The organism is Rhodomicrobium sp., assembly GCF_047605405.1.
In the GTDB taxonomy this organism is placed as follows: domain Bacteria; phylum Pseudomonadota; class Alphaproteobacteria; order Rhizobiales; family Rhodomicrobiaceae; genus Rhodomicrobium; species Rhodomicrobium lacus.
Map to the genome: position 1 here is coordinate 1 of NZ_JASGFR010000026.1, position 56,620 is coordinate 56,620.

Annotated in this window: 45 protein-coding genes, 1 other RNA gene and 1 pseudogene; 14 read left to right on the forward strand and 33 right to left on the reverse strand. The window is 63.5% G+C overall.

Annotated elements, in window-relative coordinates:
- The 25 genes and pseudogenes from QM659_RS11330 to rnpB form a co-directional block, all read right to left on the reverse strand.
- A pseudogene (locus QM659_RS11330) lies at window positions 1-353 on the reverse strand (hypothetical protein); the annotation flags it as partial.
- Between the two features lie 214 nt (window positions 354-567).
- On the reverse strand, window positions 568-1,332 hold the full coding sequence (locus tag QM659_RS11335; protein ID WP_415188507.1) for an HAD-IA family hydrolase: 765 nt from the start codon (window positions 1,330-1,332) through the stop codon (window positions 568-570).
- A 129-nt stretch (window positions 1,333-1,461) separates the two neighbouring features.
- Entirely contained in the window at window positions 1,462-3,783 is a 2,322-nt protein-coding gene (ligA, locus tag QM659_RS11340) for an NAD-dependent DNA ligase LigA (RefSeq protein ID WP_415188508.1), read from the reverse strand.
- Window positions 3,773-5,476, reverse strand: a complete 1,704-nt coding sequence (gene recN / locus QM659_RS11345) for a DNA repair protein RecN (protein ID WP_303482286.1) — start codon at window positions 5,474-5,476, stop codon at window positions 3,773-3,775. The genes ligA and recN overlap by 11 nt, the downstream gene beginning before the upstream one ends.
- Before the next feature lie 56 nt (window positions 5,477-5,532).
- Window positions 5,533-6,090, reverse strand: coding sequence for a manganese efflux pump MntP family protein (locus tag QM659_RS11350; protein WP_127078629.1), 558 nt, complete (start codon window positions 6,088-6,090; stop codon window positions 5,533-5,535).
- Window positions 6,091-6,294: 204 nt separating this feature from the next.
- Complete coding sequence (locus QM659_RS11355) at window positions 6,295-7,158, reverse strand: outer membrane protein assembly factor BamD (RefSeq protein WP_303482289.1); 864 nt, start codon at window positions 7,156-7,158, stop codon at window positions 6,295-6,297.
- 250 nt (window positions 7,159-7,408) lie between these two features.
- A complete protein-coding gene (gene lpxC, locus QM659_RS11360; RefSeq protein WP_127079791.1) occupies window positions 7,409-8,371 on the reverse strand; it encodes a UDP-3-O-acyl-N-acetylglucosamine deacetylase in 963 nt (320 codons plus the stop codon).
- 322 nt (window positions 8,372-8,693) lie between these two features.
- A complete protein-coding gene (ftsZ, locus tag QM659_RS11365; RefSeq protein WP_415188509.1) occupies window positions 8,694-10,280 on the reverse strand; it encodes a cell division protein FtsZ in 1,587 nt (528 codons plus the stop codon).
- A gap of 80 nt (window positions 10,281-10,360) precedes the next feature.
- Window positions 10,361-11,635 (reverse strand): cell division protein FtsA, encoded by a 1,275-nt coding sequence (locus tag QM659_RS11370; RefSeq protein ID WP_415188510.1) that lies wholly within the window; start codon window positions 11,633-11,635, stop codon window positions 10,361-10,363.
- Window positions 11,632-12,579 (reverse strand): cell division protein FtsQ/DivIB, encoded by a 948-nt coding sequence (locus QM659_RS11375; protein WP_415188511.1) that lies wholly within the window; start codon window positions 12,577-12,579, stop codon window positions 11,632-11,634. The genes QM659_RS11370 and QM659_RS11375 overlap by 4 nt, the downstream gene beginning before the upstream one ends.
- Window positions 12,567-13,499 (reverse strand): D-alanine--D-alanine ligase, encoded by a 933-nt coding sequence (locus tag QM659_RS11380; protein WP_127078619.1) that lies wholly within the window; start codon window positions 13,497-13,499, stop codon window positions 12,567-12,569. Before QM659_RS11380 ends, QM659_RS11375 begins: the two co-directional genes overlap by 13 nt.
- A complete protein-coding gene (gene murB, locus QM659_RS11385) occupies window positions 13,496-14,443 on the reverse strand; it encodes a UDP-N-acetylmuramate dehydrogenase (RefSeq protein ID WP_415188512.1) in 948 nt (315 codons plus the stop codon). Before murB ends, QM659_RS11380 begins: the two co-directional genes overlap by 4 nt.
- A gap of 4 nt (window positions 14,444-14,447) precedes the next feature.
- A complete protein-coding gene (gene murC, locus QM659_RS11390; protein ID WP_415188513.1) occupies window positions 14,448-15,881 on the reverse strand; it encodes a UDP-N-acetylmuramate--L-alanine ligase in 1,434 nt (477 codons plus the stop codon).
- A gap of 152 nt (window positions 15,882-16,033) precedes the next feature.
- A complete protein-coding gene (gene murG, locus QM659_RS11395) occupies window positions 16,034-17,164 on the reverse strand; it encodes an undecaprenyldiphospho-muramoylpentapeptide beta-N-acetylglucosaminyltransferase (RefSeq protein ID WP_303482311.1) in 1,131 nt (376 codons plus the stop codon).
- Window positions 17,161-18,330 (reverse strand): FtsW/RodA/SpoVE family cell cycle protein, encoded by a 1,170-nt coding sequence (locus QM659_RS11400; protein ID WP_415188514.1) that lies wholly within the window; start codon window positions 18,328-18,330, stop codon window positions 17,161-17,163. The genes murG and QM659_RS11400 overlap by 4 nt, the downstream gene beginning before the upstream one ends.
- Window positions 18,327-19,736: a UDP-N-acetylmuramoyl-L-alanine--D-glutamate ligase gene (gene murD, locus QM659_RS11405; RefSeq protein ID WP_415188515.1), complete on the reverse strand. Its 1,410-nt coding sequence runs from the start codon at window positions 19,734-19,736 to the stop codon at window positions 18,327-18,329. The genes QM659_RS11400 and murD overlap by 4 nt, the downstream gene beginning before the upstream one ends.
- Window positions 19,737-19,741: 5 nt before the next feature.
- On the reverse strand, window positions 19,742-20,827 hold the full coding sequence (gene mraY / locus QM659_RS11410) for a phospho-N-acetylmuramoyl-pentapeptide-transferase (protein WP_127078608.1): 1,086 nt from the start codon (window positions 20,825-20,827) through the stop codon (window positions 19,742-19,744).
- 203 nt (window positions 20,828-21,030) lie between these two features.
- On the reverse strand, window positions 21,031-22,464 hold the full coding sequence (locus QM659_RS11415; RefSeq protein WP_415188516.1) for a UDP-N-acetylmuramoylalanyl-D-glutamyl-2,6-diaminopimelate--D-alanyl-D-alanine ligase: 1,434 nt from the start codon (window positions 22,462-22,464) through the stop codon (window positions 21,031-21,033).
- Window positions 22,457-23,917 carry a UDP-N-acetylmuramoyl-L-alanyl-D-glutamate--2,6-diaminopimelate ligase gene (locus QM659_RS11420; RefSeq protein WP_415188517.1) on the reverse strand — a complete coding sequence of 487 codons (1,461 nt, stop codon included), beginning with the start codon at window positions 23,915-23,917 and terminating at the stop codon, window positions 22,457-22,459. The genes QM659_RS11415 and QM659_RS11420 overlap by 8 nt, the downstream gene beginning before the upstream one ends.
- Window positions 23,844-25,727 (reverse strand): peptidoglycan D,D-transpeptidase FtsI family protein, encoded by a 1,884-nt coding sequence (locus tag QM659_RS11425; RefSeq protein ID WP_415188518.1) that lies wholly within the window; start codon window positions 25,725-25,727, stop codon window positions 23,844-23,846. Before QM659_RS11425 ends, QM659_RS11420 begins: the two co-directional genes overlap by 74 nt.
- Before the next feature lie 4 nt (window positions 25,728-25,731).
- Entirely contained in the window at window positions 25,732-26,124 is a 393-nt protein-coding gene (locus QM659_RS11430; protein WP_415188519.1) for a hypothetical protein, read from the reverse strand.
- Between the two features lie 123 nt (window positions 26,125-26,247).
- Complete coding sequence (locus QM659_RS11435) at window positions 26,248-27,132, reverse strand: B12-binding domain-containing protein (protein WP_415188520.1); 885 nt, start codon at window positions 27,130-27,132, stop codon at window positions 26,248-26,250.
- Window positions 27,133-27,254: 122 nt separating this feature from the next.
- On the reverse strand, window positions 27,255-28,508 hold the full coding sequence (locus tag QM659_RS11440) for a Coenzyme F420 hydrogenase/dehydrogenase, beta subunit C-terminal domain (protein WP_415188521.1): 1,254 nt from the start codon (window positions 28,506-28,508) through the stop codon (window positions 27,255-27,257).
- Window positions 28,509-28,685: 177 nt separating this feature from the next.
- Entirely contained in the window at window positions 28,686-29,681 is a 996-nt protein-coding gene (locus tag QM659_RS11445) for a S1 family peptidase (RefSeq protein ID WP_415188522.1), read from the reverse strand.
- Window positions 29,682-29,974: 293 nt separating this feature from the next.
- Window positions 29,975-30,448, reverse strand: an RNA gene (gene rnpB, locus QM659_RS11450) — RNase P RNA component class A.
- 213 nt (window positions 30,449-30,661) lie between these two features.
- Between rnpB and QM659_RS11455 the strand changes: the two genes are divergently transcribed.
- Window positions 30,662-32,446, forward strand: a complete 1,785-nt coding sequence (locus tag QM659_RS11455; protein WP_415188523.1) for a B12-binding domain-containing radical SAM protein — start codon at window positions 30,662-30,664, stop codon at window positions 32,444-32,446.
- Between the two features lie 94 nt (window positions 32,447-32,540).
- On the opposite strand, the gene QM659_RS11460 is transcribed toward QM659_RS11455, so the two are convergent.
- The gene (locus QM659_RS11460; protein WP_415188524.1) at window positions 32,541-32,750 is read right to left on the reverse strand and encodes a hypothetical protein; all 210 of its coding nucleotides are present in this window, start codon (window positions 32,748-32,750) and stop codon (window positions 32,541-32,543) included.
- A gap of 245 nt (window positions 32,751-32,995) precedes the next feature.
- Between QM659_RS11460 and QM659_RS11465 the strand changes: the two genes are divergently transcribed.
- Complete coding sequence (locus QM659_RS11465; protein WP_415188525.1) at window positions 32,996-33,778, forward strand: metal-dependent hydrolase; 783 nt, start codon at window positions 32,996-32,998, stop codon at window positions 33,776-33,778.
- Between the two features lie 3 nt (window positions 33,779-33,781).
- On the opposite strand, the gene QM659_RS11470 is transcribed toward QM659_RS11465, so the two are convergent.
- Window positions 33,782-34,669 carry a methyltransferase domain-containing protein gene (locus QM659_RS11470; protein WP_415188526.1) on the reverse strand — a complete coding sequence of 296 codons (888 nt, stop codon included), beginning with the start codon at window positions 34,667-34,669 and terminating at the stop codon, window positions 33,782-33,784.
- 56 nt (window positions 34,670-34,725) lie between these two features.
- On the opposite strand from QM659_RS11470, the gene QM659_RS11475 reads away from it, so the two are divergent.
- The 4 genes from QM659_RS11475 to QM659_RS11490 all read left to right on the forward strand — a co-directional run bounded on the left by QM659_RS11475 (window position 34,726) and on the right by QM659_RS11490 (window position 37,281).
- Window positions 34,726-35,511 carry a ComF family protein gene (locus QM659_RS11475; RefSeq protein WP_415188527.1) on the forward strand — a complete coding sequence of 262 codons (786 nt, stop codon included), beginning with the start codon at window positions 34,726-34,728 and terminating at the stop codon, window positions 35,509-35,511.
- 75 nt (window positions 35,512-35,586) lie between these two features.
- Window positions 35,587-35,841: a glutaredoxin 3 gene (gene grxC / locus QM659_RS11480; RefSeq protein WP_415188528.1), complete on the forward strand. Its 255-nt coding sequence runs from the start codon at window positions 35,587-35,589 to the stop codon at window positions 35,839-35,841.
- 37 nt (window positions 35,842-35,878) lie between these two features.
- Window positions 35,879-36,751 (forward strand): carbon-nitrogen hydrolase family protein, encoded by an 873-nt coding sequence (locus QM659_RS11485; protein ID WP_127078585.1) that lies wholly within the window; start codon window positions 35,879-35,881, stop codon window positions 36,749-36,751.
- A gap of 11 nt (window positions 36,752-36,762) precedes the next feature.
- The gene (locus QM659_RS11490; RefSeq protein ID WP_415188529.1) at window positions 36,763-37,281 is read left to right on the forward strand and encodes a prolyl-tRNA synthetase associated domain-containing protein; all 519 of its coding nucleotides are present in this window, start codon (window positions 36,763-36,765) and stop codon (window positions 37,279-37,281) included.
- A gap of 468 nt (window positions 37,282-37,749) precedes the next feature.
- On the opposite strand, the gene QM659_RS11495 is transcribed toward QM659_RS11490, so the two are convergent.
- Together QM659_RS11495 and ubiG are read right to left on the reverse strand one after the other, a co-directional pair.
- Complete coding sequence (locus QM659_RS11495) at window positions 37,750-38,220, reverse strand: GNAT family N-acetyltransferase (RefSeq protein WP_415188530.1); 471 nt, start codon at window positions 38,218-38,220, stop codon at window positions 37,750-37,752.
- Complete coding sequence (gene ubiG / locus QM659_RS11500; RefSeq protein WP_415188531.1) at window positions 38,217-38,975, reverse strand: bifunctional 2-polyprenyl-6-hydroxyphenol methylase/3-demethylubiquinol 3-O-methyltransferase UbiG; 759 nt, start codon at window positions 38,973-38,975, stop codon at window positions 38,217-38,219. The genes QM659_RS11495 and ubiG overlap by 4 nt, the downstream gene beginning before the upstream one ends.
- Window positions 38,976-39,059: 84 nt before the next feature.
- Here ubiG and QM659_RS11505 point away from each other — a divergent pair, with 84 nt between their 5' ends.
- The 5 genes from QM659_RS11505 (at window position 39,060) to QM659_RS11525 (ending at window position 46,039) form a co-directional block, all read left to right on the forward strand.
- On the forward strand, window positions 39,060-40,316 hold the full coding sequence (locus QM659_RS11505) for an aspartate kinase (RefSeq protein WP_415188532.1): 1,257 nt from the start codon (window positions 39,060-39,062) through the stop codon (window positions 40,314-40,316).
- Window positions 40,317-40,399: 83 nt separating this feature from the next.
- A complete protein-coding gene (gene ptsP / locus QM659_RS11510; protein ID WP_415188533.1) occupies window positions 40,400-42,652 on the forward strand; it encodes a phosphoenolpyruvate--protein phosphotransferase in 2,253 nt (750 codons plus the stop codon).
- A 259-nt stretch (window positions 42,653-42,911) separates the two neighbouring features.
- A complete protein-coding gene (prfA, locus tag QM659_RS11515; RefSeq protein WP_415188534.1) occupies window positions 42,912-43,997 on the forward strand; it encodes a peptide chain release factor 1 in 1,086 nt (361 codons plus the stop codon).
- Window positions 43,998-44,021: 24 nt separating this feature from the next.
- Complete coding sequence (prmC, locus tag QM659_RS11520) at window positions 44,022-44,942, forward strand: peptide chain release factor N(5)-glutamine methyltransferase (RefSeq protein ID WP_415188535.1); 921 nt, start codon at window positions 44,022-44,024, stop codon at window positions 44,940-44,942.
- A 296-nt stretch (window positions 44,943-45,238) separates the two neighbouring features.
- On the forward strand, window positions 45,239-46,039 hold the full coding sequence (locus QM659_RS11525) for a DUF4167 domain-containing protein (RefSeq protein WP_415188536.1): 801 nt from the start codon (window positions 45,239-45,241) through the stop codon (window positions 46,037-46,039).
- A gap of 285 nt (window positions 46,040-46,324) precedes the next feature.
- Here QM659_RS11525 and ilvD read toward each other — a convergent pair whose 3' ends face one another.
- Complete coding sequence (gene ilvD / locus QM659_RS11530) at window positions 46,325-48,181, reverse strand: dihydroxy-acid dehydratase (RefSeq protein WP_415188537.1); 1,857 nt, start codon at window positions 48,179-48,181, stop codon at window positions 46,325-46,327.
- 136 nt (window positions 48,182-48,317) lie between these two features.
- Window positions 48,318-48,983 carry an MOSC domain-containing protein gene (locus QM659_RS11535; RefSeq protein ID WP_415188538.1) on the reverse strand — a complete coding sequence of 222 codons (666 nt, stop codon included), beginning with the start codon at window positions 48,981-48,983 and terminating at the stop codon, window positions 48,318-48,320.
- Window positions 48,984-49,189: 206 nt separating this feature from the next.
- Between QM659_RS11535 and clpB the strand changes: the two genes are divergently transcribed.
- Entirely contained in the window at window positions 49,190-51,790 is a 2,601-nt protein-coding gene (gene clpB, locus QM659_RS11540; RefSeq protein WP_415188539.1) for an ATP-dependent chaperone ClpB, read from the forward strand.
- Window positions 51,791-51,873: 83 nt separating this feature from the next.
- Here clpB and QM659_RS11545 read toward each other — a convergent pair whose 3' ends face one another.
- Entirely contained in the window at window positions 51,874-53,016 is a 1,143-nt protein-coding gene (locus QM659_RS11545) for a glycosyltransferase (protein WP_415188540.1), read from the reverse strand.
- Window positions 53,001-54,572, reverse strand: a complete 1,572-nt coding sequence (locus QM659_RS11550; RefSeq protein ID WP_415188541.1) for an ArnT family glycosyltransferase — start codon at window positions 54,570-54,572, stop codon at window positions 53,001-53,003. The genes QM659_RS11545 and QM659_RS11550 overlap by 16 nt, the downstream gene beginning before the upstream one ends.
- Window positions 54,573-54,859: 287 nt before the next feature.
- Between QM659_RS11550 and QM659_RS11555 the strand changes: the two genes are divergently transcribed.
- Both QM659_RS11555 and QM659_RS11560 read left to right on the forward strand, forming a co-directional pair.
- The gene (locus QM659_RS11555) at window positions 54,860-55,900 is read left to right on the forward strand and encodes a mitochondrial fission ELM1 family protein (RefSeq protein WP_415188542.1); all 1,041 of its coding nucleotides are present in this window, start codon (window positions 54,860-54,862) and stop codon (window positions 55,898-55,900) included.
- Window positions 55,901-56,090: 190 nt separating this feature from the next.
- On the forward strand, window positions 56,091-56,546 hold the full coding sequence (locus QM659_RS11560; protein ID WP_127078553.1) for a DUF992 domain-containing protein: 456 nt from the start codon (window positions 56,091-56,093) through the stop codon (window positions 56,544-56,546).
- The last annotated feature ends 74 nt before the right edge of the window (window positions 56,547-56,620 follow it).

A 56,620-nucleotide genomic window follows, 5' to 3' on the forward strand; every position in this document is an offset into this window, starting at 1 on the left:
CCGCCACCGTAATAGCCGCCCCTGAACCCGATGGGGCGGGCGTAGCCGCGATTGAAACCCCGGTTGAAACCGGGGCCGAAGCTGGCGCGCTGAAACCCGCCGCCGCCACGATAGCTAAACCGGGAACCGATAGGAGAGGCGCCTCTAAAGCCGCCGCCTCTGAAGCCTGCACCACCGAAACCGCCGCGTCCGCCATCGCGGACGAGCGTTACAGAACTCTGCGCGCCGCTCGCGGTCAGATTATCGCTGCTCGCTCCCAGCGGAGACGGCGCAGCACCTGCCGCAGTCGCGAGGCCGAATGCCGATAATCCCAGCGCTGCCACCGCCGGGACTAGAAGTCGTTTCGTTCGCATGTGAGACCCACTTCCTCTGTATTGGGGTTGTGTTTGCCGCTGCCGCGTCGTCGCTCACGACCCCGCTGCAACTGCGCACGCACCCGGTCACACGCCACTGACCGCGCTCGAACGCAGGTGTGATTGGATCACCCCGCGAGTTAATGAAAGGTAGAAAGATACTTGAGCTTTGGCGCTGCAAAGTAGGAAAGAAGAATTGAAGGTCAACTCTTGTCTAATCGGTCGCGGCCAATTTACGCAAAAGCTCAATATCGATAAAAGTACAACTATTAGCGTTGCCTGACAAAATCTTGGCTGGAGAATCCGGCTCCCCGAGATTATCGACCAGAAGCGTCGCGCCAGCGAAGTCGTTCGATGCGGTATAGTCGTTCAGGGCCACGATAACTTTCAGCCCGGCACCCAGCGCCGCACGCAATCCGGGTGCGGAATCTTCCACGGCGAGGCAGTCACCGGGAGACAACTGAAGCGCGCCCAGCACATGGAGGTAAATGTCGGGCGCCGGCTTCTTGCGCTGAACGGCATCGCCCGCGCCGATCACCTCAAACCAGCCGAGCGCTTCAGGCATCGTCGCGTCGAATAGCGCCGTCACGTTCTCCGGCGAGGTCGTCGTCGCGATGGCGAGCCGCACGCCCGCTTGTTTCGCGTCGTGCAAAAGGCGCGCTACGCCCGGCCGAAGCGGAATGCCGCCGCCGGCGAGAAGCGTCGCGTAGTGCCTGGTCTTCGCTCCATGCAGCGCGGCGATGAAATCGGCAAGCGGCTGCCCGGTCGGCGGCGTAAAGGATGGCCGGTATCGCTCGATATAGTGCGCGAGGCGTTCCTTGCCGCCGGTCACCGCAAGAAGATCTGTGTAGAGGGCCCGCGTCCAGTCCCAGTCGAGATGCGCATCAGCGAACGCTCGGTTGAAGGCAAGGCGATGCCCCTCTTCCGTCTCGGCCAGCGTTCCGTCGACATCGAAAATCAGTGCCCTGAGTTCGGTCATGCGCGTCAGCCCCTTGCTTCCTGGATCAGCTTGACATCCAAAGACGGGATGAGGGGCGAACGGCGATAAACACCGTTCGAGGGCTCCTCTCATCCCGCCTCCCTCCCATCAGGAGAGACTCTTTGGCGGTTATGCGGAGGAGATCAACTCCAGCCACTCGTCCTCGGTCATCACTTTCAGACCGAGGTCTTCCGCCTTTTTCAGCTTCGAGCCCGCGCCCGGACCCGCAACAAGATAGGTTGTGGCTTTCGATACCGAGCCCGCAACCTTCGCGCCGAGCCGCTCGGCCTGAGCCTTGGCCTCGTCGCGCGTGAATCGTTCCAGCTTGCCGGTGAAAACCACCGTTGCGCCCGCGAGCAGTGAAGAAACCTGATCGGGCTTGTAATCCTCGATGGTCAGTTCGTGCTGAAGCGCATCCACCACCTCGCGGTTATGCGGCTCGTCGAAGAAATCCACGATGGACTGCGCGACGACGTCGCCAATCCCGTCGATCTCATTCAGTTTGGCCAGAATGATGGCCTTATGCAGCGACCTCTTGTCATCGGTCGAGGCGCGTTCGAGCAAAAGTTCGTCGCCCGCCCGAAGGTCGCTGGCGTCCGGCTCGGCCATGGCGGCGCGCAGCGCGTCCAGCGAGCCGAACGTCTTCGCCAGAAGCTTCGCCGTCGTCTCGCCCACATGACGGATGCCGAGGGCGAAGATGAAGCGCTCAAGCGAGATCGTGCGCCGCGCCTCGATGGCCGCGAAGAGGTTCGCCGCCGACTGCGGTCCCCAGCCCTCCTTCTCGGCGAGCTTCGGCAGGGTCACGCCGTCACGCGCGGCCATCGTGAAGATGTCGGCGGGTGCCTTGATGCGACCCTCGTCGAAGAACGCCTGAATGTGCTTCTCGCCCAGTCCCTCTATGTCGAAGGCGTGGCGCGACACGAAATGCCGGAGCCGCTCCACGGCCTGCGCCGCGCAGATGAGGCCGCCCGTGCAGCGGCGCACCGCGTCGAGCTTGCCGGTCTTCGGGTGGGCCTCCCGCACGGCATGGCTGCCGCAGACGGGGCAGAGCGTGGGAAACGCGAACGGCTCCGCGTCGGCGGGGCGCTGGTCCAGCACCGGGCCGAGGATTTGCGGGATCACATCGCCCGCGCGCTGCACGATCACCGTATCGCCGATGCGCACATCCTTGCGGCGGATTTCGTCCTCGTTGTGAAGCGTCGCGTTCTGCACGACGACACCGCCGACGGTGACGGGCGCGAGCTTTGCCACGGGTGTCAATGCGCCCGTCCGGCCCACCTGAACGTCGATACCGTTCAGCACCGTGGTTGCCTTCTCGGCGGAGAATTTATGCGCGGTCGCCCAGCGCGGCGTGCGGCTGACGAAGCCGAGCCGCTCCTGAAGGTCGAGCCGGTTCACCTTGTAGACGACGCCGTCTATGTCGTAGCCGAGCGAGGCGCGCTTCATCTCGATGGCGCGATAGACCGCGAGCATCTCCTCGACCGAGCGGCAAAGCTCCACCGGCGGAAGCGGGAAGCCCCACCCACGAATCGCCTGAAGCACACCGAAATTCGTGTCCGCGGGGAGCGCGCTTGCCTCGCCCCAGCCCCAGGTGAAGAAGCGCAACGGCCTGACAGAAGTGATCGCCGGGTCGAGCTGGCGCAGCGAGCCCGCCGCCGCGTTCCTCGGGTTCGCGAACATGCGACCACCCTTGCCGATCTGCCGCTCGTTCAGCGCCTGAAAGTCGGCGTGGCTCATATAGACCTCGCCGCGCACCTCGAACACAGCGGGCACATCGTTCGCGCGGATCGTCTGCGGTATGTCGGCGATGGTGCGGACGTTCGCTGTCACGTCCTCGCCCTCCGAGCCGTCGCCGCGCGTGGCCGCCACGGCCAGCCGTCCATTCTCATAGCGAAGCGACACGGAAAGGCCGTCGATCTTCATTTCGGCGGTGACGTCGAGCGCCTCGCCGGGCTCGAATTTCAGGAAGCGTCGCACGCGGCCCGCGAAATCGGCGACATCCTCATCCGAGAACACATTGCCGAGCGAGAGCATGCGGACCGTATGGCGCACCTTCGCGAACTTGTCGGACGGCGTTGCGCCGATTGTCTGCGACGGGCTCTCCGGCGTGATGAGCGAAGGGAACGCCGCTTCCAGCGCATCGAGGCGCAGGCGCAGGCGGTCATATTCGGCGTCGGAAATTTCCGGCGCGGTCTTTTCATAATAAAGCCGGTCATGGCGCGCGATCTCGGCGGCGAGCGCGTCATGCTCGTCCTTCGCGTCTTCGGCGGAAAGATGCTCGGCGTGCTTCAGCGCCTCGTCGCGGAATGCTGCCTCGCTCTGCGCGGGCGGCGGCGCAATCTCCGTTTCAGGCGAGCGCACGAGCGCTTGCTGCGCGGCGTCCTCCGTCCCCGCCTTGCGGGACCGGCGCGGTGTCTTCGAGGGCTTGGCGCCCCCCGTGTCAGGCGACATGATGCGCTCCGACATGGCGCGCCCCGATCAGACTTTCGGCGGCGGCGCGGGCTTCGGCCGTGACCTCCTTGCCTGCAAGCATGCGCGCGATTTCCTCGCGCCGGCCTTCCATGCTCAGCGTTTCGGCGCTGGTGGTAACGACGATGGCGTCGCCTTCGCCGCGCGCGGCCTTGTGAAGCCGGATGTGCTGGTTCGCGTTCGCAGCAACCTGCGGCGAATGTGTTACGGCCAGCACCTGCGCGCGGGTGCCGAGCCGCGCCTGCCGTTCGCCGATGGCCGCCGCCGTCGCGCCGCCAACGCCCGTGTCGATTTCGTCGAACACCAGAACGGGCGCGGTCGCCTTTTCGGCGAGAACCACCTTCAACGCAAGCAGGAACCGGGCAAGCTCGCCGCCCGACGCCACCTTCATCAGCGGTCCCGGCTTTGCGCCCGGATTGGTTTGCACATGGAACATCGCCTGCTCGCGCCCGAATGGACCGCCGCGAAGGCCGCTGCGGTCTTCCGGCATGGGCTCGATTTCGGTGATGAAGCGTGCCTTGTCGAGCTTGAGCGGCGCAAGCTCCGCCTGCACGGCAGCGTCGAGCTGGGCGGCGGTCGCGCGGCGTTTTTCGGTCAGCGCGTCGGCAGCTCCGGCATAGATCGCGGCGGCTTCAGCCGCGACCTTTCGCGCGGCGATCAGATCTTCCTCGCCGGTTTCGATGCGCGCGAGGTCGGCGCGGAATCGGGCGTGGAGCGCGGGCAGGTCGTTCACCGTCACGCGATACTTGCGGGCGACCGCGCGCAGCCGGAACAGCCGCTCCTCGATGGCTTCGACATTGCCGCCGCTCTCACCGCGAAGCTGCGCTTCAACGAGTTCGCGCGCCTCCTCCGCCTCGATCAGCACGCGTTCCAGCGCCGCCTGTATGGGCTTCAGCGCGTCGGGGATATTCGGCGTACGCTCCAGACGGCGAAGCGCGGCGCTGAGCTTTGTGGCGGGGAATTGCGGTGCGTTCAGCGCGTCTGCGATGTCTTCGAGGTCGGCGCGGGCCTTTTGCGCGGCAACGATGGCGGTGCGACGGGTCGCGAGGTCGTCTTCCTCACCCGGCTGCGGCGCGAGCTGGTTCAGCTCCTCGCAGGCCGCCGTGAGATAGTCCTTTTCACGCTCGGCCACGGCCAGAGCCTTCTCAAGCTCGTCCACGGACTTGTTCTTTTCGCGCCACGTCTCCCATAGCCGCGACACCTCCTGAACCTCGCCGATGAGGCCGCCGAACTGATCGAGCAAATGGCGGTGGGTGGCGGGATCGAGCAGGGCGCGGTCGTCATGCTGGCCGTGAATTTCGACGAGCATCTTTCCGAGCTGCTTCAGAAGGCCGGTCGACACCGGGCGGTCATTGATGAAGGCCTTCGTGCGGCCATCCTCGCCCTGCACGCGGCGAAGAATGAGCGTGTCCTCACGGTCGAACCCCTGCTCGGCAAGGAGCGCCATCGCGGGGTGCGCGTCGTGGAGGTCGAAAGAGGCGGTGACGCTCGCGCTCGTCGCGCCGCGCCTCACGAGGCCGCCGTCGCCGCGCGCGCCGAGCGCAAGGCTCAGGCTGTCGAGGATGATGGATTTGCCCGCGCCGGTCTCACCCGTGAAAACGGTGAAGCCCTTCTCGAAACCGAGATCGAGCTTATCGATAAGAACGATGTCGCGGATTGACAGGGCCACAAGCATGCCGATTCCTTACGCGATTCTTGGCGCGCCGGCACCCGTCACCTGCTCCGCGCGCGTCAGCCGATATGCTCCACGAGGATCGTAACGCCGATGATGCAGAGCGCAAGACCCGCTGCCACTTCGGTCATGCGCCCGAATCGTTCGCCGATCAGCCGCCCCAGCATCATGCCCGCCGACGACATGAGGAAGGTCGCCAGGCCGATGGCGATGGCAATCGTGGTGATGTCCACGTCGAGGATCGCAAGCGACACGCCGACGGCCATGGCGTCGATACTGGTTCCGATTGCGGTTGCGACGAGCAGCAGGAAGGACTGCGCGACAGCGGGCCGCTCTTCTTCCTGCGCGAACAAGGCGAGCCAGAGCATGCGAAGCCCGACGCCGCCGAGCAGCGCGAACGCGATCCAGTGGTCCCACGCCTGCACGTACTTGCTGGCCGCCATGCCCGCCGCCCAGCCGATGACCGGCGTCAGCGCCTCCACCGTGCCGAAGATGAAGCCCGTGCGCAGCGCCTCGCGCAAACGCGGCTTCTTGCACGCGGCGCCCCGCGCAAGCGACACGGCAAAGGCGTCGACGGACATTGTGAAGGCGAGCACGGCGATTGCAGTCGGGGTCACGATGGCTTCCAAAAAAAGAAAGGCGCCGCAGAGCGCTGAGGCGCAGACGGCGCGAATAGGGTTTGTGCGTTTCCGCTGAGTGGCGCGGTCGCTGACTTTCTTCGGCCAGGCGGACACAAAAAGCATCGTGCCACCGAAGACGGCCTATCCTTAAGCCGCCCCGATGGCCGATGTCAAAACTTAGGCAGTGCTATGAAAATGAGCCTAGCCTGCAACGCTGCCGACAGTCCGCTTCCAGGCGTGGCTGATCCACGAGCCGGTGTCTTCACGCGGCGCGGTGCCGCCAGACTGAAGCAGGGCGTAGGCGTCCTTGTACCAGGGGCTGTCGGGGAAGTTATGTCCGAGAACGGCCGCCGCAGTCTGCGCCTCGTTCACGATGCCGAGCGCCATGTAGCATTCGGTCAGGCGCATCAGCGCCTCTTCCACATGTGTCGTCTGCTGGTAGTCGGTGACGACCGTCTTGAAGCGGTTCACCGCTCCGAGATAGTTGCCCTTCTTCTGCCAGTAACGGCCGACTTCCATTTCCGACGCGGCGAGGGTGTCGCGCGCGAGCTTGACGCGCCGCTTCGCGTCTTCCACATAGCGGCTGTCCGGGTAACGGCGAATCAGCGTTTCGAGTTCTGCGATGGCTTTCTTCGTTTCGCCCTGATCACGCGTCGGCCCGGAAATGCGCTCGAAATAAGAACTGGCGATGATTTCCTGCGCCAGAGCGGCTTCCTTGCTACCGGGATGCAGCGCGAGGTAACGGCGCGCGGCGGCGACGGCTTCAGGGCCCTTGCCGGCTTTCTGATAGGCGTAAGCAGCCATCAGTGTGGCCTTCTTGGCTTCTTCCGAATAGGGGTAAAGCTGGTCGATCCGCTCGAAGATCTCTGCGGCCTTGTTGTTCTTGCCCTGGCCGAGGAGGTCGTCAGCTTCCTTATAGATCTGGTCCGGCGGGCGCTGGTCGAGCGGCGTCGATTCGGAACTTGAAAACAACGAGCCCATCGATCCGCAGCCGCCAAGTGAACTGGTCAGCGTCGTCGCGAGAATGACTACTGCGAGAGTTTGCCCGATCGATCGCAATCCCATCGTCCTTGCTCCAGGCCCCGTATTTCGAGTTCGAGCGATACTGCGCGACTCGGGTTCCGCTATTGTTACGTTCTTGTACGGCGAAAAGCCGCAAAATGATGGTGAAATGCGGAGTTTTTCAGTCAAAGCGTTTGCGGGGGAAAACTTGTCGGCGCGGCGTGAGCAATTTGCCACCGGCAAACCGGCGATTGGCCTGGCGCCGTAACGCAAAATGACCGGGACAAGCCCGGCCATTTGCAGATGGGATTCATCAATCGTTTTCAGGTGCGAAATTCGGTGTTGCGAAGGCGATACCGAAATCGGCGCGCGGCGAAACGTAATGGCGGCGCGTCTTGTCGGCGGCTTCGACGATGGTCCACGCGTCGCGGTTTTCGTAAAGCGCGTGCAGCATCATCGAATTGAGCTTGTGGCTTGGGCGCTTCGAGCGATAGAGGCCGAGGATCGCCGCGCCCGCGAGAGCGAAGTCGCCGACGGCGTCGAGCGTCTTGTGGCGAACGAATTCGTCCGGATAGCGCAGGCCCTCCGGGTTCAGGATGCGATCCTCGCCGATGGCGACAGTGTTTTCCAGCGACGATCCCAGCGCGCGACCGGCAGCCCAGAGCTGCTTCACATCCTTCATGAAACCGAAGGTGCGGGCGCGGCTGAGGTGCTTCTTGAAAGAAGCCGGGGTTACTTCGAGGTCGATGCGCTGACGGCCGATCAACGGCGTGGGGAAATCGATTTCGATGTCGAGGCGGAAACCGTCATAGGGGAAGATTTCACCGATGGAGCCGCCGTCCCTGACGGTGACGGGACGGAGAATCTTGATGTAGCGGCGCGCTTCGTCGAGTTCGCGAACGCCCGCCTCTTCGATGGCTCTCACGAACGGTTCCGCGCTGCCGTCGAGGATCGGCAGTTCGTTGCCGTCAACCTCGATATCCGCGTTATCGATGCCCATGCCGCGCAGGGCCGAAAGCAGGTGCTCCACGGTGGCGACGGAGGCGCCGCCGGCGCCGCTGATCACGGTGCAGAGGGTCAGATTGGTTACGGAGCGGAAATCGCCGGGGATATGGCCCGCATTCTTTCCGCCGGAAACGTAGAAATTATAGCCGGTGTTGGCCTCGGCCGGGTGGAGGATCAGCGATACTTCCGCGCCACTGTGCACGCCCGCCCCTTTCAGGACGATTTCGCGCTCAAGAGTGGTTTGCCTGTTCGAATAGCTTCGAAAGCTCATAAGAGTGCGCCGTTTTTTTTGTGCCACGGTGCCTTCCTTTGCCGAAGGAATGCACCCCCCATCGTGTGCCGGACGATGCCCAATGGCTTCTATGCGAGCATCGGTAGCTACACGCTACTCTTGGGCCGGCGATCTGCCGGTACGCGCGCGGAAGCTCAATACATCCGACCTGCGGCAAAGTTAGCCGGGCAACTTGGCGTGCTTCAAATCACGCTTTTTAACAGTCTGTTACGGGGAGGTCTGACAGTTCGACACAACCGAAAACGGCGCCCGGGAGAGGCCCCAAGCGCCGTACGCAGAGGTTGAGAAAGATAACCTGCGATCAGGATGCAGGTTTTCTAAAAAATTTAGGAATATCAATCGCTTCGTCGCCATTTTGGCGCGTGGCCGCAGGGTCGCCGTCCATGTCGTCGCTGGTGTCGTCATGGCTTGCGCCATTCCGACGCCCTTGTTCCGCCACAGTTTTTTCATGATTGGTGCGTGGCTGAAGAGCAACAGATTTGGTCTGCGGCGAGGCGTTTGATTTCGTCGTGCTGCGATCCCGGCCCGCCATCCAGTCGAAGAAACCGCGAGGCTTGCCCGAACTTCGATTCGAGGCGCCATTGTTGCCGCCACCGTCGGATTGTCCGAGTTCGGGAAAATCCGAGAATGTGAGCGGTCGCCTCGGTGCGCGAGCGGTCTTCGCGGGGGGCACCGGCTCGAAACGCTGGCCGTTATCCGCCGGAACGGGCGGCGCGACGTCATCGCCGCCGCGTCTTCCCTTCGGTTCGAGAACGACGCGCCGATCCTGCGGCTGACGCGCCGGTTGCTCGCGCAATCCGCCGAACGGCGCGCGGCGCTGCGGAGGCTCCTGCTGGACGGACTGCATCCGCTCGGCGAGCCCCGCGTCTTTCTCCACGGGCGGCGGCGGTGCAACGTGCTGGGAGGCAACGCCGGAGTGAATGCCGGTCGCGACCACGGACACCCGCAGCCTGTTTTGAAGCGACTGATCGAACGTCGCCCCGACGATGATGTTCACGTCCGGATTTTCTTCCGGGTCGACCTCGCGGCGGATTCGGGACGCGGCCTCCTCCACCTCGTACAGCGTCATGTCGAAACTGCCGGTGATGCTGACGAGCAGCCCCTTCGCACCGCGCATCGACACTTCGCCGAGCAGCGGATTGGAAATCGCGGCTTCCGCCGCCTGCAGTGCGCGCTTTTCGCCTTCGGCTTCGCCGGTGCCCATGAGCGCGGTGCCCATGTTCTGCATCACGGTGCGAACGTCGGCGAAGTCGAGGTTGATCAACCCTTCCTTAACCATAAGATCGGTGATGCAGGAAACCCCCGAACGCAGCACATCGTCGGCGCGCGAGAAGGCATCCGCAAAGGTGGTGCGCTCGCTCGCGACGAGGAACAGGTTCTGGTTCGGGATGACGATCAGCGTATCGACATGTTGCGCGAGCGCGGCGATGCCGGCATCCGCGGTGCGCATGCGGCGCTGGCCTTCGAATTCGAATGGTTTCGTTACCACGGCGACCGTGAGCACGCCGAGTTCCTTGGCCGTGCGCGCAATGATCGGTGCCGCGCCGGTGCCGGTTCCGCCGCCCATACCCGCCGTGATGAACAGAAGATGCACGCCGTCGAGATGGGAGCGGATTTCCTCGATGGCTTCTTCGGCGGCAGCCGCGCCGATCTCCGGGCGTGAGCCGGCGCCAAGACCTTCGGTGATGCCGATGCCCATCTGAATGGTGGTGTAGGCCCCGGACGACGCGAGCGCCTGCGCGTCCGTGTTCGCGGCGATGAATTCCACGCCTTCGAGCCCAGCTTCGACCATGTTGTTCACGGCGTTGCCGCCAGCGCCACCCACGCCAATAACCGTGATGCGCGGCCGCAACTCCGTCAGACCAGGAAGTTGCAGGTTAATTCCCATGGCAGCCTCGTCAGCTTCCCCTTCGGACGTCGCGAAATGCCCGCCCGCTCATATGCGACGACCGAATGTGCGGACAACCTTCACAAAAAGCTTGTACGCAGCCATTGGCCGATTCGAGACGCGTAGCTACTGTCTTGAGACGGCAACTCAGGCGCATAGGGCATTTCGCCCGCAGACTGGTGCCGGCTTGCATAAAGACACCCCCCCACTAGCGCGCTCAACACGTTTCCCGCGTTGAGACCGTTCAAGCTCAAGGGCTTCGCGGTTCTCACCTCCGCCGCAAACAGATGCGAAGCAAGCTCGCGGATTCCCGGTAGCAGGCTGCCGCCGCCTGTCAGCACCGCGCCCCCATTCGGTACAGAGTATCCTGCACCTTTTAACCGTTCATTAACGGCCCTGAGGTGGTCCGATGCCCTCGATCGAATGATATGATTGAGGGAAAATTTGGACACCGGCTCCCCGGTCTCGCCATTCTGGACAGGGAGGTCGATGTCGGCCTGCAAATTGTCGTAGACGCTTCCGTAGCGGACCTTCAGCCGTTCGGCCTCGAATTTCCGCAGCGAAAAGGCCCGCGCGATTTCCTCGGAAACGGCCTGACCGCCAAAATCAAGGCATTCCAGAAACATCGGTACGCCGTGCCGGAACAGCACGATCCCGGTGGTCTGCGCGCCCATGTCGATCACGAGGACGCCTGACATGCGTTCGAGCGCATTCGTCACACTGAGCGCCGAAGCGATCGGCCCCGCCAGGACGGTGCGCACGTTAAGCAGACTTTTGCCGAAGCATGTTCCGAGTTGATGCTGGCCGCGGATCGGCATCGAAATCGCGATCACATCCGTTTCGGCGCTTGGCGGGTGGTTCGCAAAGGCCGACTCCGCTCCCGCTTCGCCGGACGATGTGAAGAGATGCAGAAGCTTTCGCTGGGTTCGCGCGCAGTGCTCCTCGGCAGCCACCGAGATGGCTTCGATGTCCTCTCTGGCAAGCCCCGCATGGCCGAGCCTTGCCTCGAATACCTCCGCGATAAGCCCGGAGAACTGGCCGGTAACGAGCACGTCTTCCACGGTCACGCCAGCCTGCGTTTCCGCTTGGCCGACTGCGCGGCGAATGCTTGTCTCGATAGCCGCGAGGTTCGCGATCCGGCCGCCGGAAATCCCCGATGAACGCACCAGCGCGCTGCCGATCACGCGGAGATTGCGCGCGCCGACGTCGAAACCGAAACGCGGTGACGAGAGCAGAACGACCGCGCACGCCACCTTTTGCGCGCCAAGGTCAACAACGGTGATGATGTCGTCTCGTCCCTTGAACGGCCATAACCGCGACGGACCGCGCGAGGCCTGCCGCCGTTCGTCCGTCATAATGCCTTGCCCCTTCTCGGCGGCAATGCCGTTTGCGGGGCAGGGGAGGAGGTCAAAAGCGCGATCGCTTTGTCGCGATTGGCCGTGGTCGGCTCACGCAATTGCAGGATCGTGCGATGCGTCAGTCGCAGATCGATGGTGTCGAGAGCCATTTCCGCAATCTTCGAGTTGGCGAGAACAGAGTCAAGTCTTGAAAGAGTTAACTCACCCACCTTGCGCGGAAGTTTCAGGATGACGCCGCTGTCAAGCTTCACCTGCCAAAATCGCTCGGCGACGAAGCTCGCCTCGGCCACGCGGGAGCGGATCGACTCCCGGTCGGCAAGCGACTCGATGAATGCCGCCGCTTCCGCTGGCGCGCCCTCGCCCGAGAACAGGAGCAGCGTTTCAAATTGCCCTTCCGACGGGCCGAGCACGCGCCCTTCGCGATCGACCACCTGAACGACGCCCGCTGCGTCCTTCCAGCGCGCGTAGGGCTCCCGCTCGGTCAGCACCACTTCGAGGCGCGAGGGCAGCACGCGACGCACCTCGGCGGACTTGATCCAGCCGAGCGCGAGCAGGCGATCGTGCGCCGCCGCCGCGTCGTAAGACAGCGAAGATTGCTCGAAGGGGAGTTGCAGCGCCTTCAGCAGCGTTTCCTTCGGCGTGTTGTCGGAGCCGGATACGGCCAGATCTTCGAGCCGGAAACCGGCATCGTATGCTGCCTTGTCGGCAAAGTTTGCCGCCTCGTCGAACAGCGATTTCGTCACGCCCGACAGATAGAGGCCATAGATCGCTGTCGCGACCAGAAACGCCATGCTGACGACGAAGCCCGCGCGCGCGGCGCGGTCCGCATCCACCAACCCGAATTGAAACAGGGATGGCGCCGCAGCGGCATCCTTATCCGGTTGCGCTGCCCTCGGTTCCGGGCCTTTCGCGCCGACCGCACACGAAACTAACGATTGCAAGAGGCGTCCTCCACAATCCACCGCACAAGTTCACCAAACGACAATCCAGCATGGGCGGCGAGTTCCGGAACGAGCGATGTCGCGGTCATCCCCGGCTGGGTGTTGACCTCAAGACAGACAAGTTCGCCCGTGCCTTCCGGCCGATCGTCCAGACGGAAATCGGCACGGCTTACGCCCCGGCAGCCCAACGCGTGGTGCGCGTCGACCGCCATCTTCTGAATATTTTCGTAAATTTCCGGTGAAAGTTGTGCCGGCAGAATGTGGTATGAGCCTCCTTTGGCGTATTTTGCTTCGTAATCGTAGAAGACGAGCCCCTCGGCGGGCTTGATTTCGATGATGCCGAGCGCGCGATCCCCAAGGACGGCGCAAGTCAGTTCACGGCCGGCGACGTAACGCTCGACGAGCACGTCGCCATGCGTCCAGTCGGAGCGCGTCAGTTCCTGCGGAGGATACTCGAAGTCGTTGCGGACGATGAATACGCCGACGCTCGACCCCTCGCACACAGGCTTGACCACATAGGGCGGCGGCAGCAGATGGCGCTGCGCGGCTCTGGCCGGGCTTGCCACGACGCCGGCGGCCACGGGAACGCCCGCCGCCTTCATCGCAACCTTGGCGCGCGCCTTGTCCATCGCCAGCGCCGATGCCAGCACGCCTGAGTGCGTATACGGAATTTCGAGCGTCTCAAGAATGCCCTGAACGCAGCCGTCCTCGCCCCATTTGCCGTGCAGGGCGTTGAAGCAGGCGTCGGGCTTCAGTGCGGCGAGCCGGTCGGCGATGTCGCGGCCGACGTCGATGCGCGTGACGCGGTAGCCTTGCGCTTCGAGCGCGCCCGCGCAGGCCCCGCCCGAATTCAGCGAAACCTCGCGCTCCGAAGACCAGCCGCCCATCAGCACGGCGATATGGTGAAAGGTCTTCGTCATTCGGCGGCCGCCAGCGCTGCGCTCGTCGGCGCGTGCACGCCGATGCGCTTGATTTCCCAGTCGAGCATGATGCCTGTCTTCTCGAATACGCGCTTTCGCACGGTCTCGCCCAGCGTCTCGATATCGGCGGCTGTGGCGTTCTGGTCGTTGATGAGAAAGTTGCAGTGCATCTCCGACATGTGCGCGCCGCCGACGCGGAAGCCCCGGCAGCCCGCCTCGTCGATGAGCCGCCACGCGCTCTTGCCGGGCGGGTTCTTGAACGTCGAACCGCCCGTGCGGCTCTTGATGGGCTGGTTTGCCTCGCGGTATTCGGCGACGCCCTGCATCTCGCGCTCGATCTCGGCCGGATCGCCGGGAACGCCCTCGAAGACGGCGTGAGTGAAGATCTGGTCGTCAGGCACGCCGCAATGGCGGTAGGTGAAGCCCATGCCCGCGTTGTCGTAGACATGCACCGCGCCACCGCGGTCGACCGCGCGCGCTTCAACGACCACGTCCTTCGTTTCGCCGCCATGCGCGCCCGCGTTCATGCGCAGCGCGCCGCCGACCGTGCCCGGGATGCCGCGATAGAAGGCGAGCTTGGCGATGCCCGCCTGCGCCGCCGCCTGCGCGAGCCTAACGTCCGGCACCGCCGCGCCGACGCGAATGCGCGCGCCATCAAGCGGCTCGATGGCGTTGAAGCCGCGCCCGAGCCGGATGACCACGCCCGGCACGCCTCCATCGCGTACGAGAAGGTTCGAGCCGACGCCCACCGCCATCACCGGGACGTCAGCCGGGCAGCGCGAAAGGAAATAGGCGAGATCCTCCTCGTCTGCGGGCTTGAACAGCACCTGCGCGGGGCCGCCGACGCGAAGCCACGTCAACTCGCTCATGGACGCGTTCGGCAGGAGCTTGCCGCGAAGCTCCGGCGCGTCGGCCAGAAGCGCTGGTGCGATGTCGGGGAACACGGCCTTACTCCGCCGCGCCAGCAAAGGCCGGATAATGGCTCAGCTTCTCGGGAAGTGCGCGCGCCCATTCCGAGATCGTGCCCGCGCCGAGCGTCAGCACGAGGTCGCCGGGTTGGGCGACCGTCGCCAGCGTCGACACGAGCGAATCTTCGCCATCGACCGGGTAGACGCGGGCGTGACCCTGCTGGCGCAAACCGTCGACGAGCGTATCGCGGTCGATGCCGTTGGGCTGTTCGCCCGCAGAATAGACAGGCGTTACGACGACCGTATCCGCATCCGCGAAGCAGGAGCAGAACTCGCCGAAAAGCGATTGCAGCCGCGAATAACGATGCGGCTGCACCACCGCGATGACGCGGCCCGCAGCAGCCCCGCGAGCGGCGCTGAGCACCGCGGCGATTTCGGCGGGATGATGTGCGTAGTCGTCATAGATCGCGACGCCGTTCCACTCGCCGCGCGGCGAGAAGCGGCGATCCACGCCCTCGAACGACGCGAGGCCATCGAAAATCTGGTCGGCGGTAAGGCCCGCATGAAGGCATGCGGCGATCGCGGCCGCAGCGTTCAGCGCGTTGTGCGCGCCCGGCACCTGAAGCTTCACGCCCGCGTGCCGAAGAGGCGGCTCGCCGGGTTCGCCCGCGATAGCCACGTCGAACACGACCGAAGCGCCCTGGCTCACCACATTGTCGATCTTCACACGCGCATCGAGCGCACGGCCGAAGGATGCCAGCGGTGGCAGTTCGCCCGCCGCCGCGAGGTCCTGGGTCAGCTCGCGCACCACGGGATGGTCGATGCCGGCAACGGCCACGCCGCTTTGCGGGATTTGCCGGAGGAAGGTGCAGAATGCCTCATGCAGCGCTTCCACGGACCCATAATAGTCGAGATGCTCCGGGTCGATGTTGGTCGCGACGCCGATTTCGGTGGGCAGCCTGATGAAGGTTGCGTCGGATTCGTCCGCTTCGACCACCATCCAGCGGCTCGCGCCGATGCGCGCATTCGTGCCCCAGGAGCGCAGAACGCCGCCGACGAGCACGGTCGGGTCGAGGCCGGCCTTCTCCATGATCCAGCCGATCATGGACGTGGTCGTGGTCTTGCCGTGGGAGCCCGTCACGCAGATCGTGCGATAGTCTTTCATCAGAGCGGCGAGCGTCTCGGCGCGGCTGAAAACGGGAAGCCCGCGTTCGCGCGCGACCCGAAGCTCGGGATTGCCTTCCTTGACGGCGGACGAAATGCAGACGACGGATGCACCTTCGAGATTGGCCGCATCCTGCCCGATGAAAACCTTGATTCCCTGCGCAGCTATTCGCCGCGTGTTGGCGCCCTCTTTCTGATCGCTGCCCTGGACGGGGATGCCGCGCTCTTGCATGATCTCGGCGATGGCGCTCATGCCGATGCCGCCGATGCCGATGATATGAATCCGGCCGCCGGAAAGCGGATCGATCATCTTATGTCCTTTCTTCCCTCGGGCCGGAGCGCGTCGCGTCGCAATGCTCCGGATTTTATTGGATAGACTGCTCCACCCCAAGTGGACTTGCCGAAAAGCCAGTCGATCCCGTTCCCCGATATGTTCAGCCCCACGATGATACGGTGCGGATATTAAGCGGTCGCTGCCGCGCCGGCAGTAAATTCTTGCTTTTCCGCCAGTTCTTCGAGCAGATCCGCGAGATTCTCCACAGCTCTGTAATTCGCCAGCGAATGCGCGCTGGTTGCAGCCCGGACGAGCGCAGTCGGATCTTCGAAAAGACGACGGACAGTGCTCGCGAGAATTTCCGGCGTAAGCGTCGCCTGCGGAAAACACCAGCCTGCCCCGGCCGCTTCCATGCGGGTGGCGTTTTCGAGCTGGTCGTTATCCTTCGCGTGAGGCAACGGCACCATGATCGCGGGCCGACCGAGCGCACATAGCTCGGCTACGGTCGTCGCGCCGCTGCGCGCCACGATGAGGTGCGAGTTCGACATCTTGCTAGGGAGATCCTCAAAGAATGTCGCAAGTTCGGCGGCGATGCCGCAGCCCTCATATGTATCGAACACGCGATCGATGTCTTCCTGGCGGCATTGCTGCATCACGAAGAGGCGGTCGCGCATCTGATCGGGCAGAAGCTGCAACGCCTGCGGCAAAATGTCTGAGAAATGACGCGCGCCCTGGCTGCCGCCGACGATCAGGAGATTGAGCTGCGCCTGGCTCGACGGCGGGCGGTAGGGAATGGCCTTCAGCGCGAGCACGGACTGGCGCAGCGGCGAGCCGGTGACGCGCGCCTTTTGCAGCAGGCGGCCTTCGAGGTATTTCGTATTCTCGAACGAACAGGCGATGGCCTTCACCATCGGCGCCAGAAAGCGGTTCGCTTGCCCCATCACGGAATTCTGCTCGTGGATCGCCGAGGGAATGCCGCGGCCCATGGCCGCGAGCAAGGGCGCGAGCGTGGGATAGCCGCCGAAGCCGATGATCGCGCGCGGCTGCGCTTCGCCCATGATGCGATACGACGCCTGGAAGCCGTGCCCGAGCACGCCGAGAGTCTTCGTTGCCTCAATGGGCGAATGGCCTTTGAAAGTGGCGGCCGCGACCTTGTAAACCTTGCGGGCCGGGAATTCTGCGCCGAAGACGGTTCCGCGCGTATCGGTGATGAGGTCCACCTCGTAGCCCCGGCGTGCGAGTTCCTCGCCGAGCGCCTGCGCAGGAAAGAGGTGGCCGCCGGTTCCACCGGCCGCCAGCATGATCGAACCGCGGCTCATGAACGCGTCTCCCTTCCGGATGTCACCGTGACGCCCAAGGGGGGCAGCACTTGGGCAGAGTATTTGAACACCGATCTTCTCGTCAGGGCAACGATCATGCCCAATGTCACGGCCGTCGCAAGGAGCGATGAGCGGCCATAGGAAACAAACGGTAGCGTGACGCCCTTCGCAGGGATCAGGTTGAGGTTAACAGCCATGTTCACCAGCGCCTGAAATCCGAAAAGCATCACGAGACCTGCCGCCGCGAGCCGGATGAAGACATCGCTTTCGCGAAATGCGGCCGTTAAGGCTTTCCAGACGATGAAGGCATAAATCGCGACCAGAAAAAGGCAGGCCGCGATACCCATCTCCTCGGCGATGGCGGCGAAGACGAAATCGTTGTGTGCATCGGGCAGCCTGCCCTTTGCGAAGCCCTCGCCGAACCCGTGGCCGAGCCAGCCCGCGTCGCGGAAGGCGTTCATCGCCAGCACCGTTTGCAGCGACTCGGTCCCGCCGCCCGCGAAGCGGTTGATGCGCGACATGAAGTGCGGCATCGTGAAATAGGCGGCGATGAGGCCGACGGCGGCGAGCCCGAGGAAGATCGGGGCGAACCGGAGCGAATAGCCCGACAGGAAGAACAGCGCACACCACACCGCCGCGACGATGATCGTCTGCCCCATGTCGGGCTGAAGCACGAGCAGCGCGACGAATGCCACGAGTGTCAGTCCGGCCAGTTCAAGCGCCGGCATGTCCTGCCGTTTCACGCTTTCAGAAAAAAGCCAGGCTGAGAGCACCACGAAACCCGGCTTCGCGAACTCGGACGGCTGAAGCAGCACGCCGCCGAGGTTCAACCAGCGCACGGCGCCGTTGCGCTCTATGCCTTGCAGCAGTGCAAGCGCCATCAGCGAGAGCCCGACCCCGAACATGATCAGCGCGAGGCGTTTGACCTGCTGTGGATTGGCCAGCGAGACGATGAATACGATCGCGAGCGCGGCTATCATGCCGAGCGTATGCCGTTTCACGAAATAGAACGGTTCGAGCTTGAGTTTCTGCGCGATGTATGGGCTCGCCGCAAAGGAGGCTGCAAGACCCGCTACGGCGAGAATCAAGATCAGCGCAAGGAGCGTGCGATCGACCGTGATCCACCAGTCGGTGACGACGGCGCGCTCCGCGCGGCTGAAGCTCATGCCGCCTTTTCCTTCGCGGGCGCGGACAGGGCTTCGACGGCCACGCGGAAGGCATCGCCGCGAATTTCAAAGTTGGGATACTGGTCGTAGGAGGCGCAGGCGGGAGACAGCAGCACGACCGCATCCTCGCCGCCGTCCTGCGCTGCGGCGTCGGCTGCGGCTTCCGCCACCGCGCGGTCGAGCGTGCCCGCCATCGACACCGGCACGCGCCCGCCTATGGTCCGCGCGAACTCCTCCGCCGCGACGCCGATGAGATATGCCTTTTTGATGCGCGGGAAGAACGGCGCCAGCGGTTCGATGCCGCCCGCCTTCGGCTTGCCGCCCGCGATCCAGTAGATGTTGGTGAAGGAGAGAAGCGCGCGCTCGGCGGCATCCGCGTTGGTGGCCTTCGAGTCGTTGACGAACAGCACATGGCCGATGCGGCGAATTTCCTGCATGCGGTGGGCGAGACCGGGAAAGCTCTTCAGCCCCTCGACGAGCGTGGCCCACGGCAGGCCGAGGCTGCGCGTCGCGGCGAGGGCGGCCGCGGCGTTCTGCGCGTTGTGCGCGCCCCGCAGCGAACCGATGCCGGACAGCGAGGCGCGGTTCTGAAGCGCCCCGTCCGTGACCTCGAACAGGCCGGAGCCTTCGCCGTAAATGCCGGTCGCGACGGGCTTCGTCGACGAGATGCGAAGCGTCCGCACGCCGCGCGCCGTCGCGCGCTCCGCGATGGCGTCGCACAGCGCGTCGTCCGCGCCGATCACCGCCGTCTGAGCGCCCGTCATATTGGCGAACAGCGTCTCCTTCACGGCGGCGTAGCCTTCGAGGCTGCCGTGGCGGTCGATATGGTCCGGCGTGATGTTGAGAAGAATGCCTGCGTCCGGGTCGAGGCTCGGCGTCAGGTCGAGCTGGAAGCTCGACAGTTCGAGCACGTAATGCTGGCCGTCGACAAACGGCGGCAGATCGAGCACCGCCTTGCCGATGTTGCCGCCGCAAACCGACGTGCGGCCCGCGGCATTGAGCAGGTGGTTCGACAGCGCCGTGGTGGTGGATTTCCCGTTCGTGCCGGTGATGGCGATGACCGGGCATTGTGCACCAGCGCGCCTGCGCTCGCGGAAAAAGATCTCCGTGTCGCCGATGATCTCGACGCCGTTCGCTTGAGCGAGCTTCACCGTCCAGTGCGGCTCGGGATGCGTGAGCGGCACGCCCGGCGCAAGCACGAGGCTGTCGAAAGCGCGCCAGTCGATCTCGCGCAGGTCTTGTACCGGCAGCCCGGCCGCCTTCCCCGCATCGCGCCCCTTCTCGCCGTCGTCCCAGACAACTGTCTCAGCGCCGCCCGCAATCAGCGAACGCGCCGCCGCAAGCCCGGACATCCCAATGCCGAAGACGGCGACCTTCCGGCCCTTGAACGAGTGCGCTTCGATCATGTGCGTTACCTCAGCTTCAGCGTGGCCAGCCCGACAAGGGCGAGGATCACGGCGATGATCCAGAAACGCACGACGACGGTCGGTTCGGCCCAGCCCTTCTGCTCGAAATGGTGATGCAGCGGCGCCATTCTGAAGACGCGTTTGCCCGTCAGCTTGTAGGAGAGCACCTGCACGATCACGGACGCCGTTTCGAGCACGAACAATCCGCCGACGATGGCGAGCACGATCTCATGCTTCACGGCCACCGCGATGGAGCCGAGCAGACCGCCGAGCGCCAGCGATCCGGTGTCGCCCATGAAAATCATGGCCGGCGGCGCGTTGAACCACAGGAAGCCGAGCCCCGCGCCGAGCAGCGCGCCGCACACGACCGCGAGTTCGCCCGCGCCCGGCACGAAATGGATCTGCAGATATTCGGAAAAGATGCGGTTGCCGACGAGATAGGCGATCAGCCCGAAGGTGGCCGCCGCGATCATCACCGGCACGATGGCGAGGCCATCGAGGCCATCGGTCAGGTTCACCGCGTTGCCCGCGCCCGTGATCACGAAGACGCCGAGGACCACGAACAGCACCGGGCCAAGCTGGATGACGACGTCCTTGAAGAACGGCACGGTGAGGCTCGTCGAGATCGATGGAGCGGTGGCAACCATGATCGCGTAAGTTGCGACAGCTGCGATCAAGAGTTCGAGCGACAGTCGAAATCGCCCGGAAAACCCGGACGTATTGCGCTTCGTCACCTTCAGATAGTCGTCGTAGAAGCCGATCAGGCCGTAGGACAGGGTGACGGCGAGCACGATCCACACGTAAGGATTATATGGATTTGCCCATAAAAGCGTCGCGACGCACAGCCCCAGCAGGATCATAAGGCCGCCCATGGTCGGCGTGCCCTTCTTCGAGAAATGCGACTTGGGACCGTCCTCGCGGATCGGCTGGCCCTTGCCCTGCCTGACGCGCAGCGAGTTGATAAGCGACGGCCCGAGGAGAAACACGATGAGCATCGCCGTCACGACAGCGCCGGCCGTCCGGAAGGTGATGTACCGGAACAGATTGAAGACAGGCGCCTGGTTGCTCAGTTCGGCCAGCAGATAAAGCATGCAAATGTCCAACCTGGGAATGTGCCCGCCAGCGCGGCGAGTCGTCCCGCTTCAAGTTTTGCGCTCGGCTCTTGCCGCTCCGGTCCATCCGGGTCGGGGCCGATCCGTGGCGCCGCGCGATCATGCGATCAGGCGCCGTGTTTCGTGTCCATTCGGCGGGCTCCGCATCCGATGTCGCCGCCGAAGTGTGAGCCTCCGCCCGGCTAGCCGTTCGAGGATGCGAAACGCGTCCTGAGGGCTTCCGCGATCGGTCCCATACGGCTGCCAAGCGATCCCTTGATCATCACGGCATCGCCTCCGCGCACGGCATCGAGAACCGCCTCGCGAAGATCCTCCGAGACGCTGGCCCATCCGCCGCGCTTTCCCGCGGGCAGATTTTCATGCAGGTTTGCCATCAAAGGACCGGCGCAGAAAACGAGATCGATGCCATTCGAGTCAACGGCGCTTGCAAGAGAGGCGTGAAATTGTGGCGCGTCGTGGCCCAGCTCCAACATATCTCCGAGCACGGCGATGCGCCGCCTGTAGCGCGTGGGCGAAACCTGACCCAGTACGTCGAGGGCGGCCCGCATCGAAGCGGGATTGGCGTTGTAGCTTTCATCGATGACGAGCAGCGCGCCCTGTGGCGTCTCGAAACTGGCGCTTCTGCCGCGCCCTTCGGGAACCTCAAAGCGGGCAAGCGAGGCTGACGCGGCTTCGACATCTCCACCCAGAAGCGACACGCCCGCGAGCGCCGCGACGGCGTTCTGCGCGAGGTGTCGTCCGGGTGCGGCGAGCGCGAACGTGACGGGCTGATCGAAAATGTCGGCCGTGACCACGGACCCTTCCTCCGTGCGCTCGAAGCTCACGAGGCGCGCTTCCGCTTTCGGGCTCTGCCCGAACGGCACGACGCGCGCACTCTTCTCGCGGGCGAACGCCGCCAAGCTTTCAAAATGCGGATTGTCGGCAGGCAGGATAGCCGCTCCGCCTTGCTCCAGGCCTTCGAAGATTTCGGCCTTCGCGCGCGCGATCTCGGCTTCGGATGCGAAAAACTCGATGTGGACCGGCGCAACCCAGGTGACGATGGCCACGTTCGGTCGCACGAGCTTCGTAAGCGGCACGATCTCGCCCGCGTGGTTCATGCCGATCTCGAACACGCCGAAGCGCGAGGATGCGGGCATGCGAGCGAGCGACAACGGCACCCCCATGAAATTGTTGTAGGATTTTACCGACGCATGCGTGGGGCCGCTCTCGGCCAGCATCGCGCGCAGCATCTCCTTCGTGGTCGTCTTGCCGACGCTGCCGGTCACGGCTGCGATGCGCGCATCTGTGCGGGCGCGCGCGACGCGGCCCAGTTCTTCAAGCGCCGTGAACGGGTCGTTCACGCGGAAAAGCGGCTCGTCGGGCGCCAAGGGCACCTGCGGCGCGTAGTCGCGAGAGACGAGCGCCCCCGCCGCGCCGTTATCGAAGGCCGCAGTGATGAAGCGATGCCCGTCGGAGCGTTCACCCTTGATCGCGACGAACAGGTCGCCGCGTTCGACGGTGCGGCTGTCGATGCTGATGCCCGAGACGGCGACATCGGCGGCGGGCGGCGTTATGTCGAGCGCGCGCGCGATCTCTGCGCCCGTCCAAAGCGGTTCGGTGGCTGTCTGCTCAGCCATGGCTTGCTCTCCGTTCGCCGATATGCGCGAGCGCGGCGGCGACCGCCTCGTGATCGGAATAGGGAATGACCTTTGCGCCGACGATCTGCCCCGTTTCGTGGCCCTTGCCCGCGACGAGCAGCACGTCGCCCCGTTCAAGATTACCGATGGCCGTGGCGATCGCGTCCGCGCGTCCGTCGATCTCGGTCGCGCCCGGTGCGGCGGCCATGATCGCAGCGCGGATCGCTGCGGGTTCTTCGCTGCGCGGGTTATCGTCGGTGACATAAACCACATCGGCGTTGGCGGTCGCCGCGCGGCCCATCTCGGGGCGCTTGCCCCGGTCGCGGTCGCCGCCGCAGCCGAACACCACGTGCAGCCGCCCCGTCACGTAAGGGCGGAGCGCTTCCAGGGCCTTCACCAGCGCGTCTGGCGTGTGGGCATAGTCCACGAATATCGGCGCGCCTTCGGCCGTCTCGCCGACATAGTCGAGCCGCCCCTTGGCGCCGCGCAGCGTTTCCAGCGCCTCGAAGACGCCGCCCGGCGAACTGCCGAGCCCGAGCGCGAGCCCCGCCGACACCAGCGCGTTCGACACCTGAAACGCACCTGCCAGCGGCAGCAGCACGGTGAAGAGGCGCCCGCGATAGATGATTGAAAGCCGCTGGCGGAAACCGTCGCGCTCGACGCCCTTCAGGCAAAGCGCCGCGCCGTGTTCGCCCACGGTCATCACGTCGAGCTTCCTTGCCCGCGCCGCGCCCACGACGTCGTCCGCGTGATCGCCGTCCGCGTCGATGACTGCGGGAGCACCGGGGGGCAGGAGGTTGCGGAAGAGGCGCATCTTCGCGTTGAAATAGTCTTCGAAGGATGGGTGATAGTCTAGGTGATCGCGGGTGATATTCGTGAACGCGCCGGCCGAGAAGCGCACGCCGTCCAGCCGGTGCTGGTCGAGGCCGTGGCTCGATGCTTCGAGCGCGAGATGCGTCACGCCCTCGTTCGCGAGATCCGCCAGCGCCTTGTGCAGGACGACAGGATCGGGCGTCGTATGCGACAGGGGCCGCTCGCCCGCATTGGTGATGATGCCGATGGTGCCGAGGCTGGCCGCATCGTGGCCCGCCGTCGCCCATATCTGCCGAAGGAAGGCCGCGACAGATGTCTTGCCGTTCGTGCCTGTAACGGCGGCTATCGTGTCGGGCTGGAAGCGGTAGAAGCGCGCGGCGAAAAGCGCGAGCGCCTGTCTCGGCTCGGCGGCGCGAAGGACCGGCACGGTCAGCCCGTCGGCATTCGCCGTCTCGCCCGCAAGCACGGCCACGGCGCCGGCTGCTTCCGCCGCCTTCGCGTAAGCCATGCCGTCCGCCTTCGTCCCCGAAAGCGCCGCGAACAGCATGCCCGGCCTGACCTGGCGGCTATCGGCGGTAAGACCAGAAATCTCGAGGGTCGCCGCTGTACTGGTATCCGCCGCCAGACCGCGGGCCGCCACGCTCGTCACGGTATCCGTATGCGGGAGGCTGCCGCGGCTGGGAGTAAGCGGAATATCCTTGATCAGATCCGCCAGTTTCATAACGATTCTTCCGGTATGGCGCGCGGCGCGCGTCGTAGGGCGCCGGCTGTTCATAGGAGGTCGCGGCCGCTTCGTCAAACCGGGGAGTGGGCAGAATGTCGAGCATGGGAGCGATGCGCTTGATGATGGCTCCGGCTGTGGGAGCGGCATTTTGCGACGACTCGTTGCTCCTGCTTCCCGCTTCCGCGTGAGGCTCGTCGATCGTGATCATGACGAGATATCGAGGCTGGTCGATCGGAACCGCCGCCACGAAGCTGTTGATAACGTCCGAGGAATAGCGCCCCTCTTTCACCTTGAGCGCCGTTCCCGTCTTCCCTCCCACACCCAGACCCTGAACGGCAGCCTTGCGCCCGGTGCCCCGTTCCACCACGGCGCGCATGAGATCGCGCATCGTGGCGCTCGTCTCAGGCGATATCACGCGCTGCGGCTCGTCATTCGCGTTCTTTTCCGAAATCAGGAACGTCGGCTTCACCCGTTCGCCGCCGTTCACGAGAGAAGCCATCGCGGACGCAAACAGGAGCGGCGGCACAGCGATGCCATGGCCGTACGCCACCGTTGCCACGTTCACGGGCCGCCACATCTTCGGGAAAACCGGCGTCGGCGACGATCCCGCCTCCGTATCCAGCTTGTCGAACAGGCCGAGCGACTTCAGGAACGCCTGCTGCCTCTCTCCGCCGACCGCCAGCGCGATGCGTGCGGAGCCCGTGTTGGACGAGTGGATGAAAATGTCCTCCACCGAGTAGGTGCGGCGGCTTGCATGCGGGTCGCGCATGGTGAAGCGGCCGAGCTTGAAAGGCGTCGCGTCGAAAATCTCGTAGCGGGTCGCGACGCCCTGATCGAGCGCCATCGCGATGGTCAGGGACTTGAACACCGAGCCGAGTTCGTAAACATCGGTCACGACGCGGTTTTGCCGGTTCTGTCCGGCGGCCTGCTCGCGGCGGTTGGGGTCGAAGTCGGGCAGCGACGCCGACGCAACCACCTCGCCATTTCGTACGTCGAGCACGATGCCCATGGCCGCCTGGGCATTGTAACGCTCCATGGCCTTTGATAGCTCGTCGGTCAGGGCATGCTGCACGCCAAGATCAAGCGAGAGCTTCACAATGGGACGTTCGGCGAGCGAGGTCGGGGTCAGCTGCGTGCCCAGCTTTTGGTCGATGTACCATTCGACGCCGCTCCGCCCCTCGTTATCGACATTCGTGATACCGAGAATGTGAGCCGCGACGTTTCCGGCGGGATAGACGCGCTGCACGGTCGGCATGAGTGAAAGCGCAGGGATGCCGAGCGCGTGCGCGGCTTCGGCCTGCTTGGGCGTCAGCCCGCGCTTGACGTATTCGAAGCGGCTGTTCTTGTCGCGGAACTTGCGAGCGAGCGCGCCCTGGTCGAGATCCGGGAACAGTGCGACGATCTTTTCGGCGGCGTCGTCCGGGTTCACGATCTGGCTCGGGTTCGCCACCAGCCAGTAAACGCGGATGTCGGTCGCGAGCAGCCTGCCATTTCGGTCGACGATATCGGGGCGACCTTTCGCGAGCGCGACGGGCGCCGATTGCGAGGACAGCGAAGGCATCTCGCTGGGCGTCATGCCGTAGCGCGTTATCTGCACGGAGAGCGCCAGAAAACCAGCCGCGAAGCACGCTGCCAGCAGCCGTTGCGCCTGCCGCGCGTTCTGCGCGGCACGCTCCGCGCTTTCAGCGCCGCCAATCCTGCGGCACAGCGAGGCCAGCGTCACCATGGGCTTAACGCTCTCCCGAGACCGCCGACTGAAGCGAGGTTTTTTCGATAAGAGCCGCGATACCATCCTTGCGAACCGGCGTGGCGAAGGATGAGGACGGCTGCACGCTTGCGCCGGTACCGGTAACTGTGCCGGTGACAGCGCTCCATGCCACGAGCTGCTGCGAGGAGATCGGTTCGAGCTTGAGCGTCTTCTTCGCCATCTCCTCGATGCGTTCCGGGCGCGAAAGATAGCTCACTTCCGCGCGCATGAGGGCGAGAAAATCGCTCTCGTCCTGAAGGGCGGTAATAAGTTCGCGCGCATCGGTTTCGAGCGCGCGCGTCTTGATCTTCAGGTCGTATGTGTAGGCGAACAATCCTACGAGGCAGCCGAAGGCGAGAAGACAAAGTGAACGCATAACGGTGATCCCTGCGCGAGCGTAGCCTGATAGTGCACGGGGGCCGTAAATTTTTCGTACAAGGAAGGTTAACAAGCTGCTTTCGTGGACGGGAGACGGGCGGGCCTGAGGCGGGCGCGCAGGTCAGGCGACCGAGTAGGCCCGGCGCGTCAGCGACTGGTCCAGCAGCTTCTGCGCGAGAAGCACTGCCGTTGCCGCGCTGTCCGCCGCGCCGTCCGCGCCCACGGTCTTTGCGTGATGCGGCGCGTCCTTGAACGCAGCACCGCCGACCATGATGGTGATCGAGGGGTTGCAGGAGTGCTGGCGGATCGCCTTGATGGTGTCTTCGATGACGTCCAGACGCGAGTCGCAACTGAGAGAAATGCCCGCGACGGCGAACCATTCCGCGTGAACGGCCTTGATGACGGTTTCGAGCGATGCGCCCGCCTCGGAGCGGACATGCCATCCCGCCGCGCGCATGAACTTCTCGACAACCGCGAGGCCGAAGCGATGCTGCTCGCCGGGCGCCGTAAGCGTGACGACGCGGCGCATGTCGCCCATGGCCGGGATGCTGTGCGTGTCGTTGAACACCGCGAGCAGTTCCTGAAGACGTGCGACGCCGAGCGTCACATCGAGGAAGTCGCAGCGGTCTTCGTCCCACATGCGGCCGAGATGGCGCGCGGCAGGTTCGAGAAGTTCCGTGAAGAGCACATGGAGAGAGAGGCCACGCCGCTTCACGCGCTGCATGTAGGTGTGCGCGGCCTGCATGTCCGGTCCGAGCACGAGAAGCGCAAGTTCCTCGATTTCCGCATGCGTCGGCGCGAACGGCTCGCAGGCACAGGGCTTGAGCACTTCATGATGGATCTGAATGAGCCGGGGAATGATTTCCTGGGCAATTACGGACGCCAGACGCTTCTGGCGTTCCTGTGCATCGGAAATGGAAGCTGAGGGGTGTTTGGAACGGGAGGCACCAGAGAGATTACCCGACGGGAAAAAAGCAGAACCAGCAATTCGCTCTACATTCCTCATGAACCGTTCCCCTCCACCCGACAGTTTTTGGTGACGGTGAAATCACATTTTAGTGATTACACGATCGTGAAAGCTTTTCGAGACAGAAACGTCATTTGCGACAATAAGTCTAGCCATCAATTTTACAGATCGCCAGTCATATGTCGCCTCGACGAGACTCTCTCGCTCAAGCTTGGAGTAAGTCCGTAACGCTCGACAAGCGTCCAGACATGCTCGGGCACCATGTTGTGAATGCGTTTCGGCAGTTTCGCGCGAAGATGAAGCACAGTCTCGACCGCTTTCATCTCGACGCGTGCGCGGGCGAATTCGAGTCCGCGCGGGCCGACCTTCGGCATGAGCCAGCCGGCTATCGGGCGTGCCCAGTTCGGCATGCTGCGCATCGGCAGTCCGCCCGCCGCAAGTTCCGTGTTCTTGAGAAAGCCTTTCACCGGGCCTTCGCGCTTGCCGGCCGTGCCCGGCTCCGAAAGCGAAACCTCGTCTCCGAGAAGTCTCAGCAATTCCTCGCCCGTCTCGTTGCGCACGATGAGCCATTGCTGGCCTTGCCCGGCCATGTATCCGACCGTGATGTCGGCGAGCGAATTCGTGTAATCGACGCACGTCCGGCAGGTCAGCGGGAAGAAATCGGCGGGAAGCTTCGAGATCGGCAGCATGAGGAACGGAATTTCCTTCACCCTGCCGTTTTGGAAACGCAGTTCGACATGGTAATCAGCCCGAAATTCCAGATAGGTAATTGTTTCCGGTTTATCGGACAGCAGGTTTAAGAATTTGTGAAAATTCTCGGTCGTCGTGTTGTCCGAACACGGCGTGCCGATGGCATAGACGCGCTCGAAGCCGAGGTCGCGCTCGATCCCGCGCAGCGCGTAGATCTGGCATGGCACGCCGATGACCGCGATGCGTTTGTGGCCCGCTTCTCGCGCCGGTTCGAGCAGCGCGAGCAGCGGCGCGTATCCCATGCGCATGCCGCGCGCCCTCGCCATGTCGGCGGCGCGGGTGATGAGCGCGGGCTTCGGACGCCAGCGGTCGGCGTCGTCCGCGACCATGGTCAGCACCGCATCGACCGCGCCGCTTTCGAGCAGGCGCTCGCCGATGCGGGTGGTGATGCCGGTCCATTGCGCCCCCTCGCGCGGGCGCTTCATCGCGGCGCGGACCATGCGCTTGTAGGGGCCGAAAAACCGCTCGTCCTCGCGAAGCGGATTGCGCGCGCGGCCATGAGCATGCGCTTCCATCTTCGCATAATCCGGCTTGATGAACTGGCAGGCGCGCCCGCAGCGGCGGGGATCGGAAGAGCGCGAGACGCCGCAATCGGTGCAGAGATCGCGCGGCAACGCTTCGGCCACTTCGGGCGACCAGACGCTTGGCGTTTCGGCCTCTATCATCGATCAAGCCTGCTTATGCTGGTGAGGGCGTCACGAATAATCGCCCTGCCTTGAGATGTCGAGGGAAATTGCGCCGCATGGCGTTTAGGCGCGCGGCATTACGAGCTTGGCAGGCTTTGGCAGAGTTTCCATCTCGTATCTCGTTACACGATGGGCTGCCGACGAGCGCACGGCCTCTTATGAAAGGAACGGTCTCACAAACTGGTGAATAGAGCTAGAGGGGATTGCAGCGTTAGCTTTACTCACACCCCCCTCGTGGGCGGTTTCAAAAGCGTTAACGACCATGCCAACGCACAAACCGGCTTCGTCGAGAACCGGTCCGCCACTGTTTCCCGGCGCTACAAAATTCGAAATGATAAGGCGCTCCTCGCTGTCATAATAACTTTTAACAACGGCGTTTAGTTCGCCACTGTGTGCCAACAGATAGGGTGCATCGGTGGTGGCGATTCGAGGGTAGCCCAGAGTTATAGTTCGAGACAGTACTTGGGCTATTCCTAGGGGGTATATCGGGATTGGTAACCCGCAAATTTCAACGGGCATTATCGCCAAATCACGTTTGGGGTGCAGGTGCCAAGCAGAATCAATTGGCCTATAAGTCCGAGGTGCTGCACCATCAAATTCTACGAATTCTATCCCCTTGTCATGGTCAACATTATGTCTTGCTGTCACGATCGCCTGCTTCTTAGTGCGAGTATTAGCTACCAGGAAGCCGGTGCCTGTGTAGCAGTCGCTATCTTTTTTAACGAAAATAGCAGGAACGCTCTGTCGATATTTTTGTGCTACGTGCGCAGGCCCTAGCAAAACATTGTCGATGAGATCAAGCTCGAAAAATAACGAAATTCTTTCCTTGTTCCAACGGTAGCGCGCATATATATTCGCCCCCAAGAGGCCGCTATCGGACACAAGTAGCCACTGAATGAGTTTATGGAGCATATAGTCCATGATCTGAATGCTAACTCCATTTGCAGCTCCACAGGAAATTGTTAATTGAAGAAGATCTGGTCCAGAAAAATGGCCCATTTCGAGTAAGGTCTTTCTTTCTCTAAAATTGGGAAGCTTTGAAAGCTCCTTGTTTATCAAAAGACAATACGCATTTTCTTGAATAGCAACTTTCAATAAATCGATTAGCGCAAACAGTTCTTTAGGATTGTTGCGCGCGATTGTGTCGCTCATTGTTCCGATCATAATTACACCAAAAATATCTTCTCGGTTAATTTTAGAGACACGAGTATTGCACTTCAACAAAAAACAATAGCTGGCCTAGATGCCGATTTGGTGCCGGCCGACCGCCTAGCGGCCCGTGTGTTATCGAGAACTGATGAGCGTAAGCTAAACCCCGTTCGGCCGCTGGCGCTTGCAGTTTGGAGAGGAGTTCTTCCCGAACTGTCCGCCAATTCGCAGTATGGCGAAATACGGAACCAGCACAAGGCATGGCCTCGATAACCGATTCCGCGCCGTCGAGAAAAAATGCCAGTCGGCCTGTAAGCCGGGTTCTGTGCCGGCGGATTGCTCCGCCGCGATGGCCATTCATCTGGGACGCGCGTTGCCGCGCGCCTCAAGCAACCAACCCGGACGGCGATGCGGAAACGCATTCCGCCGCGAGCCGAAGCCCGCGAGCCGTGCCGTCCCTATTCGGTTTTGCTCCCGGCGGGGTTTACCTTGCCGCGCCTGTTGCCAGCCGCGCGGTGCGCTCTTACCGCACCCTTTCACCCTTGCTGCATCGAAAGCCCAATCCTGAAGCCGAACGGCCTCAAGCTGCGCAGAAGCGCGATGGGCACAGGATGCAGCGGTTTGCTTTCTGTGGCACTGTCCCTGGGGTTGCCCCCGCCGGACGTTATCCGGCGCCGTGTTTCCGTGGAGCCCGGACTTTCCTCCATTCACGCACTCACGACCTTTCGGCCCATAAGGAGCGCGCGAACAGCGGCCATCCGGCCAACTGGCCCTTTACCTATTGGGGTGAACGGCTGCGGCGTCAAGAGCGATGATGGCAATCACCTGCGTCATGACAACCGCGGGGCATGCAATTCCCAAGGTTGCTGCGTCAGGTTGTGTAAAATACTGTTAACAAGCCATAAGTGCGCCTTGTATGCCAGACGTCCTGTCTCTAGAAGGGCAGAATATCCGAATTCCTCTTTTATGAGCGTAGGACGGGCATGGACGGAACTTCTGGCGAAATCTTTCACCTGATCCTGATCAAGCCCACGCATTACGACGATGACGGCTACCCGATCCAGTGGCTGCGCTCCGCCATCCCGTCGAATACGCTAGCCTGCCTCAACGGCATCGCGGAAGACTGCAAGGCACGCGCGGTGCTCGGAGACGATGTCGAGCTTTCCATCGCGACTTACGACGAGACCAACCGGCGCGTGCGGCCGGACGCCATCATCAGCTCGATAAAGCCCGGCGAGAAGGCGCTTGTCGCCATCGTCGGCGTGCAGACGAACCAGTTTCCCCGCGCGGTCGATCTCGCGATGATATTCCGCAAGGCGGGCCTGCCGGTCGCCATCGGCGGCTTCCATGTCTCGGGATGTGTTGCGATGCTGCCGGAGCTGCCCGCCGACATCCGCGCGGCGCAACAGCACGGCATCAGCCTTTTCGCGGGTGAGGCGGAGGACGGGCGCTTCGACATCGTGCTGCGCGACGCTTACGAAGGCGCGCTGCAACCGCTTTACAATTTCATGTCCGACCTGCCGGACATGACGCATCAGCCGCATCCCATGCTGCCGCGCGAGCATGTGCGGCGGACGCTCGGCGTCACGTCCAGCTTCGACCTCGGCCGCGGCTGCCCCTATCAGTGCTCCTTCTGTACGATCATCAACGTGCAGGGCCGCAAGAGCCGCTTCCGTTCGCCGGACGACCTCGAAGCCATCATCCGCGAGAACCACGCCCAGGGCATCCATCGCTTTTTCATCACCGACGACAATTTTGCGCGCAATCGCAACTGGGAAGCCCTGTTCGACCGCGTCATCGCGCTTCGGGAGCGCGAGCGCATCAAGGTGAAGTTCACGATCCAGGTCGACACGCTCTGCCACCAGATCCCGGGATTCGTGGAAAAGGCCAGCAAGGCGGGCGTGTCCCGCGTCTTCATCGGCCTCGAAAACATCAACCCGGACAGTCTGCTCGGCGCGAAAAAGCGACAGAACAAGATCACCGATTACCGCGCGATGCTTCAGGCGTGGAAGAAGCGCGGTGTCGTCACCTATGCGGGCTATATCATCGGTTTCCCGAACGACACGCCGGAGACGGTCGCGCGCGATATCGAGATCATCAAGCGTGAATTGCCCGTCGATGTGCTCGAATTCTTCATGCTGACGCCGCTTCCCGGCTCCGAGGACCATCAGACGCTCTATCGCAACGGCGTCTGGATGGACCCGGACATGAACAAGTACGACATCAACCACGCCGTCACCCATCACCCGCGCATGACACTGGCGGAGTGGGAAGAGACCTACCGGGCCGCGTGGCGCTCGTTCTACTCGCCGGAGCACATGAAAACCGTGATGCGCCGGGCCGTCGTCTGCGGCATGAAGCCGGGCAAGGTCATGGTCATGATGTACTGGTTCTTCTTCTCGATCCGGTACGAGGGCGTGCATCCGCTGGAAAGCGGTTATCTCCGCCTGAAATACCGCCGCGACCGGCGCCCCTCGCTGCCGCGTGAAAGCTGGCTGACATTCTACCCGCGCTACCTGTACGAAACCGTTCGCAAGCATCTGCTGATGGGCTACTGGATCGCGCGCATGGACTTCTGGCGGCAGCAGATCCTGCGCGATGCGAACCGGAATGCCTATTTCGACCTTGCCCTTCAGACCGATGTGCCGGACGAACTCGCCAGCCTCGAAATGTTCCAGACGACACGCGGGGGCGCAGAGGCCGTCACCAAGCGACGCGGCGAGGACGCGGCGCGCGAGGCAATCAAGGCGCGCGCCGCCGCCGAGTAATGTCCGCGGTGCCGTAAATCGGACGCGGCATGCCTTTGCAGGCTCTTATTGTCGATCAGCGTCCCATACGGATGCAAATGTCGGAATCGGACCACTAGCGACCCCAGCCATTCGAAGAGCCGGAACGTTGGCCGTTGGACGAGCCCGAACCGTAGAGATTACGGTTCGGGTCGATCCAACCTTCGCGCCCAGTGTACGGGTTGATATTCCCTTTGGTGCTGAAATTGTCGTTGAGATTATTGTTCGGCCTCGTCTGGTAATGCGGCTCGACGTAGGTGCCGTCATTGCGAGTGTAACCTCGCACGTACGTATCTGCGGCGAAGGCTGCGGATGAGACCGAAAGGGCAATAAGGCTTGTGAGTAAATGGCGCATATCTGAAAAACCGAGGCAATAAAAACCAGACAAGTTTCTTTACCCATTTTTGAATCTAAATGCAAGCCTTGCCTTTCCACGACGCCCTCGTTCACGCCGATCTGAGCGGACAACGCCGCTGCTCCACCCATCCGGGCGCGCCGAATCAGTTAATCTTCTGCAAACGGAGGGCACAAATGGCGAACTTCAACACGCATCTCGCCGTGGCGGCGGTCGGCAGCGGGCTTTGCGCAACGGTCGCGCTGGCGGGAAACGCAGCGCCGAACAACTACCTCCTGACGCTGACCCTCGCGGGCACCATCGGCGGCATCCTTCCCGACATCGACCTCGAAAAGGCAATCCCTTCGCGCATCCTGTTCTCGGCGCTCGGCGTGATCGCAGCTTTCATCGCGCTGTTCTCGCTCGAAAAGCACTATTCCATCGCGGAACTCTGGATCGTCTGGCTCGGCGTGTACGCCGTCGTGCGGTACGGCGTTTACTGGATTTTCCACGCCCGCACGCGCCACCGCGGCATTTTCCATTCGCTGCTCGCGGGCGGCTTCTTCATGGTGCTGACGGCGGTGATCTTCGCCCGCATTTTCGGCGAACCGGCCGCGCTCGCGTGGCTCACCGGCCTTTTCGTGCTGCTCGGCTTCCTTATCCATCTCGTGCTCGACGAGCTTTATTCCGTCGATATCGAGGGTGCCCAGATCAAGAAGTCCTTCGGCACCGCGCTGAAGGTCGTGGATCGCAAATCGTGGCGCGCGTCGGCGATGATGGGTGTCGCTTTCGGCGCGGTGGTGGCGGGCGCTCCGCCCTCGCGGGAATTCGAGGACATCATGGCGCCGCCGACGGTGCTCACGTTCCTGAAGGAGCGGATGCTGCCGAAGGGGAACTGGTTCGGCATCGAACTGCCGAAATCAGTAGGGGCAGAGCCCGTCAAGACGGCGGCGGACCTGAAGACGTCGGTTGCCCCTTGACGCTCAGCGAAAGCCCTGTTCCTTCGCCTTGAGCGCGTCGGCGAGGCGCGCCGTGGCGGAGCCGGGCTTTGCGGGCTGCTGCTGGCTTTCGTGAGGCGACCAGCCGCACAGATAGATGATCTCGAAGGTGGCGCGGACGCGGCCATCGACGCCCGCGAAACGCTCGGCGTAGATCGCGGCGGCGCGAAACAGCGTGTCGCGTCGCATGAAACGCCGGGAGCGTGCCGCGAGAGGGTTCGCCGCGCCCATCGCCTTCAGGTCGCGCATGAGCGCAAGCGCATCGGCATAGGTCACCGTCAGTTGCTCGGAATCGGCAACCGGCAGCGCGAAGCCCGCGCGCTGGAGAAGTCCGCCCATGTCGAGCAAGTCGGCGGTCGGGAAGACGCGGGGCGACACGCCTCCCGCCGTCTCCGATTCCGCCTGCATGAATGCCTGACGCAATTCGATCAGCGTGTCGCCGCCCAGCAGCGCCGCGAGGAACAGGCCGTCCGGGCGGAGTGCGCGGCGGATCTGGATCAGCGCTCCGGGTAAATCGTTCGCGAAATGCAGCGACAGCGCCGAGGTGACGAGGTCGAACGCGCCTTGCTTCAGCGGCAGCGCCTCTGCATCCGCGACCGCTGCGGGCTTCGGGCAGGCTTCAGCGAGCGACAGCGTCGGCGCAAGAGAAAGGGGCGTTGTGCCGGGGAAGCGCGCGGCAAGCGTGCGGGCCACGACGCCGTGATGAGCGCCGACATCCGCCACGCGCGAGAATTCCCGCCTTATCCCGCCGAGCCGGTCCGCAAGTTCCTCCGCCGCGTGCCGGATGAGGAAATCCGTCGCGGGAAGCGTGCCGCTTGCGCGGGCCAGCGCGCGGCGAATCTGGTTCCGGTCGAAAATTCCGGGACTGGTCAATGCGTTCGTCCGGGATTACTGTCGATTTCAGACAAATTCATTCTTTCCTGCATGCGATGTTTGAGCCCGTTGCCCGTTTCGCCGCCGAAAGCCTGCGTTATTCGGCGGAACTCATTCTGCCTCCGGTCTGCGTATCATGCGCCGCACCGGTCACGCGGCACAACCTTCTTTGCGCGAAATGCTGGGGCGGCCTCGTTCCAATCACGGCGCCCTATTGCGGCAGGCTCGGCATCCCTCTTCCCGGCTATGATGGCAGCGGGCCGCATCTCTCGGTTCAAGGTTTGGCAGATCCGCCGATTTTCGACCGCGCACGAGCGGCCTGCGTTTACGGCGGCGTGATTCGAAAACTCGTCGTGCGGTTCAAGTTCGAGGATCGGCACGAGCCGCTGCCCCTGTTTCTCCGCTTGATGCGCGATGCGGGGCGCGACCTGCTGGCCGACGCGGACATCATCGTGCCCGTTCCGCTGCACCGGTTCCGACTCCTGCAACGCCGCTTCAATCAGTCAGCGCTGCTCGCGCAGGGACTGTCGCGCGCGTCAGGCGTTCCGGCTTCGGTCATGGCGCTGAAGCGGACGAAGCGGACCAAAGCGCAGGTCGGCCTTCAGCATGACGCGCGCCGCGCGAACGTCGCGGAAGCGTTCGCCATCAGCGCGGACCGGCGGTGCGCCGTAGCGGGAAAACGCGTGCTGCTCGTGGACGATGTCATTACGACCGGAGCGACCGCAAATGCTTGCGCGGCGGCGCTTCTCGCGGCGGGGGCGCGGGCAGTCGACGTTCTCGCCGTGGCACTTGTCTGGCGAGGTGCTCCCGCTTTCCTTGACGAAGGCGAAGATGTGCTTTAGCTCACGCTCCCGGCTCTGGACCAGCGGCGCTTTGCACACCATCTGCTTGCGGGTCTGAACGCCAGGAAACACATCATGCAGCCAGTGACTATCTACACCACGCCGTCCTGTCCCTATTGCCGCCGCGCCAAGGCCCTTCTTACTCGCAAGGGCGTAACCTTCGAAGAAATCGACGTGTCGGATCGTGCGAAGCGCGCCGAAATGTCGGACATCGTCGGCGGCCGCACCTCGGTTCCCCAGATCTTCATCGGATCGCGACATATTGGCGGATGTGACGACCTTCATGCCTTGGATGCGAAAGGCGAACTTGATCCTCTGCTGCAAAGCTGAGCAAAATAGACTGACATTTTAAGGAGCAGGCAAGAGCATGGCCGAAAGAGATCCGTTTCGAGTGGGCCTCGTCCAGATGCGGACGGGGAAAGACGTTCGAGATAATCTTCTGGAGGCGGAAGCGCTGATACGCGATGCGGCACGCAAGGGCGCGCATTATATCCAGACGCCGGAAAATACGCTTCTGATGGAGGTGGACGCGCCTCACCTCCTCGCAAAGATCGCTCCCGAGGCCGAAACGGAAGGCGTGGCGCACTTCGCCCACCTGGCGAAGACGTTGCGTGTGTGGCTTCACATCGGTTCCATCGCGGTGAAGATCGGCGACGACAAGGCGGCGAATCGCGCGTTTCTGTTCACGCCGAACGGCGATATCGTGCTTCGCTACGACAAGATCCACATGTTCGACGTGGATCTGCCGAGCGGCGAGACATACCGCGAGTCCGCCACCTTCATCCCCGGCGCCCGCGCTTATGTTGCGCAGCTTCCGTGGGGCGCGCTCGGCGTCGCCACCTGCTACGACATCCGTTTCCCCGAGCAGTTCAAGGCGCTGGCCCAGGCGGGCGCGAAATTTCTCACCGCGCCGTCGGCCTTTACGAAAGTCACGGGCGAGAAGCACTGGCATACGCTTCTTCGCGCTCGGGCCATCGAAAACGGCTGCTTCGTTTTCGCTGCCGCGCAGGCTGGCCGTCACGCGAATGGACGCACGACCTTCGGGCATAGCCTGATCATTTCGCCCTGGGGGGAAATCATCGCCGAGGGCGACACCGATCCGGGCGTGATCGTCGCAGACATCGATCCGGCGGAAGTGGACAGCGTGCGAGCCCGCATTCCGGCGCTCGACCACGCGCGCGACTTCGAGGTCAGCGTGGTGCAGATGCCGAAGGGCGCCACACTTCAGGCGATCGGCTGACGCGCGTCTGCATGAATGACTGGCGCGCCTTCTTTGGTCTTCTCGCGTCGCTCGGCATTGCGTCCGAGACCGTGGAGCACGAGGAAGTGCACACGGCGCAGGGGCTTGCGGACCGAGACGTGTCGCGCTGGGAGTTTCCGGTCAAGAATATCGTGGTCGAGGACAAGGCAAAGCAGCTTTACCTCGTCACCATGCATCTGCTTACGCCGCCGCTCGATCTGAAGGCGCTTGCGAAACAGCTCGGCGCAAACGGGCGCTTTTCCTTCGCCTCGCCCGAAACGATGGGGGCGGCTTTGAAAGTGCTGCCGGGAAGCGTCACACCTTTCGCGCTGGTGAACGATACGGAGCGGCGCGTCCTGCCGATTTTCGATGACCGCATGCGCGTGGCGAGAACGGTCAGCGCTCATCCGCTCGTCAATACCATGACGACGACGATCGCGATGGACGACCTGATGCGGCTCCTTCGCATAAACGGGCACGAGCCGCGTTGGTGTGAACTTCCTCTGAAGGCTCCGCCGGAGGAATCCTGAGTTCGCGCCAGTCGGCCTCGGAGACGCTTTTCGTGACGGTTAACGCGGGTTCGGCGACGGGCGCTTCGGGCGCCGCAGCGTCGCCCTTGATGAAGTCATACCCGCAATTCACGCAGACGCGGTTCGGCACGGGCAACGCGGCCCTGACGCCATGCTCGGCGTGCATCGCATAGGCCGAGACATCGCAGCGCGGGCAGCGGAAGGCGAAAAGGAAGACGACGTGAATGATTGCCGCGATCCAGAGCAGGAAGAAAAGCGTCAGAACGTCGATCACCGACGCATATGACATCAGGAGAGCGCCGAGAAAAAGCACCGCCGGAAGCGCCAGTACCACCCTGAAGAACCGGACCCGGACCAAGCTCGTCTCCATCGGTCAATTCGGATACAGCTTTAGCAGAAACCGGTTTCTCTTTTGGTCTTGGACACGGAAGGCTTTGCGCACGCATGTTTATGCTGCGTTCACCTCCGCTACCGCAGCTTCACCTTGTAACGAATGAACGGGTCGCGGGGCACGATCTTGTCGTAAAGCGCGCGGGCGGCTTCGTTCGCCTCATGCGTGTGCCAGGTGACGCGCGGCCAGCCCTCCACGCGCCCCTTGTGGATCAGCGCTTCGATGAGCGCGCGGCCGACGCCCTGCCCGCGCGCGTCGTCCGCCACGAACAGGTCTTCCATATAGCAAACGGGTTGCGGTCCGAGCGTGTGCGCGTGCAGCACGTAATTCGCGAAGCCGACAAGTTGACCAGCGGTGAAAAAGCCGAGGCGCGTTTCCGCGACGAGCGCATGCACCGGCTCGCGCGGCTCCAGGATGCGCCGCCAGAGCGCGTCGGTCACATCGGGCGGAACCGCAACGCCATAGAACGCGAGATAGTCCTGCCACAGCCTGCGCCATCCGGCCTCGTCGCCGGGGACGGGCGCGCGGATGCGGCAGGGAAGCGTCAAACGGCCTCGCCGGACATGAGGTAGTTCATCGACAGGTCCGTGTCGGAGAGCGTCCACGAGCCCGACAGCGGCTTGTAAATCATGCCCGCGCGCCGAGTGGCCGCGAAGCCCGCGTCCGACAGCGCGCCCGCCAGTTCGTCCGGCTTGATGAACTTTTTCCAGTCGTGTGTGCCGGGTGGAACGAGCCCAAGGATGCGTTCTGCGGCGAACACCGCAAGGCCGTAGGATTTCGACGTGCGGTTCAGCGTGGACAGCACGATCAGCCCGCCGGGCTTCGCGAGGCTGCGGCAGGTCTTCAGGAAGGACTGCGGGTCAGCGACATGTTCGATCACCTCCGAGGCGACGACGACATCGAATGTGAGCCCTTCGCGCGCCAGATCCTCGGCGGTAGCGTTGCGGTACGTCACGGGAACGCCCAGCTTGGCCGCGTGCGCGCGGGCGACGCCGACGGACTCCTCTACCGGGTCGATTCCTGTTACAGTGCCGCCCAGCCTGGCCAGCGGCTCCGACAGGATGCCGCCGCCGCAGCCGATATCGACAACGTCAAGCCCCTGAAGCGGGCGAAATTCATGAGGCTGGCTCTTTCGCCAGCGCTTGACTTCCGCCACGATAAATGCGAGCCGCGCAGGATTGAAAGCATGCAAACCGCTGAATTTGCCGCGTTCGTCCCACCACTCCTTCGCGAGACTCTCGAAATGCCGCAACTCTGTCTCGTCCAGAGACGGACTCTGCCGTGTTTCTGCCTCAATCCCCATCAATGGCGTTCCTGATCTCCTGCGGCGCGAAATCTGCATACGGTCGCACCGTTATCTTCACTCTCGCACCATATAGCCAGTCCCATGCTGCTCGTCATGAAATTTGGCGGAACTTCCGTCGCAGACATCGCCCGCATCAGAAATTCGGCGCTCCACGTCAAGCGTGAGGTCGAAGCGGGAAATCGCGTCGCTGTCGTGGTTTCCGCCATGGCGGGCCACACGAACCGTCTCGTCGGATGGTGCAAGGAGGCTCACGAGCTGTACGACCTGCGCGAGTATGACGCCGTCGTGTCATCGGGCGAGCAGATCACGGCGGGGTTGATGGCGATCATTCTCCAGTCCATCGGGGTCAGGGCGCGATCCTGGCAGGGCTGGCAGATCCCGCTTGTCACGGACGATTCGCACAGCGTCGCGCGCATCGATCGCGTCGAAACGTCTGACCTGCTCGCGAGCGTCGAAGGCGGAGAAGTTGCCATCGTGGCGGGCTTCCAGGGCATTGCCCCTTCCGGACGCATAACCACCCTCGGGCGCGGCGGTTCCGACACGAGCGCCGTTGCGCTGGCGGCCGCTCTCAAGGCCGAGCGTTGCGACATCTACACGGACGTCGATGGGGTGTATACAACAGATCCGCGCATTGTGCCCGCCGCCCGCAGGCTCCCCCGCATTTCGTATGAGGAGATGCTGGAAATGGCGTCTCTGGGCGCGAAAGTGCTCCAGACGCGCTCTGTCGAGCTTGCAATGGCTCAAGGCGTGCGTGTACAAGTTCGTTCTAGCTTCGATAACCCTGAATCATGCGAACCCGCTCGCTCCGGAATATCCGAAAAGTGCGGGACGCTCGTTTGCGACGAAACGGAAATGCTGGAACATCACGTTGTCAGTGGCATTGCTTACGCGAAAGACGAGGCAAAGGTTACGGTCCTGAGCATCGAGGACAAGCCGGGCGTTGCCGCGAGCATTTTCGTGCCGTTGTCGGAAGCGAACATCAACGTCGACATGATCGTGCAGAACATTTCCGAGGATGGCCGGAAAACCGACCTCACCTTCACCGTGGCGGCATCGGAATTGCCGCGCGCTCTCCAGGTGCTGCGCGATAATCAGGATACGATCCGCTATCGCGACCTTCGCGGCGACACGGATATGGTGAAGGTGTCGGTCATCGGCGTCGGCATGCGCAGCCACGCAGGCGTGGCCGCAGAGATGTTTCAGGCCCTCGCCAAGAAGGGCATCAACATCCAGGCGATCTCGACGTCCGAAATCAAGATCAGCGTGCTCATCGGCGCGGCGCATACCGAGGAGGCGGTCAACACACTGCATAGCTTGTTCGGTCTGGACCGAACCTGAAACGACACGAACCGGAAATTCGGGCGCTCGCGTGGCAGGGGCGCCTTACCCTCGCAACCTAACAGGTTATTGGAACCAGGCAGATGCCCTGGACACAACGTCCACCATGGGTGCTGATCCGAAGCTTGCGGGCGATCATGGCGAGTGCGTCAGAGCCGCAAGCCAAGCTGGATAGCATCGTCAAAGTCATCGCCTCGAACATGATCGCCGAGGTGAGTTCGATCTATGTCCGCCTGCCGGACGAGTCGCTCGAGCTTTTCGCTACCGAGGGCTTGAAGAAAGAGGCTGTCCACGCGCTCCGCATGAACAAGGGCGAGGGTCTCGTCGGTCTGATCGCCGACTGGGGACAGCCCATCAATTTGCCCGACGCTCAGAAACACCCCTCGTTCTCCTACAAGCCTGAGACAGGCGAAGAGAACTACCACTCCTTCCTCGGCGTGCCGATCGTGCGCGAGCGGCGCACCATCGGCGTTCTCACCGTGCAGAACAAGATCGAGCGCCGCTATACGACGGAAGAGGTGGAGGCGCTCGAAACGACGGCCATGGTGCTAGCGGAACTCATCGGATCGGGCGCTTTTGCGGGCGCGGTATCCCACGCGCCGGGGCGGCGCGAAACGTCGGTCACGCTCAAGGGCACGCCGCTTGCGGATGGACTCGCGCTCGGCCACATCGCGCTGCACGAGCCGCGCCCCGTGGTGCTGAAGTTTTTCGCTGACAACATCCCTGCGGAACTGAAGCGCCTCGAAGACGCGCTCGAACGCCTCAAGGACGATATCAGGCGCCATCTCGAACACGAAGATTCGCCCCAGGACAGCGAGCATCAGGCCGTTCTCGAAGCCGTGCAGATGCTGGCGAACGACAAGGGCTGGGCGCGGCGCATGCGCGATGCCGTCATGGCCGGGCTCACCGCCGAGGCGGCTGTGGAGCGCGTTCAGCAGAACATGCGCACGCAGCTCATGAAGGTTGGGGACGACTTCTGGCGCGAGCGCAGCCACGACATCGACGACCTGTCGACAAGGCTTCTGCGGACGCTTCAGGGGCAGGAGACGCATGTCGAGCGCCTGCCGAACGACGCAATCCTCGTCGCCCGCAATATGGGCGCGGCCGAGCTTCTGAGCTACGATCCACGCAAGCTGCGCGGCCTCGTCATCGAGGAAGGCGGCGCGACCTCGCACGTGTCCATCGTGGCGCGCTCGTTCAATCTCGCGGTGCTCGTGCAGGTGCCGGACGTGCTGGCGATCGCCGATCATGGCGACCCGGCGATTCTCGATGCCGCGACCGGGCAGTTCCACGTTCGCCCGTCGCTCGAACTCATCCGCGCCTACGCCGACAAGGCGCGTTTTCGCGCGCGGCGGCAGGCCCGCTTCTCCAAGCTTCGCCATGTGCAGGCGATCACCAAGGACGGCGAGCGCGTTCTGCTCAACATGAATGCCGGGCTCACGGTGGATCTGCCGCATCTCTATCAAAGCGGCGCGGACGGCATCGGCCTGTACCGAACCGAACTTCAGTTCATGGTCGCGTCGCGCTTCCCGAAAATGGAGGAGCAGCGCAAGACCTATAACCGCATCCTCGACATGGCCGCCAGCCGCCGTGTCGTATTCCGCTCGCTCGACGTGGGCGGCGACAAGGTGCTGCCTTACCTTCGGCGCGTGAAGGAAGAGAACCCGGCGCTGGGCTGGCGCGCGATCCGCATGTCGCTCGACAGGCCCGCGCTGTTCCGGACGCAGGCCCGCGCCCTGATGCGCGCGGCGGCGGGACGCGAGCTTTCGCTGATGCTGCCTTTCATCGCCGACGTTTCCGAGCTTCTCGGCGCAAAGGCACTCATCGACAAGGAAGTCGAGCACGCGAAGCGGCACGGTCACGAATTGCCGTCGGAGATGCGCATCGGTGTGATGGTCGAAATCCCGGCCATTCTCTACCAGCTCGATCAGATCCTTCCGCTGGTGGACTTCATTTCGGTCGGCAGCAACGACCTTCTGCAATTCCTCTTTGCTGCGGATCGCGAAAACGAGCGCGTGGCCAGGCGATTCGATCCGCTGCACCCGTCAGCGCTCAAGGTGCTGCGCGAGATCGCGACGAAGGCCATAGCGCACAAGACCGACTTCGCACTGTGCGGCGAGATGGCGGGGCGGCCTGTCGATGCGATGGCGTTGATCGGGCTCGGCTTCCGCTCCATCTCCATGGCACCGGCATCGGTGGGGCCCATCAAGGCCATGGTTCTTTCCCTCGACACGCAGAAGCTGGCAGAGACCCTGAACGGTCTCGTCGACGGAAACTGCCCGACCATCCGGCGCGAACTGACCGAGTTTGCGCGGAAGGAAAACATTGATATCTAGAGAACGGATATGGGCTGCTGCGCACGCCCGGTGCAGTGAACTTGACATTTGATCGCGACAGGCTGCGGCGCTCCCATCAAATGTGAAATTCACTCCGCTTATTCAATTAGTTGCTTGTGCCCTTTGGGCGTGTACGCTTGATCGCGAGCTTGAGGCGACGGTAATCAAACGTATGCGCCCGGGCGCGAGCCGATCAGGCCAATAACAGTTTTCGTCGCGCCGGCCGTGGGGTTTGGTCGTGATGAACAGGGATCGATTCATGGCATCCATACCGAAAGAAAAACTGCAGCGGCTCGTCGGGCGCTGGGAAACCATCCAGGCACAGCTTTCGGAAGGCTGCGATCAGGAGACGTTCAAGAAGCTCTCAAAGGAATTTTCGGACCTCGATCCGCTCGTCGCGGCCATCAAGACGCTCGAAGCCGCTGAAGACGAGCGCGACAGCCTGCGCCAGATGATCGAAGATCCGGCCTCCGAGCCGGACATGGTGGAGCTTGCGCGCGAGGAACTGGAGGCGGCCGAGCCGCGCGTCGAAAAGCTGGAGCACGAGCTTCAGATCATGTTGCTGCCGAAGGACGCGGCGGACGAGAAAAGCGCCATCCTCGAAGTACGCGCGGGCACCGGCGGCGAGGAAGCCGCGCTGTTCGCGGCGGACCTGTTCCGCATGTACCAGCGCTATGCGGACCTCAAGGGCTGGAAAGTGAACGTGCTTTCGGTCAGCGATGCGGACGCCGGAGGCTACAAGGAAATCGTGGCGGGCATCAGCGGCAAGGGCGTGTTCGCGCGGATGAAGTTTGAGTCGGGCGTGCATCGCGTGCAGCGCGTGCCCGAAACGGAGAACCAGGGCCGCATCCACACTTCGGCGGCGACGGTGGCCGTGTTGCCGGAGGCGGAGGATATCGACATCGAAATCCGCGAGCAGGACATCCGCATCGACACGATGCGGGCAAGCGGCGCGGGCGGCCAGCACGTGAACACCACCGATTCGGCGGTTCGGATCACCCACCTTCCCACCGGCATCATCGTGACATCGAGCGAGAAATCCCAGCATCAGAACCGCGCGCGCGCCATGCAGGTGCTTCGCGCGCGCCTTTACGACATGGAGCGCACGAAGGCCGACGAAGCCCGCGCGGCGGAACGCAAGGATCAGATCGGCTCCGGCGACCGCTCGCAGCGTATCCGCACGTACAATTTTCCGCAGGGCCGCGTGACAGATCATCGCGTCAATGTGACGCTCTACAATCTGCCGCAGATCATGGAGGGCGACGGGCTTGACACGATCATCGATGCGCTGATCACGGAGCATCAGGCTGGCCAGCTTGCCGCGGAAACCGCGGCCCATGCCTGAGGCAACGGGCGCAGCGGAGCGCGGATGACGACGTTCGGGGAATTGGTGCGCTATCTCACCGAAAGGTTCAGGCAGGCCGGCATCGAGTCGGCGGCTCTCGATGCGCGTCTTCTCTCGGCGCATGCCGCCGGCTTCTCGCCGGAAGAGGCAGTCACCCGGCGCGACGAAGCGCTTCCGCACGCAGTGCTGGATCGGGCTATCGATGTCGCTCAACGGCGTTTCGCGGGCGAGCCGGTTTCACGCATCCTTGGCGTGCGCGAGTTCTGGGGCATGCCGTTCGAGCTGTCGCCGCATACGCTCGATCCACGTCCGGACACGGAAGTTCTCGTCGAGACCGCGTTGGCATGGGCGCGCGACCGGCATCGCGCGAACGCACCGCTTCGCATCCTCGACCTTGGGACCGGCACGGGCTGCATCCTCGCCGCGCTTCTGTCGGAGTTGCCGAACGCCATGGGAATCGGCATCGACCGCAGCGAAGGGGCGTTGCGAACGGCACGGAGGAATTTCGCGCGGCTCGGCTTCGCGTCCCGTTCCATTTTCCTGTGCGGAGATTGGGGCAGTGCCCTTGCCGATGCAACTTTTGACATCATTACGTGTAACCCTCCTTATATTGAAACAGCCGACATCGCGGGATTGAGCGCCGAGGTGCGGGATTTCGATCCCCCGCTTGCGCTGGACGGGGGGAAAGACGGGCTTAAGGCGTACCGGGATATTGTGCCGCAAGTTTCGCGCATTTTGCGCATGTCAGGAATCGTGATTTTCGAGACGGGTCATCGTCAGGCACGGTCGGTTAGAGACCTGCTGACGGAACTCGACGTCGGATTCCAAACGGAAATTTTTGCGGATCTGGCGGGGATCGAGCGAGCCGTTGCAGGAGTGAGACAGCCGTCTGACGACGCGATGCGCGGCAAAAAAAAGGTTGGAAATCCGATTGGATCGGGATAGGGTCAATGCAGAGGCGGCCTCGTCAACCCGCAGCGGTTGAGACACGACGAGGCGTAGGAACGTAGGCTACCAAAAAACTGATGCTATGACCGGGTGCTGATTTCAGGCATCGGCGGTATCCGTGGTTCACGTTTCTTACTGCGCAGAGCCTAGAAACATCTGCTTCTCAAGTTAGCGTTGCTTCGAACTGACAGGCAGGCTGGACTGAGATTTTTTACTGTTGCAGGCATTTACCGGCACCAACACGCCATGTCTGCATGAGGTGAGCTTTTGTGACCTTCGACAAGACAGGACCCATGAGGCAAGGACAGCAAAGCCGCAGAGGCCGCAATCGTGGCGGCCGCAAGCCACAGAATTCCATGAGCCGGAACTACGAATCGAGTGGTCCCGACGTCAAGATCCGTGGCACAGCGATGCATATCGCGGAGAAATATACGTCTCTTGCTCGCGACGCGATGTCTTCCGGCGATTCCGTGGCCGCCGAAAACTATCTTCAGCATGCCGAGCATTACAACCGCATCATCCTTGCCGCGCAGGCTCAGAATACCGGCGGCGAGCAGCCCCTCAACGGCGGGCGGTTCGGCGGACAGGATGCCTATTCGCGCGATTTCGACTCCGATGACGATGATGGCGACGGGGACGATTTTGCTCCCCAGCAACGCTTTCAGCCCGAGCGGAACGAGCGCGCCGAGCGGAACGAGCGCCCGGAACGCGCCGAACGGCCCGAGCGCGGCGAACGCCCGGATCGCGGCGAGCGCCCCGAGCGCGTCCCCTCCTACAATCAGCATCAGCAGCCGCAGCCCTATATCCCGCAGAACGCTTTCCCGCAGTTCCTGCAGCAGCCGGTGGTGCTTCCTCCGCAGCCCAGCAGCGCGGTTGACGGCGCACCGCAGCCGGTCAATGGCGTTTCGAACGGCGAGGCTTATAACGGCGCGCCGGAGGGCGACCGCCTGCCGCGCCGCCGCCGCCGCCGCCCGATCGGTGAAGCCGCTCCGGTGAAGACTTACACGGGCCGCAGCGGAACCGCCGCGCTGTCCAATGCCGCGCCTGCCGTGGCGGCGGTCATCGACCCCAAAACCGACGACTCCACGTCCTGACACGCCGGGAGCGTGTCGCGCACCGCCCTCGATACGTTCCGGCGGCTCGCGAGAGTGCAAAATTGGAAAAGCCCCGACGCCGACGCTCGGGGCTTTTTTCGTGCCTGTCGCTGTTCTTGCAGCGATTATGCCGCAATCGACGCCGCACGACGCAGTGATATTGGCGCAGCCGAATCGGCTTTTGCGTCTGAATCGATGCCGATCGCATGCGGGCTATCTATTGCACCCGATGCCCGTCGCGGAACAACGCCCGCGGCGAGCCTTTCAGACGGAAGCGCTGTTCGTTCAGCCCTTGCGCTCAACTTGCGAAACGTCTCGAACCGCGCCGCGCGCCGCGCTCGTTGTCAGCGCCGCATAGGCCCGCAGCGCCTGGCTCACATGGCGAACGCGGCTGACAGGCTTCCATGCCGCCGCGCCCTTTGCTTCCATCGCCGCGCGCCGCTTTGCCAGCACTTCGTCGGACAGGTCGACACGGATCAGGCGGTTCGGAATGTCGATCACTATGATGTCGCCCTGCTCAACGAGGCCGATCGCGCCGCCTTCGGCCGCTTCGGGCGAGGCGTGGCCGATGGACAGGCCCGAGGTACCGCCGGAAAAGCGCCCGTCGGTGATCAGCGCGCATTTCTTGCCGAGGCCCATGCTCTTCAGATAGCTCGTCGGATAGAGCATTTCCTGCATGCCGGGGCCACCCTTCGGCCCCTCATAGCGGATGAGCACCACGTCGCCTTCCTTGACCGCGCCGCCGAGGATCTTCTCGACCGCCTCTTCCTGGCTCTCGCAGATCACGGCGGGACCAGTAAAGGTGAGGTTCGAGGAGTCGACACCCGCCGTCTTCACGATGCAGCCATCGAGCGCGATGTTACCGAACAGCACGGCGAGGCCGCCATCCTTCGAGAACGCGTTCTCCACGGAGCGGACGACGCCTTTGGCGCGGTCGGCGTCGAGTTCGTCCCAGCGCGCGGCTTGACTGAAGGCCTCGACCGTGCGGACACCGCCGGGCGCGGCCTTGTAGAAGCTCTGCACCTCCGGCGAATTGGTGCGCGCGATGTCCCACTTGTCGAGCGCATCCGCGATGGTCGGCGCATGAACGGTGCTGCAGCCCCGATTGATCAGCCCGCCGCGGTCGAGTTCGCCGAGGATGCCCATGATGCCGCCCGCACGATGCACGTCTTCGACATGGACGTTGGCGATGTTCGGCGCGACCTTCGAGAGGCACGGCACGCGGCGCGACAGCCGGTCGATGTCGGTCATGGTGAAGGGCACGCCCGCTTCCTGCGCGGCGGCGAGCAGATGCAACACCGTGTTGGTCGAGCCGCCCATCGCGATGTCGAGCGTCATCGCGTTTTCGAATGCCTCGAAATTGGCGATGGAGCGGGGGAGCACGCTGGCGTCGTCGCCTTCATAATGGCGCTTCGTGATTTCGACGATGCGCCGCCCCGCTTCGAGGAACAGGTCCTTGCGGTCGGCGTGGGTGGCCAGCATCGTGCCGTTGCCGGGCAGCGAAAGACCGAGCGCCTCGGTGAGGCAGTTCATGGAATTGGCCGTGAACATGCCCGAACACGAGCCGCAGGTCGGGCACGAGTCGCGCTCATAGGCTTCGGCCACCTCGTCAGACACGGTCGGGTCCGCGCCCTTGATCATCGCGTCGATGAGATCCACCGCGTGCGTCTTGCCGCCAACTATGACCTTTCCCGCTTCCATCGGGCCGCCGGAAACGAAGATCGTCGGAATGTTGAGGCGCAGGCTCGCCATCAGCATGCCGGGCGTGATCTTGTCGCAATTCGAGATGCAAACGAGCGCGTCGGCGGTGTGCGCGTTGACCATATATTCCACCGCGTCGGCGATGATTTCGCGCGACGGCAGAGAATAAAGCATGCCGCTATGGCCCATCGCGATGCCGTCGTCGATGGCAATGGTGTTGAATTCCTTGGCGACGCCGCCCGCCTTTTCGATCTCGCGCGCGACGAGCTGGCCGAGATCCTTCAGATGCACGTGGCCGGGGACGAACTGCGTGAACGAGTTGGCGATGGCGATGATCGGCTTGCCGAAATCGCCGTCTTTCATGCCGGTCGCACGCCAGAGACCGCGAGCGCCCGCCATGTTGCGGCCATGGGTCGAGGTACGGGAGCGATAGTCCGGCATTGTCGTGCGCCTTCTTGTTTTAGAATAACTACGGCGAGTTCATAGACCCGCGAACGCTGTCTTATCTAGCGAAAAACGTATGTCGCGCTTTCTTTGCCCGGCGGCAAGGATGCGCGCGCTCATGAAGTGGCGTATCTCAAGCAACCGTGAGCACATCGCCGACGCCGACCGCGCCGCCGCGCGTAACCTTCGCGTAAAGCCCCAGGTTTTTGTGGCCCCATGTGCCTTGCAGCGCCGCCGGGACGGAAATCCCGCGCTGCGCTGTCGCCGGGTCGACGCTCGTGGCTTCGCAACGCGCCGTTTCCGCGAACACCTCAAGCTGCGCGCCGCCGCACGTCAACGTCTTGCCGATCCAGTGCCGCTCTTCCCACGCGGGCACGCCCTCGAAATAGAGGTTCGCGCGAAAGCGCGCGGGGGCGAGGTCTACGCCTGTTACGCGGGAAACGTCGCGCACCGTCTCCAGATTGACGACATGCAGAGCCTTCGCGGCGATGTCGGTAAACTGATGGCCGTCGGCATGCACGATGCGCGGTGGTCCCTTCAGGTCATCCTTCATGTAGGCCGCGAGAAACTGCTCGATCATCTGACGGCCGAGCCTGGTTTTCAGCGCGCCCCGCGCGACCTGCCGACCGTCGCGGAACAGCGTGAGCGTGTGGCTGTCCTCGTCGAAGGCAAGGTTAAGGCTGGCTAGCCGCTCGTTTCGCATCAATTGCAGGAAATGCACTTTCGGGAACCATTTCGGGCTCAGCGTGTCGAAAGCGTGACCGCCATTTTCAATGGCGTAGATCCGGTCGAAAGGCATGCCTTCACCGGGTGTTAAGTCTGCTTTCGGCGCGTCGATCCCGTTCATCCCTTTCATGGGATAATGGACCAGTGAAACTATCTTGGGCGTAGCCGACATGCGAGCGCCTGAAGCCTTTTTTTGACGAATGATGCTGCCATATATGACGGCATCAACCTGCTTCCTGTCCAGATACGCGGCTGCGTCTAGCAGCCACCGAGGCAACCATGAATTTCGAGAAACTGACCGACCGTTCGAAAGGTTTCTTCCAGTCCGCGCAGTCGCTCGCCCTGCGCGAAGGACATCAAAGACTTACACCTGAACACCTTCTGAAAGTCTTGCTCGACGACAGCGAGGGACTTGCCGCCGGACTGATCACCAAGTCGGGCGGCCGACCCGAGGATGCGCTTGCGCGCGTCGAGCAGGCGCTCGCCAAGATACCGAAGGTGACGGGGCAAGGCGCGGGCCAGATCTACATCGCGCCCGAACTCGCGCGCGTCCTCGATCAGGCGGAGAAGATCGCCGACAAGGCGGGCGACAGCTTCATCACCGTCGAGCGGCTTCTGCTTGCTCTTGCGATGGAGAAGGACGCGCAGACCTCGAAGATCCTCGCGGATGCGGGCGTCACGCCGACCGGGCTCAACGCCGCGATCAACGATCTGCGCAAGGGCCGCACCGCCGACAGCGCATCCGCCGAGCAAGCTTACGACGCGCTGAAGCGCTACGCCCGCGACCTCACGGACGCGGCGGCGAAGGGCCAGCTCGACCCCGTGATCGGCCGCGACGAGGAGATCCGCCGCACGATCCAGGTGCTTTCGCGGCGCACGAAGAACAACCCCGTGCTGATCGGCGAGCCGGGCGTCGGCAAGACCGCCATCGCCGAAGGGCTTGCGCTGCGCATCGTCAATGGCGACGTGCCGGAATCCTTGCGCGACAAGAAGCTTCTCGCGCTCGACATGGGCGCGCTGATCGCGGGTGCGAAATATCGCGGCGAGTTCGAGGAACGCCTCAAGGCCGTTCTCTCGGAGATCACGGCAGCGGCGGGCGGCATCATCCTGTTCATCGACGAACTGCATACGCTCGTCGGCGCGGGCAAGGCCGAGGGCGCGATGGACGCATCGAACCTCCTGAAACCGGCACTCGCACGCGGAGAACTGCATTGCGTCGGCGCCACCACGCTCGACGAATACCGCAAATATATCGAGAAGGACGCGGCGCTTGCCCGCCGCTTCCAGCCCGTGTTCGTGAGCGAGCCGACGGTGGAGGACACCATTTCCATCCTGCGCGGCCTCAAGGAAAAGTACGAGCTTCACCACGGCGTGCGCATCACCGACTCGGCGCTCGTCGCGGCGGCGACGCTGTCGAACCGCTACATCACGGACCGCTTCCTGCCCGACAAGGCCATCGACCTGATGGACGAGGCAGCGAGCCGTCTTCGCATGCAGGTCGACTCGAAGCCCGAGGAACTCGACGAACTCGACCGGCGCATCATCCAGCTCAAGATCGAGCGCGAGGCGCTGAAGAAGGAAAGCGACGTCGCGTCGAAGGATCGTCTCGCACGCCTTCAGAAAGACCTCGCGGATCTGGAGGAGAAATCCGACGCGCTGACCCGCCGCTGGAAGGAGGAGAAGGACAAGCTCGCTTCCTCGCAGAAGGTGAAGGAAGAACTCGACGCCGCCCGCAATGAGCTTGAGCAGGCGCAGCGCAAGGGCAACCTCGCGCGCGCGGGCGAACTGTCATACGGCGTGATTCCCGAGCTTGAGAAGAAGCTCAAGGCGATGGAAAGCGCGGGTGAAGGCAAGCCTGGCATGGTCGAAGAGGCGGTAACGCCGGACCACATCGCGGGCGTCGTGTCGCGCTGGACGGGTATCCCCGTCGAAAAGATGCTCGAAGGCGAGAAGGACAAGCTGCTTCGCATGGAGGACGAGCTTGGCAAGCGCGTCATCGGCCAGGAAGAGGCGGTGCGCTCCGTGGCGACTGCCGTGCGGCGCGCGCGGGCGGGCCTGCAGGACCCGAACCGGCCCATCGGCTCGTTCATGTTCCTCGGTCCGACCGGCGTCGGCAAGACCGAGCTTTCACGCGCGCTCGCGGCGTTCCTGTTCGACGACGAAAGCGCCATGGTGCGCATCGACATGTCGGAGTTCATGGAGAAGCACTCCGTCGCCCGGCTTATCGGCGCACCTCCCGGCTATGTCGGCTACGAGGAAGGCGGCGCGCTGACCGAAGCCGTGCGCCGCAGGCCATATCAGGTCGTTCTGTTCGACGAGATCGAGAAGGCGCACCCGGACGTGTTCAACGTGCTGCTTCAGGTGCTCGACGATGGCCGGCTGACGGACGGTCAGGGCCGCACGGTCGATTTCCGCAACACGATCATCATCATGACATCGAACCTCGGCTCGGAATATCTCGTCAACCAGCCGGAGGGCGAGAGCGAAGCTGAGGTGCGCGCGCAGGTGATGGCGGTGGTGCGGGCGCATTTCCGGCCCGAGTTCCTGAACCGCATCGACGACATTCTCCTGTTCCACAGGCTGCGCCGCGATGAGATGGGTGCGATTGTCGACATCCAGCTCAAGCGCCTGCAGAAGCTGCTCGACGAACGCAAGATCGTGCTCGATGTCGATGAGAAGGCCCGGAACTGGCTTGCGGATCGCGGCTACGAGCCGGCCTATGGCGCGCGGCCGTTGAAGCGCGTCATCCAGCGCGCGGTGCAGGATCCGCTGTCGGAGTTGATCCTTGCGGGCGCCGTGAAGGATGGCGACACGGTGCGCATCACGGCGGGTTCGGACGGGCTCATCATCAACGACCGCCCGTTCAGCCTCGCGGCCTGATCAAGGCGCATTGTTTGCGATTACGGGGCCGGACTTTCGTCCGGCCTTTTTTCGTGCGTGCGATGTCCGCTCTTCCCGCGCCGCTACCGCTTCCGCCAGGTGAAGATCGATGTCGTCGCGTAATTCAGCACGGCGCTGACCGCCGCGCCCGCGATCCCGGCGAGCCACCATAGCGCGGTCATCTCAAAGACCGTTTCAGCAAACGCCACGTTCACGACCGCGCCGACGCTGCATGCGAGCAGGAAGGTGATCAGCCCCGGTATGATCTGCCAGCCGGTCAGGCGCTTGTCGCGATAGGTCAGCCAGTTGTTCAGGAAGAAGTTCGAGATCGCGGCGACGAGAGTTGCGAGGGCCTGCGAGGTCGCGAACGTAAGCGGCGTTGCGACAAGGGCCGCGCGCAGCACGCCGAGATGCACGAGCACGCCCGTAAAGCCGACGAGGCTGAACAACAGGAAGCGCACAGGCACGATGCGCCCGAGGCTCTTGTCGGCAAGCAGGACGAGATATTCCCAGACGGTCAACGTATCGAGCTTGCTTTCGCCGTGGAGGCGCGCCTTGAACTGGTAGGCCAGTTCCTTGAACTTCAGGGGGCGCGGCGACGACGCGAACACATCCACGAGGATCTTGTTGCCGATGCCCGAGAGGTTGCGGATCGAGCCCTCGAAGACTTCGCGCTTCGCCATGAAGAAGCCGGATACGGGATCGGAGAGCTTTGCCCGCAGAATGGTCTGCGCGAGGCGCGTGGCGATGAAGCTCATGGCCTGCCGCGCGCGCGTGAAGCCTTCCGACAGGCTCTTTTCCGTGTAGCGGCTGCCGATCACGACATCCGTTTCCGGCTCCCTTTGCAGGAGTTCGAGCATGCGCGGCAGAAGCGTCTCGTCGTGCTGCAAGTCGGCATCGATGATCGCGACATAGGGGGCGGAAGAGGCGAGGACGGCTTCCGCACAGGCCGACGTCAGCCCACGCCGTCCAAGACGCTGAACGCAGCGCACGCGCGAATCGCGGCGGGCCACTTCGCGCACATGGGCGGCGGTCCCGTCGGGCGAGTCGTCGTCGACGAAGATGACTTCCCAATGGACGCCGGAAAGCGCGGCGGCGAGCTTTTCGATCAGCGGCTCGACGTTCTCGCGCTCGTTGAACGTGGGCGCGATAACGGTGAGATCGGGCCCCTTGGCAATCGCGGGTACGGCCTCGATGCGCCGCGCTTCAGTCACATCTGGCTGCATGTCTTGCCCTGTCTGGTCGCCGGATCGCAGGCGAAGAGGCCGCCGCGATATCCACTGAGGAGGAATACAGCATAAGCGTCGCGGGGCTGCAATCCGCCCGGTCGCGTGACGGTGGCGATTTGAACGGCGCTGTCGAAGGCGGGGGACGCCTTGGGCTGCGATCCCGCCTTGAGCACCAGCAGCGCAGGCGCGTCCTTCAGCCGGGATTCATCCGGCGGTGGAAAATTGGAATAGCGGATCCGGTCGTTGATCTGCACGACGCCATCCGCGCCGATGCCGTGGAAGGCGAGTTCGCCCGTGATGGCATAACGATCCGTCAGCACGAGGCCCGCGCCATGCTCGCGCCGAAGACGGTCGATGTCCGCGCCGAGCGCCGACCAGCCCTTCATGCGCGTCGTTGGGTCTTTCTTCGCCTCGATGGGAATCGCACCCGTGCCGAGTTGAACCAGCGCGACAAGGGTGAAAGCCGCGCCGATGAAGGGGGCGGCAACGAAGGCGGTACGGAGCGTGGGCGCGCGGCGATGCCCCAGCACCGCAAGGCCGCCATGCACGGCTGCGAGGATCGCGAAGGGGTACACGAGCCCCGGCCAGTTCGGCTGGATCTTCTGGCTCGCCGCGTGGACGATGAAGAACGCCCACATCGGGGCGGCTATCCCGCCCGGCAGAAGCCACCGCGCATCGTCGCGCCGCAATCCGCGTGCGAGCGCGTAAAAGCTGCCCCACAGGCAGAAAAGGAATATGAGGGGCGTCGCCAATCCCGCCTGTCCGCCGAGCAGTTCGCCAACGCTCGCGAAGGCGTTCGCAGGCTTGTCCTTGACGCCGTGCGCGGCCTGCTTCGCGAAAGACGCCCAGTCTTGGGCGTAGTTCCACCAGACGACGGGGGCGATTGCCGCGAAGGCGACGACGCCGCCGAGATACGGCTCGGGGCGCAGGAACCAGCGGCGGCCTTCGCGCGTGCCGGCCATCCACAGAAAAAGGCCCGGCAGCATGAGCGCGGCGGTGTATTTGCTCATGAAGGCGAGGCCGAGAGCCCCGCCGACACCGAGCCACCATGCGCCTCGCCCCGTTTCGATAAGCTTCGCGAGCGCGAACAGCACGCATGTCGCGAAAAAGGCGAGCGGCGTGTCGGGCGTCGAGACGATACCGGCGGCGGCGGAAAGGATCGTCGCATTCATCCACACGACGGCAAGAAGCGCCGCCGCGCGGTCGGCGAACAGCGCAAGGCTCGCGCGCCAAAGGAGATATGACCCCGCGACGGTGCTCAGGAGGCCGACGAATCGCACGCCGAAAGCCGTGTCGCCGAAAATCTCGGTGCCCGCGCGGATCCACCAGGCGATCATGGCGGGGTGGTCGTAATATCCGGCGGCCAGATGCTTCGACCACATCCAGTAATAGGCTTCATCTTCGGCAAGTTCGGTCGTCGCGGCAAGCACGAAGCGTGCGACGATGAGGCATGAAACCGCGACGAGCCCGAGCGTCAGCCCGAGGTTCCCGACAGGGGCCCGCGACGAAGGATCTGCCTTCCCGCGCAACGCCGCTTCCGCGACCGAAACCATCGGCACAACTCCAACCTTGTTCCCGGGCTCGATAGCCGAGACGACGCGGTGCATCAACTCCAATTGCGCAGCCCGCGCCTTCCGGTGGCATCAGCAATCGTCAGATGGCGCTTTTATAAGGCCGACCATGTGCCGGGTCGTACGCTTGCGATTGGCTGCCCGTTTACGCCATGGAAGGTGCGTGCTAGAGCGTCGCGCGGACCCATCCGGCGCCGGGGCTCTGCGTTCGGCTGTCAAGTGGCGCGGAAGCCAACCGGCGCGAAGGGCGAGAGAAGCGAGCAAACGCCATGAATGAGACCGTTGCCGAAGCCGCCGGAGACCGCTTGTCGCCGCATCCGCTCCCGAGTTGCTGGGTTATCGGCGACGGGCGTCCCGGCCTCGAAAATCAGTCGCTCGGCCTTGCGGAAGCGATGGGCCTCGAACCGGTGCTGAAACGCGTCGTGCTGCGCAAGCCGTGGCGCATTGCCAGCCCGTACGTCACCGCATTCAAGCGCTTCGCCTTCAGCGGCAGCGGCGCATCGCTCGAAGCGCCGTGGCCCGATATCGCCATCGCAACCGGGCGGCCCGGCGCGCTGCCTCTTATATATCTGCGCGAGGCGAGCAAGGGACGCACCTTCACGGTGCAGATACAGGATCCCGTCGTGCGGCGCGGTTCGTTCGACCGCATCGTGGTGCCGTGGCACGACGGCGTGACGGGCGACAATATCGTCACGATGGACGGCTCGTTACACATCATAACCCCGGCGAGGCTCGCGGCCGAGGCGCCTCGCTGGGCGGACGCTTTCGCCGCCATCCCCCGCCCCCGTGTTGCGGTGGCGATCGGCGGCGTCAATTCGCGCTACGACCTTCGCCCGGAGGATATGACGGTGCTGGGCGCGCAGCTCGCCGCGCTCGCGGCGCAGGGGTTCGGGCTTCTCGTCAGCGGGTCGCGGCGCACGGGCGAGGCCAATATGGCCGCGCTCACCGAGGCGCTGGCAGGCTCCGGCGCGTACATCTATGACGGCCAGAACGGCGCGAACCCCTATCTCGGTATGCTTGCGCACGCGGACGCCTTCGTGGTGACGTGCGATTCCATCAACATGATCACCGAGGCGGCAAGCACGGGAAGGCCCGTCCATATCGCCCGTTTGCCTTTCAGGCGCGGACGAGAAGGCGGCCGTAACAAGTTCGGGGAGTTCGTCCGGCGTCTGGAAGGGAGCGGACGCGTTCGCATGTTCGACGGGCGAATAGAGAGCTGGACTTACGAGCCTCTCCGCGAGATGGAACGGGTGGCGCACATTCTGCGGGAGGCACTCACGCTGCATTTGCGCAGCCTCTACTCAAGATAGTATAATAAAAGCAAATCAACCGGAAATATTTTGACACAACTTTATTGTGGACGAGGCTGCCGCGACTCAAATAGCAGCATTCAAATCGTGCCTGTCTTTGAGTCCGATTCGTCCCCGCCATCGCTGTGCCGGAACTTTGCCGCATAGCTGGAGTTTGAAGGTGGGGAACCGAATATGGAGGGAGAACACTATGAATAAACTTGTTGCTTTCTTTTCGGGCGCCGCAATCGCGCTCGGAATGACCACGACCGCCGACGCAGGCGTGCGCGCGGGCGTGTTGCGCTGCTTCACGGCGCCTTCGCAGGGCGTGTTCGTCGGCTCCACGCAGGAAGCCCGCTGCGTTTTCACGAGCGCTTACGGCCATCGTGAAAACTACGTCGCGAAGATCGAACGCCTTGGCCCCGATGTCGGCATCCGCGACAAGGCCGTCCTCGTCTGGGCCGTCTACGCTCCGACGAGCCTGCGCCGCCACGCGCTGCGCGGCGATTATGTCGGCGCATCGGCTGATGTCTCGTTCGGCGTCGGCGCGGGCGCGAATGTCCTCGTCGGCGGCAGCGGTCGCACCGTTTCGCTTCAGCCCGTCAGTGTGAAGGCTCAGACCGGTCTCGCAGTCGGCGCGGGCGCGGCTCGGCTGCAGCTGCGTTAAAGCCTCTCGAAGGCATCTCTCAGCGAGAGCGTCACTTTGAAAAGCCCCGCCCTGCGGGGCTTTTCGCGTTCCTG

Excerpts from the sequence above, each read along its gene's own strand:
- recN (WP_303482286.1), bottom strand. The coding sequence starts at position 5,476 with ATGCTTGTGGCCCTGTCAATCCGCGACATCGTTCTTATCGATAAGCTC.
- murD (WP_415188515.1), bottom strand. The coding sequence starts at position 19,736 with ATGATCGAAGCGCACTCGTTCAAGGGCCGGAAGGTCGCCGTCTTCGGC.
- QM659_RS11490 (WP_415188529.1), top strand. The coding sequence starts at position 36,763 with ATGAATGACTGGCGCGCCTTCTTTGGTCTTCTCGCGTCGCTCGGCATT.
- ubiG (WP_415188531.1), bottom strand. The coding sequence starts at position 38,975 with ATGGGGATTGAGGCAGAAACACGGCAGAGTCCGTCTCTGGACGAGACA.
- QM659_RS11545 (WP_415188540.1), bottom strand. The coding sequence starts at position 53,016 with ATGCAGCCAGATGTGACTGAAGCGCGGCGCATCGAGGCCGTACCCGCG.
- ftsZ (WP_415188509.1), bottom strand. The coding sequence starts at position 10,280 with ATGGGAATTAACCTGCAACTTCCTGGTCTGACGGAGTTGCGGCCGCGC.
- lpxC (WP_127079791.1), bottom strand. The coding sequence starts at position 8,371 with ATGAGCTTTCGAAGCTATTCGAACAGGCAAACCACTCTTGAGCGCGAA.
- QM659_RS11550 (WP_415188541.1), bottom strand. The coding sequence starts at position 54,572 with ATGGTTTCGGTCGCGGAAGCGGCGTTGCGCGGGAAGGCAGATCCTTCG.
- QM659_RS11355 (WP_303482289.1), bottom strand. The coding sequence starts at position 7,158 with ATGGGATTGCGATCGATCGGGCAAACTCTCGCAGTAGTCATTCTCGCG.
- prfA (WP_415188534.1), top strand. The coding sequence starts at position 42,912 with ATGGCATCCATACCGAAAGAAAAACTGCAGCGGCTCGTCGGGCGCTGG.
- QM659_RS11370 (WP_415188510.1), bottom strand. The coding sequence starts at position 11,635 with ATGACGGACGAACGGCGGCAGGCCTCGCGCGGTCCGTCGCGGTTATGG.
- QM659_RS11455 (WP_415188523.1), top strand. The coding sequence starts at position 30,662 with ATGGACGGAACTTCTGGCGAAATCTTTCACCTGATCCTGATCAAGCCC.
- QM659_RS11415 (WP_415188516.1), bottom strand. The coding sequence starts at position 22,464 with ATGGCTGAGCAGACAGCCACCGAACCGCTTTGGACGGGCGCAGAGATC.
- QM659_RS11445 (WP_415188522.1), bottom strand. The coding sequence starts at position 29,681 with ATGAGCGACACAATCGCGCGCAACAATCCTAAAGAACTGTTTGCGCTA.
- QM659_RS11505 (WP_415188532.1), top strand. The coding sequence starts at position 39,060 with ATGCTGCTCGTCATGAAATTTGGCGGAACTTCCGTCGCAGACATCGCC.
- clpB (WP_415188539.1), top strand. The coding sequence starts at position 49,190 with ATGAATTTCGAGAAACTGACCGACCGTTCGAAAGGTTTCTTCCAGTCC.
- QM659_RS11440 (WP_415188521.1), bottom strand. The coding sequence starts at position 28,508 with ATGATAGAGGCCGAAACGCCAAGCGTCTGGTCGCCCGAAGTGGCCGAA.
- murG (WP_303482311.1), bottom strand. The coding sequence starts at position 17,164 with ATGAGCCGCGGTTCGATCATGCTGGCGGCCGGTGGAACCGGCGGCCAC.
- QM659_RS11560 (WP_127078553.1), top strand. The coding sequence starts at position 56,091 with ATGAATAAACTTGTTGCTTTCTTTTCGGGCGCCGCAATCGCGCTCGGA.
- QM659_RS11535 (WP_415188538.1), bottom strand. The coding sequence starts at position 48,983 with ATGCCTTTCGACCGGATCTACGCCATTGAAAATGGCGGTCACGCTTTC.
- QM659_RS11475 (WP_415188527.1), top strand. The coding sequence starts at position 34,726 with ATGTTTGAGCCCGTTGCCCGTTTCGCCGCCGAAAGCCTGCGTTATTCG.
- ptsP (WP_415188533.1), top strand. The coding sequence starts at position 40,400 with ATGCCCTGGACACAACGTCCACCATGGGTGCTGATCCGAAGCTTGCGG.
- QM659_RS11485 (WP_127078585.1), top strand. The coding sequence starts at position 35,879 with ATGGCCGAAAGAGATCCGTTTCGAGTGGGCCTCGTCCAGATGCGGACG.
- QM659_RS11555 (WP_415188542.1), top strand. The coding sequence starts at position 54,860 with ATGAATGAGACCGTTGCCGAAGCCGCCGGAGACCGCTTGTCGCCGCAT.
- QM659_RS11400 (WP_415188514.1), bottom strand. The coding sequence starts at position 18,330 with ATGAGCTTCAGCCGCGCGGAGCGCGCCGTCGTCACCGACTGGTGGATC.
- QM659_RS11525 (WP_415188536.1), top strand. The coding sequence starts at position 45,239 with ATGAGGCAAGGACAGCAAAGCCGCAGAGGCCGCAATCGTGGCGGCCGC.
- QM659_RS11430 (WP_415188519.1), bottom strand. The coding sequence starts at position 26,124 with ATGCGTTCACTTTGTCTTCTCGCCTTCGGCTGCCTCGTAGGATTGTTC.
- QM659_RS11435 (WP_415188520.1), bottom strand. The coding sequence starts at position 27,132 with ATGAGGAATGTAGAGCGAATTGCTGGTTCTGCTTTTTTCCCGTCGGGT.
- mraY (WP_127078608.1), bottom strand. The coding sequence starts at position 20,827 with ATGCTTTATCTGCTGGCCGAACTGAGCAACCAGGCGCCTGTCTTCAAT.
- QM659_RS11335 (WP_415188507.1), bottom strand. The coding sequence starts at position 1,332 with ATGACCGAACTCAGGGCACTGATTTTCGATGTCGACGGAACGCTGGCC.
- QM659_RS11380 (WP_127078619.1), bottom strand. The coding sequence starts at position 13,499 with ATGACGAAGACCTTTCACCATATCGCCGTGCTGATGGGCGGCTGGTCT.
- murC (WP_415188513.1), bottom strand. The coding sequence starts at position 15,881 with ATGATCGATCCGCTTTCCGGCGGCCGGATTCATATCATCGGCATCGGC.
- ligA (WP_415188508.1), bottom strand. The coding sequence starts at position 3,783 with ATGTCGCCTGACACGGGGGGCGCCAAGCCCTCGAAGACACCGCGCCGG.
- ilvD (WP_415188537.1), bottom strand. The coding sequence starts at position 48,181 with ATGCCGGACTATCGCTCCCGTACCTCGACCCATGGCCGCAACATGGCG.
- QM659_RS11425 (WP_415188518.1), bottom strand. The coding sequence starts at position 25,727 with ATGGTGACGCTGGCCTCGCTGTGCCGCAGGATTGGCGGCGCTGAAAGC.
- grxC (WP_415188528.1), top strand. The coding sequence starts at position 35,587 with ATGCAGCCAGTGACTATCTACACCACGCCGTCCTGTCCCTATTGCCGC.
- QM659_RS11465 (WP_415188525.1), top strand. The coding sequence starts at position 32,996 with ATGGCGAACTTCAACACGCATCTCGCCGTGGCGGCGGTCGGCAGCGGG.
- prmC (WP_415188535.1), top strand. The coding sequence starts at position 44,022 with ATGACGACGTTCGGGGAATTGGTGCGCTATCTCACCGAAAGGTTCAGG.